This window comes from Comamonas sp. FG99 (assembly GCF_057808605.1).
The window spans coordinates 1-42100 of record NZ_JBMDII010000044.1 but is presented as its reverse complement, the minus strand read 5'-3'; the positions used below and the strand labels follow the sequence as shown (position 1 = coordinate 42100).

The window sequence follows — 42100 nt, the reverse complement described above, 5'->3', positions numbered from 1 at the left end:
CGCTGCCCGCAGGCGCGGCGCAGGCCTGCACCGGCGTGCCGCCGCTGGCGCTGCAGCTCCAGCTGGCCGATTTCAGCCCGGCGGGAAAGGCATCGCTCAGGTGCAGCTGGGACGCCACCACCGTGCCCACGTTGGCCACGGTGACGGTGTAGTCCACCGGTGCGCCTGCGGCCACCGGCCCTGGCGTGCTCGCGGTCTTGGTGATGGTGATTTCGGGTGGCACCGGATCGGCAAAGCAGCTGGGCAGGGTTTGCGTCAGGCCCAGCGCCGAATAGTCCTGGCCGCCATTGACCGTGAGCTGCTCGAAGACGCCGATGGTCGCTCCGGCTGCCGGGCGCGTATTGGGGGTAGGCAGGCGGTAGAGATAGTCGCTGGCCTTGGTGCCCATGACGCCATTGGCCCACCACAGCGCGCCATCGGCACCGATGCGCAGGGCGCCGCCATAGCCGCCGGTGCGGGTGATGCGCCGCTGCGTGCCGGCAATGGTGGCGGCATTGCCGCTGGACAGGTCGTAGCTGTAGAGAAAGCTGGTGCCGTTCGATGCGATGGTGGCGACGTACAGGCTCTGGCTGTCGGGGCTGAAGGCTGCCGAATACAGGTTGTAGTAGTCACCCAGGCCCGACACCGGCCACACGATGGGATTGCTGGCCGTGCCGCTCGCGCGGTCGAACTCCATCACCGAGATATTGCTGGGGCCGGTGGGGTATTGGCGGTTCTGCGCGACCAGCTTGCTGCCGTCGCCGTTGAAGCTGAGGCTGGTGTAGACCGAGGCATCGGTATAGCCCATGGTGGACTCCACCATCGCGCCCACGCCGCTGGCCTTGACCTCGAAGGCCATGATCTTGTTGGTGTTCAGCTCGATGCCCACGACCCAGAAGCCGTCGCCGGCGGCATTGGGTACCGCGGTCATGGCCTCGCTGCTTTTGCCGGCGGTGGCGGCCACGGCCACGTTCTTGGCGGTGACGGCGCCCAGCCCGCCGTTGGCGTTCATGTCCACGACGGAGTAGTACCAGCTGCGGTCGCTGGACGGGTCCGAGAACCCGCCGGTAACGGTGTTGTTGGTGAAGACGTAGTACTCACCCTTCTTGGCGGGATTGGCGAACGCCACCGAGCTTTGCTCGGCGCTGGGCCGGGCCTTGAGCCCCGAGCCATTGGGCATCGCCGTGCCGTCGGCGCGGTAGATGCTGCCGCCGTCCACGAAGAACTGCAGCTGGCCGCTGGCGTCGGTGACGGCCGAGTTGGTTTCCGCATCGGTGCTGGCGGGGTTGTTGGCCAGGGTGTAGCTGCTGCCGCTGACCGCGAAGTCCAGCATCACATGGTTTTGCAGCGGCCAAAAGCGCTGGGTGGCGCGTGTTTCCGCGGGCGTGCAGGCGCGCAGCACCGATTCGCTTGCGGTGGTCTGCGCCTGGGCGGCGGCAGCGCCTGCCAACAGCAGGGCGGAGGCCAGGGTGTGGCGGGTGGAAAAAGGCATGAAGCGTTCTATCGCGGCCGGGCCGCGTGGATGGTTGCGATGGCGGCCCGCACCCGCAGGGCTTGCAGGCAGGTGCGGGTGCGTGGGGAGGCTGATTGTCAGCCGCGCCGGCCGCGGCCCTTGCGCAGGCCTGCGGCCAGGCCGATCAGCGCGGCCAGGCCGCCCAGGGCCAGCGGCGCATTGACCGGCACCGGCGTGGCCGTGCCGGCAGCCTTCTTGGTCAGCTTGTTGGCGATGGTGGCGGTGGCGGTCTGCCCTTCGGCGATCGCGCCGGGCTGGGTATAGGCGGGAGTGCCCCATTCCATGCCCGTGGGCGCCGCCGGCAGGGTCTCGGCCACCGTGCACTGGCTGCCCGCCTGCACGGTGATCGGGGTTGCGCTGCCCTGGTTGTTGCTGACCGCGATGCTGCCGCCGGTGTTGAACACGGGGTTGGTGCAGGACACGCTGAAATCGATGCTGCCGCTGTAGGCTGCCGCGCCAGCGGGCACCTGCACCGTCTTGGTCACCAGCAGCTGGCCGGTCTTGGGCGCATCCTTGACCAAGGTGTTGACGATGGTCAGGGTCTGCGTGCCGGCGGGCGGCATGGGCGCGCCGGCCGCAGGCAGCGTGGTGCCGCCCCAGTGGTAGCCGGCGGGCGCCGCGGGCAAGGCGCCCTCGGTCACCGAGCAACTGCTGCCGGCCGCCACGGTGATCGGATCGGCGCTGCCCTGGTTGGCGGAGACGGCGATGCTGCCGTCCTGGCTGAAGCTGGGCGTGGTGCAGCTGAGCGTGAACGGGATGCTGCCGCTGAAGGCGGGCGCGTCGGCCGGCGCATCCACCTGTTTTCTCACGGTGACGGTGCCGATGTTGGCCCGCGATTGCAGGTACCAGTCGTTGCCCACCTTGACCAGCGTGTAGTCGTAGTTGCCCTGGGTGACCGTGCCGCCGTCGAGGGTGAAGACGGCATTGGAGTTGCCCGTCACCTGCACGACCAGAATGCCCTTGCCGTCGCCGGTGGTCGTGGTGTCGGCGCCGGGGCAGGCCGCGTTGTTGAAGGGGGTCACCTTGAGCACAGTGGCCCCGTTGGTGTCGCCGTCGACCACCAGCTTGTCCGAATCCGCGCCGCTGCCCGCCAGGCAGGTGTCCACGGCCAGCACCGCGCCATTGCTGCCGGTATAGCTGGGCTTTACGGTCAGCACATCGTTGGGCTCGTTGTCCACCAGGTTGGTGGTGGATGCGTCGGAGCTCAGCGGCCCGTTCATCACGAAGGCGGCTGCGCCGCCCTTGAAGGCGTTGAGCGTGGAGGCCGCCTTCATGTCGAAGCTGGTGTAGGTGGCGGTCTTGTCGCCGTTGCTCTTCTCGACCAGGTTCCAGGTGGAGGCATGGTCCAGATCGATGTCCAGCGTGGAGCTGGCGTAGTTCTGGTTGGACAGGCCCTTGGCGACGCTGGCGTTGTCCAGGGTCAGCAGCACCGAGCTGGCGGTTGTCGAGCTGCGGGACTTGACGATGTCGATCAGATAGCCGTTGCTCGCGGCGCTGAGGTCGGAGGCATTGTCGAACAGGATCTGCACATCCTGCTGCCCGCTGTCCACCAGCAGCAGCGGCGCGGTGGCCGATTGGGTCTTGACGGTGGCCTTGGCGAAGAGCGCCTGGATGCCCGGCCCGAGCGCGCCGCCCGAATCCACATTGCTGCCCCAGTCGTCGATGCCGATCGCCAGCGCCGAGCGGCTGGCGGTGATGTCGGCGGAGCTGTTGGCGCCGTTGGCAAGCAGCTGCGAGCCGCTGACCGCCATCTTGATCGCCGAGCTCATATAGGCCTGGCCGCCGCCAAAAGCCGGGTCCATCACGATCGTCAGGGCTCCATTGGAGACGACCAGGCCCTTGCCGGTGCCGACGGCTCGGGTCTTGCCGATCTTGATGGCGCTGCTGTCCCAGCTGCCGGTGCCGCTCTTCACCATCTTGATGCTGCTGTCGTTCAGGATCACTTGCGAGACGGCTTCGGTACCGGAGCTGTCCGATGCTGCGCCCGATACGTAAATGCCTTCGATGCGCGGGCCCGTCAGCGTCATGTCGAGCTTGGTCTTGATCTCGATCTTGCCGGTGCTGCCGTTGCCCGAGTCCTGGTAGGCACCCTGGATGGCGCGCAGGCCGCTATTGAGTACCGGTAGGACGGCTCCGCCAGCGTATGTTTGCTGGATGGTCGCATTGTCGAGGGTGATGGTGGAAAACTTGCCATTGTTCGCCGTGCCGCTTTCGCCCGCATTGACGGAAGAGCCGGCGAGGATGCCGTACGAAGCCACTGTTCCGCTGGAGTTGCCGCCGGTGTAATTGCCGCTGGTTGCCGTCAGGGTGAAATTGTTGCCGTTGAGCGGAACCGCCAGGGAGGTGACCAGGCCATTGATGCCGCCGTTCGCACCAGTGTTGGTGATGTTTGCGGTAACGTCGGTGAAGTTGATGCTGCCGTGGGTGAGGTACTGATTGCCAATGACGGGACCAAAGGCATTGCTTCCGTTATAGGAAACATTCGTTGCTCCCACAGTGACGATATCATTGGGTGCCGTCAATGCACTGCGCACCAATACATACCAGCTGGCCCCGGTACCCAACGCCGTAGGTGAGGCCGTGGTGGCAGGAACTTCGTTGCAATTCGTGGGCAAGGGGGCAGCCGTCCAGCCCGCGAGGTAGGAGCCGTTCGCATTGGGGGCGCATGTCACCGCCCAGGCCGAGCCGCTGCTTGCCGCAGCCAATACAACGACTGCCACCGTGGCCTTGCCGGCGCGCCGCGTGATTTCCGAACATGCCACCCAGGCTCCCAGTGCGGCGTTCCACTTGCTGGTATAGGTTTTGTTCATACGCTTCCTCTTGATTGATAGATCCGAAGCCTGGCGCCGCGTCATCGTGGGCGGTGATGGTCAAAGGCTATCGATGGATTTGTATTTATAAATTTATCTATCGTTAAGAGGCAGGCGGATTTATCAACAAATGTTCAAAAGGCGTGAGAAATTTATTAACTAGTGTTTATTGATTTATTTGATTTTCCCAGCCAAATTATTGGGCTGCTGGATTCACCTGCCGGCGACCATGGCGAGCGAGTCCGCAGCCATGCACGTCATGCATGGGCAGGGATGCGGATGCCGACAAGGATCGACAGGGGGCGGCAGGGGTGGATGCCGGGCCGGCCGGATCAGCCCTGGGGCTGCAGCCCCTGCAGCGCCTGCAGCACTTCCTGGCTGCTGAGGATTTCGGACAGCAGCTGCGGCGGCTTGCCGGGCGCGTACAGCACGTAGACCGGCACGCCGCTGCGTCCCAGCTGGTTCAGCGCGGCGGTGATGGCGGGGTCCTGCCGCGTCCAGTCGGCGCGCAGCAGCTGCACCTTGCGCTCGGCAAAGCCGGCCAGCACGACGGGGTTGGCCAGCGTGGTGCGCTTGTTGTACTGGCAAGTCACGCACCAGGCGGCGGTGAAGTCGACGAATACCGGCTGCCGGGCGGCGAGCGCCTGGGCCACCCGGTCGGCGGACCAGGGTTGCCATTGCCCGCTACCCGTGGCATGCGCCGTTTCGCCCTGGGCCGGCATGGCTGCGGCCTGCAGGATGTTCTTGCCGCTGGTGCCCGCGAGGGCGGCGGTGATGGCGATGAAGACGCCGGCCAGCACCCAGCGGGTGCGCCCGGCCAGCGTCAGCGCCCAGGCCACGGCTGCCAGCGCCACCAGCAGGGCCAGCAGCGTGGCAGCGCCGTCGATGCCCGATTGCTGGCCCAGCACCCATACCAGCCAGACCACGGTGGCGAACATGGGGAAGGCCATCGCGCGGCGGAAGGTGTCCATCCAGGCGCCCGGGCGCGGCAGCCAGCGCGCCACGGCCGGCACCCAGCTGGCCAGCAGGTAGGGCAGTGCCATGCCCAGGCCCAGCGCGGCGAAGACCAGCAGCGCCTGGGCGGCGGGCAGGCTCACGGCCAGGCCCATCGAGGCGCCCATGAAGGGCGCGGTGCAGGGCGATGCCACGGCCACCGCCAGCACGCCCGACAGAAAGGCATTGGCCAGCGGATTGCGGGCCTGGTGCCCGGCCAGGCCGCTGGGCACCAGGTGGCCGAACTCGAACACGCCGGCAAGGTTGAGGCCGATCACCGTGAACAGCACCGCAAGCGCCGCCACCATGGCCGGCGACTGCAGCTGAAAGCCCCAGCCCAGCTGCTGCCCCGCGGCGCGCAGCGCCAGCAGCAGGGCGCCCAGCGCGAGGAAGGACAGCACCACGCCGGCGGTGTAGGCCAGGCCGCCGGCGCGCTGGCGGCCCAGGTCGCTGCCATGCGCGGCAAAGCCGAGCACCTTGATCGCCAGGATGGGGAAGACGCAGGGCATCAGGTTCAGGATCAGGCCGCCGAGCAGCCCACCCAGCAGGGCTGGCCATAGCGCGGCGGTGGCGGCTGGCGCCGTGGGCGCTGCCGCTGCTGGCGGCGCCTGCCTGGCGTTGGCCTCCAGCGCCGCCTGCAGCGCGGGCGAGACCTCGGCGCGCGCGGCGGCGCGCCAGGGCTGGTCGAGCACGGTCTCGGTGCGCCAGGCGATGGCGCCGTCCGCGCGGCGCTGGTCGGCGGTGGTGAGCACCAGTGGCAGCGCGGCCGGCGCCTGGCCGCGCGCGGCCGACAGCGGCACGCGGGCCTGCCAGGTGGCGCCGTCCCAGGATTGCTGCAGGTCCTGGCCGTCCTGCATCGCATGGTGCAGGGCTTCGCCCAGCTCGGGCATGACGGTGAGGTGCTGGCCCTGCAGCGCGGCGGGCAGGCCGCTGACGCTGAGGCGCAGGAAGTCGCCGTCCACCGTGGCGCGGCTGTCGCCCTGCAGGGCCGCCGGCACCTGCCCGGCGGCGGCGGCGAAGTCGGCCGCGTATATGGCGGTGGTGCCGGCCAGCGGCAGGCTGAGGCTGAAATTGCCTTCTTCGGGAATGCATTCCACGCGGCAGACCAGCCATTGCGCATGCAGCTGCACGTTTACCTCGCGCTGGCCCGGCGCCGGCGCGAACCTGGCCGAGACCTGCACCGGCACCGGCAGCAGCAGCTTGCCTTCGTAGCCGTAGTTGACCAGGCTGCCGATGCGGATCGGGTGGGGTGTGGGCCAGGCGATCTCGCCGGCGTTCCAGCCGGCGGGCAGCTGCCAGTCGAGCTGGGTGGGCAGGCCCGAGTCGCCGGGGTTTTTCCAGTAGGTATGCCATTCGGGCTGGTGCTCCAGCAGCAGCCCGAGCTGCAGCGGCTTGCCGGGGCCTATGCCCTCGGGCGCCTGGGCGACCAGCTCGGCGCGCACGCGCGGCGTGGTGACGACCGGGCCGGAGGGGCCGGCAGGGCTGCCAGAGGCCGCCGCCTGGCCGTTACCGATATTGAGCTTGATCTGCGCCCTGGCGCCGATGGACAGGGCGCTGGCGGCGATGAAGAGCAGCGCAAAAAAAAGCGCCCAGCGGCTGCGGCGTGTGGTGGATGTCTGCATGGGTAGGAGCGGGATAGCCACGGTGGGAGTGCGGTGTGCGCCCGATGGTTCCCAGGCCGCCATTATGCGGAGCCGGGCCCGGCTGTTGATACACAAAAAATATCATTGCATAGTTGTTCAATAGTGGACAGCCGGCGCGCGCGCTTTCAGAATGGCCGCTCCAGCAGGTATTCACACAGGAGACAAGACCTATGGCAGCAAGCACCCGGCGCCATTTTCTGACCACCACGGCCTCTGCCGCCGCCGCCGTTGCGGCCTATGGCGCGCCGCATCTGGCGCAGGCGCAGCAGGCCTATCCGAACAAGCCGGTGCGGGTGATCGTGCCGTTCCCGGCCGGCGGCACGACCGACGTGGTGGCGCGGCTGGTGCTGCAAAAGCTTGGTGAGCTGATGAAGGCTTCGTTCGTGGTCGAGAACAAGGGCGGCGCCAACGGCATCATCGGCACCGAGCAGGTGGCGCGCGCGCCGGCCGACGGCTATACGCTGCTGTTCAACACCGGCGGCGCGCAGACGCTGAGCCCGGTGATCTACAAGGCGGGCTACGAGGCGCTGGGCAGCTTCGAGCCCATCGCCAAGGTCTGCGATGTGGGCTTCGTGGTGATCGCGCGCAAGGACCTGCCGGTCAACTCGATGCAGGAGCTGGTCGCGCTGGCCAAGAAGTCCACCGACAAGCCGCTGACCATCTCTTCGGGCAGCAGCATGATCACGCTGATCACCGAGCAGTTCAAGCGCGTGATCGGCGCGCCGCAGCTGATCAATGCGCAGTACAAGGGCACCAGCCCGCAGATGCAGGCGGTGGTGGCGGGCGAGGTGGATTTCTCGTTCGACTCGTTCGCGTCGGTGGAGATGATCCGCGCCGGCCGGGTCAAGCCGCTGGGCGTGCTGCTGCCGCACCGCGCCGAGAGCTTCCCGCAGGTGCCCACGTTCAAGGAGCTGGGCATCAAGGACATGGACTTCAGCTCCTGGGCCGGCATGCTCGCGCCCAAGGGCACGCCCAAGGAGATCGTGCAGGCGCTGGCCAAGGGCGTGGACCAGGTGATGCAGATGCCCGATGTGCTGGCCAAGCTCAAGACCTACGACTACGTGCCCACCCGCATCACGCCCGAGGCCTTCGGCAAGCAGATCCAGGCCGAGAACGAGCGCTGGAAGCAGGTGGTGAAGGACACCGGCTTCAAGCTGGAATAATTGCTTTAAAAAACATAGCTGCTGGCGCGCTACTGTATTGGTTTTTAGATATAAATATATCTAAAAACAAGCGGAAGTAAGCGCTGGCAGCTATTATTTTTTACTGGCCCCTGAAACGCAGCGCCGCCTGCCGCACCACCTCGGGCAGCAGGTGCTCGCGCTCGAAGACTTCGCGCAGCCAGCGGGCATCGTTCTGGCCGGCGTTCACGTCCTGGCGCAGGGCCTTCAATGCCTCCTGGCTGGACGGCGGCGCATGCGCGGTGATGCGCTGCAGCGTCTGCAGGATGTGCTCGCGCAGCGCCATGTGCTCGCCGCTGACCGGGTCGACATACACCCCCTCCAGCCCGAAGCGGCAGGCCTGGAAGCGGTTGTAGGTGTAGACCAGGTAGTCGTCCTCCTGCGGGGTGAAGGGGTTGTCCGCCAGGAACCAGGCGCCCAGCGCCTGCACGTAGGCCGCCAGCGCGGCGGCGCGCTCGATCGACAGCGGCGTGTCGAAGACCCGCACCTCCACCGTGCCGAATTCGGGCTTGGGGCGGATGTCCCAGTAGAAATCCTTCATGCTCTTGATGACGCCGGTGGCGGTCATCTTGTCGAAGTAGCGCTCGAAATCCTCCCAGTGCAGCGCGAACGGCGCGCGGCCCGACAGCGGAAACGCGAACACCGAGTTCAGCCGCGCCGAGTCGAAGGCCGTGTCCTGCCCCTGCACGAAGGGGCTCGACGACGACAGCGCGATGAAGTGCGGTATGTAGCGCGACAGCCGGTGCAGCATCAGCAGCGCCGCATCGGCGTCGGGGCAGCCCACATGCACATGCTGGCCGAAGATGGTGAACTGCTTGGTGAGGTAGCCGTACAGCGCGGTCAGCTCCTTGAAGCGCGGCTTGTCGTAGATGCGCTGCTGGTGCCATTGCTGGAACGGGTGCGTGCCGCCGCCCACCAGCGCGATGTTCAGCCGGTCGGCCGCCTTCACCAGCACGTCGCGGGTCACGCGCAGCTGGGCCAGCGCGTCCTCGGCATCGGTGCACACGCCGGTGGAGATCTCGATCATGCTCGACGTCACCTCGGGCACGATGCTGCCCGGCACCTTGGCCTTGGCCAGCAGCGCGAGCATGTCCTGCGCATAGGGCGCGAGATCGTAGTCGTGCGTGCCCACGAGCTGCAGCTCCAGCTCCACGCCCAGCGTCAGCGGATCGGAATGGTGGAAGGCCTCAAGCGTCATGGCGTCGTCCTTTGCGCAGCAGTGCGGCCGGCCCGATGCCGCGGTGGGCCTCGCCCGATTGCCACCAGGCCAGCGACATCAGCAGCGCGCCCACCAGCTCGCTGGCCACCACCATCGGCAGCGCCAGCGCGGCGAAGGTGGCGGCATAGCTGCCGTCGGCACCCGGCGTGGCCGCCCATTGCGCCGCCAGCGTGGAGGCCAGCAGCAGCGCCACGCCCGACTGCGGCAGCTGCGCGCAGCCCACCGCCCACTGGCGGCGCCACTGCAGGCCGCTGGTCCAGCCGCCCAGCGCCACGCCCAGCCACTTGGCCGCGCCGCGCGCCAGCGCCGCGGCCAGCGCCCAGGCCAGCAGCTGCGGCGTCAGGCCCACGCGCGTCACCATGCTGGCGATCAGCACGAACATCAGCAGGTTCAGCATCGAGTTGGCCGACACGAAGGCCGGCGGCCACACCAGCGGGCGCGGGCTCAGGTTGCGCAGCAGCACGCCGGTCAGCAGCAGCGCCAGCGCCGCCGAGCCGCCCCAGCGCTGCGACATGGTGGCCACCGCGGCCAGCACCGCCAGCATGTACAGCGCGGTGTTGTCGCTGCTCGAAGGCCGCCAGCGCAGCACCGGCCACAGCAAGGCGCCGGCCAGCGCGGTCCACAGCAGCGTGAGCAGCAGATCGCCGCCGAGCTGGCCAAGCGCGGACAGCCAGTGGGCCTCGGCCGGCGCCAGGTGGCCGACGGCGGCCAGCAGCCCACCCATCATCAGCGCGTAGAAGGCGGACAGCGTGGCAAGCGTCAGGCTGCGGTCGGTGATCGGGCCCTTGGCCTGCAGGTCGAGCGCCACGCGCAATACCACCGAGGGCGAGGCCGCCATGGCCACCACGCCCATGCCCAGGGCCACCGGCATGGGCTGGCCGGTCCACCACAGCAAAGCGGCCACGGCGGCAAAGCCCAGCAGCGATTCCAGCAGGCTCTGCAGCAGCACGCCGGGCTGGCGCAGCAGCCAGCGCAGCGACAGCTGGGTGCCGGCCATCAGCAAGGTGGCGGCCAGCGCCATCTGCAGCAGCAGCATGCCCAGGCCCTGCACCGGCCAGGGCAGGTCGCCAAAGCCGATCCAGCCCGCGGCCAGCCCGACCACGGTGTAGCCCAGCATGCGCGGCAGGCCGGTATAGCGGTGCACCGCGTGGCCCACCAGCGCGGCGCTGGCCACCAGCACCGCCCAGTTGAGCAGCGCGGGGCTGTCGGCCAGGCTGGCCCACAGGGGGGATAGAGCGGGGGGCGCGGTGGCTGTGCTCATGCAAATCTCCGAAGGCCGGCGCTTGCCGCCAGGCCGATGTTGTTGTCACGTGGGCCGGATGGGTGGCTGCCAGCGGCAGGGCCATCCCCAGGGTGCATGGCCTTGCGCTGGCAAGCCGCTGCGAATGTTTAACGAATTCTCAACCGGATGTGACTTGATGATACGAGGCCCAGACCTCGCGTCAAATCTGCCGCGCTGGGCGCAGTGGGAATGTACTGTAGGACAAATGCCATTGCATTTGTAGGAATCAAGAAAAAAAGCCATCGGCGAAAGGCCCGATGGCTTTCAAAGACGATAGCAGGCGGCGCTTATTTCTTGCGGGCAGCGATGGCCTTCTCGGCCACATCCACCAGATCGGTGCCGACTTGCTGTTTCCATTTGTCGTAGACCGGGCGGGTGGCCTTGGCGAAGGCGTCGCGCTCGGCCGGGCTGAGCTGGGTGACGGTGACGCCGCCGGCCGCCAGCTCCTTGACCAGCGGCTGGTCGGCCTCGATCATGCCCTTGCGGGCGATCGCGATCTCTTCCTTGCCGGCCTCGATCGCGGCCTGGCGCACGATCTCCTGGTCGGCCTTGCTCCAGCTGTTCCAGATGTCCTTGTTGACCACGAAGATCAGCGGATCGTTGATGTAGCCCCACAGCGTCAGGTACTTCTGGCCCACGGTCTGCAGCTTGGCGGCCTGGTAGACCGCCACCGGGTTCTCCTGGCCGTCCACCGCGCCGCTGGCCATGGCCGGCTGGGCATCGGCCCAGCTCATCTGCGTGGGGTTGGCGCCCAGCGCGGTGAAGGTGTCGACGAACAGCGGCGAGCCCACGACGCGGATCTTCAGGCCCTTGAGGTCGGCCGGGGTCTTGATCGCATGCTTGGAGTTGGAGATTTCGCGGTAGCCGTTCTCGCCCCAGGCCAGCGGCACGACGCCGGCCTTCTCCAGGCGCTGGAACAGCCGCTTGCCGGGCTCGCCCTGCGTGAGCGCGTCCACGGCGGCATAGTCGGGCATCAGGAAGGGCAGCGCGAACAGGTTCAGCTCCTTGATCTGCGGCGACCAGTTCAGCGTCGAGCCCACGGCCATGTCGATCACGCCCTGGCGCAGCGCGCTGAACTCGCGCGTCTGGTCGCCCTGGATCAGCGACACGCCCGGGTAGAGCTTGATGTTGATGCGGCCCTGGGTGCGCTCGCGCACCTTGTTGGCCCAGATTTCGCCGCCCTTGCCCCAGGGGAAGGCCGGGCCCAGCACCAGCGACAGGCGGTACTCGCTCTTGTAGTGGCTCTGGGCCAGCGCCGGCGTGGCGCTGAACGCCAGGGCGGCCGCGGCGGCGATGGACGAGGCGAGGAAGCTGCGAAGTTTCATGGAACAGGTCTCCTTTTTAAAAAACGAATGTTAATAGCCGAGGTACTCGGGCAGCCACAGCGCCAGCTGCGGCCAGGCGATCACCGCCACCATCACCAGGAACATGGCCAGCAGCATGGGGCCGACCCAGCGCACGGTGGACTCCATGCGCACGCCGGCGATGCGGCACGACACCATCAGGTTCACCGCCAGCGGCGGCGTGAACTGGCCCAGCGCCACCTTGAGCGTGAGGATCACGCCGAACCATACCGGATTCCAGTGGTAGTGGTTCATGATGGGCGCGAGCAGCGGCACGAAGATCAGGAAGATCGATACGCCGTCGAGGAACATGCCCACGGTGATGAGCAGCAGGATCAGCAGCGCCAGCACGCCGTATTCGCCCAGGCCCGAATTCACGATCGCGGTGGTCACCGGATCGATCACGCCCAGCGTGGACAGCGAGAACGCGAAGATGCCGGCCAGCGACACCACCAGCAGGATCACCGCCGACAGCTCGCCGGCCTCGCGCAGGATCGGGAACAGGTCGCGCAGCGTGATGGTGCGGTGCACGAACATGCCCACGAACAGGCCGTAGAACACCGCTACCACCGCCGCCTCGGTGGGCGTGAACCAGCCGGCGCGCATGCCGCCCAGGATCACCACCGGCGCCGCCAGGCCCCAGGAAGCCTCGCGCAGGCTCCGCCAGAACGGCGGCCTGGGCAGCGTGGCCTCGAGCGCGCCCATCTTGTGCTTGCGCGCCATCCACACTGCGGGCACGATCAGCGCCACGCCGGCCAGCACGCCCGGCACCATGCCGGCGGCGAACAGCGCCGGCACCGAGGCGCCCGGCACCAGCACCGAATAGATGATGAAGGCCACCGACGGCGGGATCAGGATGTCGGTGGCCGCGGCGGCCCCGACCACGCTGGCCGAGAAGCTGCCGGGGTAGCCGGCGCGGCTCATCGCGGCGATCATCACGCCGCCCACGGCGGCCGCGTTGGCCGGGCCCGAGCCCGAGATGCCGCCCAGGAACATGGCCACCACGATGGCCACCAGCGGCAGCATGCCCGGGCCGCGGCCGACGATGGCGATCGCGAAGTTCACCAGGCGCAGCGCCACGCCCGAGCGGTCGAAGATCGAGCCCACCAGCACGAACATCGGGATCGCCAGCAGCGGGTACTTGCCCAGGCCCGCATAGAAGTTCTGCGGCACGGCCAGCAGGCCGAACCACTGCGCATCGGCGTTGGCCAGCGCGATCGCGGCGGCGCCGGCCAGGCCGAGCGCGGCGCCGATGGGCACGCCCACGAACATCATGAGCAGGAAGACGGCGAAGAGCAGCGTGGCGATCATGCGAGCTCCTTCACCGGCTGCTCCTCGTTCACCTCGGCAAAGCTGGCCCGGCCCTGGCGCCGGTACAGGCCCAGCGCGCGCAGCGTGATCAGCAGCGAGAACACCGGCAGCCACACCGAATACCACCACTGGGGCAGGCCGATGCCGGGCGAGGTCTCCTCGAAGCGGAAATCGTCGTACACCACGCGCACGCTGAGCACCGCGATCACCCCGAACAGCAGCGCCACCATCAGCGAGCCAAAGCGGGCCAGGGCCTTGCGGCGGCGCGCGTTGCCGCCCTGGGCGAAGTATTCGATGCGGATGTGCAAGTCGCGCGCCACCGCGCCCGAGCCGGCCACCAGCGCGAGCACGATCATCAGGAAGACCGAGATCTCCTCGGTCCAGGCGAACGAGCTGTTGGTGAAATAGCGCACCAGCACGTTGGCGAAGGTGATCAGCGCCAGCAGCGCCATGACGATGACGGTGAGCCAGTCTTCGAGCCAGAGGCCGCGGGCGGGTGGTGGGGCGGGGGGCGTGTTGGCCGCAGGTATGTCTTGTTGTGATGGCATGGCAGGCACCAGGCGGAAACCGGGCGGAAAAACGAACACGCCGCCGGGGTCGGCGCGTGTGTGCGGAGTTTCAACGAAGTCGGACGATCTGAAAAGGGCCGCCTTGTGGGCGCCTGCAGCGCGCATCCCGGATGGGTAACCGATAGCGCCTGCGCATTATCGCCTTCGGGCCGCCTGGCTTTGCCGATAATGCGTGGATGGAAACCAAATGGCTTGAAGATTTTGTGAGCTTGGCGGAGACGCGCAGCTTTAGCCGCTCGGCCCAGCTGCGCCATGTGACGCAGCCGGCCTTCTCGCGCCGCATCCAGGCGCTGGAGTCGTGGGCCGGCGCCGATCTGGTCGACCGCAGCTCCTACCCCACGCGGCTCACGCCGGCGGGCAAGACCTTGCATACCCAGGCCATCGAGATCCTGCAGGCGGTGCAGAGCACGCGCTCCATGCTGCGGGTGCATGCCTCGTCGGGCAAGGACCTGGTGGACTTCGCGGTGCCGCACACGCTGGCATTCACCTTCTTTCCCGCCTGGGTTTCGGGCCTGCGCAACGACTTCGGCCTGTTCAAGAGCCGGCTCATGGCGCTGAACGTGCACGATGCGGTGATCCGCCTGGTGGAGGGCGGCTGCGACCTGCTGATCGCCTACCACCATGCCTCGCAGCCGATACAGCTCGATCCGGCGCGCTACGAGATGGTCAGCCTGGGGCGCGAGATCCTGGCACCCTACTGCAAGCCGGGGCTCGATGGGCAGCCGCTGTTTCCGCTGCCCGGCACGGCCGAGGTGCCGCTGCCCTTTTTGGGCTATGCGCCGGGCGCCTACCTCAGCCGCGTGACCGACCTGGCGTTGAAGCAGGCGAGCGAGCCCGCCCATCTCGACCGGGTCTACGAGACCGACATGGCCGAAGGCCTGAAGGCCATGGCCATGGAAGGACACGGCCTGGCGTTCCTGCCGCAAAGCGCGATCCGCAAGGAGTTCAAGGCCAGGAAGCTGGTGCGCGCCGACGAGCCCGTCTCCAGCGCCTGGGAGGTGGAGATGGATGTGCGCGCCTACCGCGAGAAGCCGGCGTCCAAGGACGCGGTCAAGCGCACCGCCCAGGCCCTGTGGGAATACCTGCTCGCACGCAACCCCGGGCGCGGCTAGGCTAGGGCGTGTCATCAATCAAATCCCCGCGGCGAAAGCCGTGCGGGCGGTGCAGTGCAAGGCGCCCTGAGCGCGGTGTAGCCAGCTACATGAGCGAGGGGCAACGCCGCAATGCGCCGCCCGCACGGCTTTCCCTTCGGGCTGCTCGGCCATGCGGCGTCTGCTTTGTCGCACGGCTGGCCCATAGATGGCTATGGGCTGCGCCGCGCTTCGCGCATCCATCCGCATGGCCGAGCCAGCGCCGGGGGAATTTGATTGATGACACGCCCTAAAGCGCCGGGCCGGGGCTTGCAAACAACTATCTATTCCAGAGCGGTGCAGGGTAATTTCTAATGGGGCGGGGGCGAAGATGTGCGATGCTCGCGGCCCACTGCATGGCGCTGCCCCTACCCGCAACAGCGTTTACCCCGGTTTGCGGCGAAAAAATGAAGCAATCGCCGCAAACCCATGCAGATTGGTGTCAAACTTGCTTATAACCTGCATGACCCCATGGCTGTGCCATGGACCCGTTGGTGTCATGCACTTTTTTTGCACAGGAGTACTGAAGATGAAGAAACACTTGCTGGCTTTGGCCGTTACCGTTCTTGCGGCAGGCAGCGCGATGGCGCAGGCCGGCGACACGCTGGCGAAGATCAAGTCTTCAGGCGCCATCACCCTGGGCGTGCGCGAGTCTTCGGGCCTGGGCTACACGCTGGGCAACGGCAAGTACGTGGGCTTCCACACCGAGATGGCCGAGAACATCGTGGGCGACCTGCAAAAGAAGCTCGGCCTGGCCAAGCTGAACATCAACTACCAGCCGGTGACCTCGCAGAACCGCGTGCCGCTGGTGCAAAACGGCACGGTGGACCTGGAATGCGGCTCCACCACCAACAATGCCTCGCGCGCCAAGGAAGCAGCCTTTGCCTACACCACCTATGTGGAAGAAGTGCGCATCGCCGTCAAGGCCAATTCCGGCATCACCGGCATCAAGGACCTGAACGGCAAGAACATCGTCACCACCACCGGCACCACTTCGGTGCAGACGCTGCGCAAGAACAAGCGCGCCGATGGCCTGACTTTCAAGGAAGTCATGGGCAAGGACCATGCGGACAGCTTCCTGATGCTGGAGTCCGGCCGCGCCGACGCCTTCATCATGGACGGCTCGATCCTGGCCGCCAACATCTCCAAGTCCAAGAGCCCGCAGGACTACAAGATCGTCGGCGAAGTGCTGTCGGTCGAGCCCATCGCCTGCATGCTGCGCAAGGACGACCCCGCCTTCAAGAAGGCGGTGGACGACAGCATCGTGCGCCAGATCAAGGATGGCACGCTGGCCAAGCTGTATGACAAGTGGTTCATGCAGCCCATCCCGCCGAACAACGTGAAGGTGGGCCTGCCGCTGTCCGAGGCCACCAAGGAAGCCTGGGCCCATCCCAACGACAAGCCCATGGAAGACTACGCGCAGAAGTAAGCGCATGGCTTGATGGGCGCCTCTTCAAACGGCGTTTGGAGAGGCGTTTTTCGTTGGTGCTCTCATGCGATGTCGTGTAGAGTTGTTACGACCAAGACAACAAAAAACGGGGTGATCCTATGAGTTGGGATTGGCAGGTGTTCTGTCAGGACACCATCGAGCGCCAGGTAGTGCAGGGCTGTTTCGGCAAGAACGGCGACATCACTTACCTGGACTGGCTCCTGTCCGCCTGGGGCTGGACGGTTTCTGTCTCACTGCTGGCGCTGCTCATCGCGCTGATCGTGGGCTCTTTCATCGGTACCTTGCGTACCCTGCCGGACCGCCCCTGGGTGGTGCGTTTCGGCAATGCCTGGGTGGAGCTGTTTCGCAACATTCCGCTGCTGGTGCAGATCTTCCTGTGGTACCACGTGGTGCCGGCCATCTTCCCCGTGATGAAGGCCGTGCCCGGCTTCGTGCTGGTGGTGCTGGCGCTGGGCTTCTTCACCTCGGCGCGTATCGCGGAGCAGCTGCGCTCGGGCATCCAGGCGCTGCCGCGCGGCCAGCGCTATGCCGGCATGGCGCTGGGCTTCACCACCTTCCAGTACTACCGCTATGTGCTGCTGCCCATGGCCTACCGCATCATCATCCCGCCGCTGACCAGCGAGGCGATGAACATCTTCAAGAATTCGTCGGTGGCGTTCGCGGTGTCGGTGGCCGAGCTGACCTTGTTCGCGATGCAGGCGCAGGAGGAGACCTCGCGCGGCGTCGAGGTCTACCTGGCGGTGACGGGGCTGTATGTGATCTCGGCCTTCGTGATCAACCGCATCATGGCCTTCATCGAGAAGAAGAGCCGCGTGCCGGGCTTCATCGCCTCGGGCGCAGCGGGAGGCCACTGAGATGAATTTGAATCTTGATTTCTCGTTCTACAACTGGGACCTGATCCAGAACTTCATCCTGAAGGGCCTGGGCTTCAGCCTGATGCTGACGGTGATCGCCACACTGGGCGGCGTTTTCTTCGGCACCCTGCTGGCGCTGATGCGCCTGTCGGGCAAGAGGGCGCTGGTGGTGCCTGCCACCATCTACGTGAACGGCATGCGCTCGATTCCGCTGGTCATGGTGATCCTGTGGTTCTTCCTGCTGGTGCCGCTGTTGATCGGCCGCCCGATTGGCGCCGAGGCCTCGGCCATCATCACCTTCGTGGCCTTCGAGGCGGCCTACTTCAGCGAGATCATGCGCGCCGGCATCCAGTCCATCCCGCGCGGCCAGGTCTTCGCCGGCCAGGCGCTGGGCATGACCTATGCGCAGAACATGAAGCTGGTGGTGCTGCCGCAGGCCTTTCGCAACATGCTGCCGGTGCTGCTGACGCAGACCATCATCCTGTTCCAGGACACCTCGCTGGTGTATGCGATCGGCGCCTACGACATGCTCAAGGGCTTCGAGGTCGCGGGCAAGAACTTCGGCCGTCCGGTCGAGGCCTACCTGGCCGCGGCCGTGCTCTACTTCATCATCTGCTTCACGCTGTCGTGGTTCGTGAAGCGCCTGCATAAGAAGATCGCCATTATTCGATGAAACACCCCCTGAGTCGCTTCGCGCCTTCCCCCTGGAAGGGGGACGACGGCCTTTGCTTCGGGGCGGCCCTTGCTGGCCGTCCGTGGCTGAGGCGTGCCGGGTTTGAAGGCGCGTGTCACGGCAACGGATAACTGAATACGGAGAAAAATCAAATGATTGAACTGAAAAACGTCTCCAAGTGGTATGGCTCGTTCCAGGTGCTGACCGATTGCTCCACCAACATCCAGAAGGGCGAGGTGGTGGTGGTGTGCGGGCCTTCGGGCTCGGGCAAGTCCACGCTGATCAAGACCATCAACGCGCTCGAGCCCTTCCAGAAGGGCGAGATCTATGTCGACGGCACCGCGGTGCACGATCCCAAGACCGACCTGCCCAAGCTGCGCAGCCGCGTGGGCATGGTGTTCCAGCACTTCGAGCTGTTCCCGCACCTGTCGGTGACCGAGAACCTCACGATCGCGCAGGTCAAGGTGCTGGGCCGCAGCATCGACGAGGCCAAGAAGCGCGGGCTGAAGATGCTCGACCGCGTGGGCCTGATGGCGCACAAGGACAAGTTCCCCGGCCAGCTGTCGGGCGGCCAGCAGCAGCGCGTGGCGATTGCGCGCGCGCTGTCGATGGACCCGATCGTGATGCTGTTCGACGAGCCCACCTCGGCGCTCGACCCCGAGATGGTCGGCGAGGTGCTCGACGTGATGGTGGGCCTGGCCAAGGAAGGCATGACCATGATGTGCGTGACCCACGAAATGGGCTTTGCGCGCAAGGTGGCCAGCCGCGTGATCTTCATGGATGTGGGCGGCAAGATCCTCGAGGACTGCACCAAGGAAGAGTTCTTCGGCAACCCCGATGCGCGCCAGCCGCGCACCAAGGAATTCCTCAACAAGATCCTGCAGCACTGAGCATTCCCCTCGGGAACGAGCCGCGGCCCTTCGGGGCCGCTGTCATTGCTGCCTGTGGCGTTGGGGGGGGCTTGCTTGGCTGCGGCTTCAGTCGTCGCCAGTGCGAGCGGTGCCGCCCTCCGGGGGCATCTCCACGCCCAGCGCCTCGCACAGCTGCCGCATGCTGGCGCGCAGCCGGGCCACCTCGGCTTCGAGCGCTTCCACGCGCTGCTGCAGCGCGCCGGCAGGACCGGCGGGCGCGGCGCGGCCGGCCTCCTGCAGCGCGGCCAGGTCGATGGGGCCGCTGAGCAGATGGGCCCAGCGCTGCTCGCGTGCGCCCGGCGCGCGCGGCAGCAGCTGCACCAGCGGGCCGCCTTTTTCCTCGCTGCGCTCGCGCAGCTCGTCGAGAAAGGCCTCGACCGAGGAAATGTCGGCAAAGCGGTGCCAGCGCTCCGAGTTGATGCGCAGCTCGCCGGCGGTCTGCGGGCCGCGCAGCATCAGCAGCGACAGCAGCACGGCCGACTGGTCGGGCACGCCCACGCCGCGCGGGAAGTTGTGCTCCCAGCGCGTGGCGCGGTTGCCGCTGATCTGCACCGCCAGGCCGCGCTGGCGCAGCTCGTCCAGCGCCTCGGCCGCTTCGCCCTCGCTCACTTCCATCACCGGGTCGCGGCTGGACTTCTGGTTGCAGCCGGTGACCAGGGCATTGAGCGTGAGCGGATAGCTGTCGGGCACCGTGCGGGCCTTTTCCATCAGGGTGGCCAGCACACGGGCCTGGACGGCGGTGAGAGGGGCGGAGCGGGGATCGAAGGGCATGGGATGTTTCCTTGGAGTACGGCCGCCATCGTAAACAGGTTCGCGATGAGACAATACCCGGATGACCACGATCCAGACCCTTTCCCTCATCCGGCCCGACGACTGGCACATCCATCTGCGCGATGGCGATGTGCTGGGCACCGTGGTGCCCCATGCCGCGGCGCAGTTCGGCCGCGCCATCGTCATGCCCAACCTGCGCCCGCCGGTCACCACCACCGCGCAGGCGCTGGCGTACAAGGAGCGCATCCTGGCCGCCGTTCCCGAGGGCGCGCGCTTCGAGCCGCTGATGACGCTGTACCTCACCGACAACCTGGCGCCCAGTGAGATCGAACGCGCCAAGGCCGCCGGCATCGTGGCCTGCAAGCTCTACCCCGCTGGCGCCACCACCAACAGCGACGCGGGCGTCACCAACATCCGCAAGATCTACCCCACGCTCGAGGCCATGCAGCGCCACGGCCTGCTGCTGCTGGTGCACGGCGAGGCGACCGGCAGCGACATCGACCTGTTCGACCGCGAGGCGGTGTTCATCGAGCAGCAGATGATCCCGCTGCGCCGCGACTTCCCGGGCCTGAAGATCGTGTTCGAGCACATCACCACCAAGGAGGCGGCGCAGTACGTGGCCGGCGGCGACGCGCTCACCGGCGCCACCATCACCGCGCAGCACCTGCTGTTCAACCGCAATGCCATCTTCACCGGCGGCATCCGCCCGCACTACTACTGCCTGCCGGTCTTGAAGCGCGAGGAGCACCGCCAGGCGCTGCTGCAGGCGGCCACCGGCGGCAGCCCCAGGTTCTTCCTGGGCACCGACAGCGCGCCGCATGCGGCCCACCTCAAGGAGCATGCCACCGGCTGCGCCGGCTGCTATACCGCGCATGCCGCGATCGAGATGTATGCCGAGGCCTTCGACGGCGTGGGAGCGCTGGACAAGCTGGAAGGCTTTGCCAGCCTGCACGGCGCCGACTTCTACGGCCTGCCGCGCAACCAGGAGCGCATCACGCTGGTGCGCGAGAACTGGACGCCGCCGAGCAGCTTCCCCTTCGGCGAAGCCGAGCTCAAGCCGCTGCGCTCGGGTGACGCGCTGCCGTGGAAGCTGGGCTGAGCGCGTCGGCCCACCCAGCCCGCCCGGCAGACGGCAGCGCTGCCGCCATGCTGGCTGCGGTGGACTGGTCGCGGCCCTGGCTGCTGCCCTATGCCGCGCTGCAGCAGCGGGCGCATGCCGCATTGCGGGCGCAGCCCGATGCCGCCGCGTGGCAACTGCTCAACGCCCTGGGCGAGTGCGGGCGCAGCTTCGTGCCGCAGCAGGCGCTGCCGCCCGGCGAAGCCTATGAGCATTTCGTGCAGCGCACGCGCAGCGTGCCCACGCGCGGCAACCTGCACGACTGGTTCAACGGCCTGGTGTGGCAGCGCTTCGCGCAGACCAAGGCCAGGCTCAACGCCTTGCAGGCCGGCGCCATCGCCCAGGCCGGCGTGGGGCGCCAGCGCGGGCCGCTGCGCGACGCGATCACCCTGCTCGACGAGAACGGCGCCTTCCTGGTGGCCAGCGATGCGGTATGGCAGGCGCTGCGCCAGCGCCAGTGGCGCCGGCTGTTCGTGGAGCTGCGCCCCGAATGGCGGCAGGCGCGGCTGCTGCTGTTCGGCCATGCGCTACTCGAAAAACTCGTGCGGCCGAGAAAACCAGTCACCGCACACGTGTTTTGCCCGCCGCAGGCGCTGCGGCTCGTGGACAATACCGATGCAGATGTCGCCGGCCAGCTGTGCGCGGAGCACCTGGCGGGCAAGCCCTTCGCGCCGCTGCCGGTGCTGGGCGTGCCCGGCTGGTGGAAGGAAAACGAGAACTTTTCCTTCTATGACGACTCTGCTGTATTTCGCCCGGCCCGATCGCCAGAACCACGATAACCAAATGATCGAAGCCCGCCGCTTGCAATGCAGGCATGGCGGCACCATATGGCGAACAACTGCGTTCCCCTTTTTTGGAGAAACCCACTATGAAAAGAATTGCCTTGTTCCTGCTTACCAACCTTGCCGTGGTTGTGGTGCTGGGCATCGTTGCGAGCCTGCTGGGCGTCAACCGCTACCTGACGGCCAACGGGCTCAACCTCACAGCGCTGCTGGGCTTTGCCTTCATCATGGGCTTTGGCGGCGCGTTCATCTCGCTGCTCATCAGCAAGCCCATGGCCAAGTGGACCTCGGGCGTGCGCGTGATCAACCAGCCGAGCACCGCCGACGAGGCCTGGATCGTGGAGACCGTGCGCAAGTTCGCCGACAAGGCCGGCATCCAGATGCCGGAGGTGGGCATCTACGAGGGCGAGCCCAATGCCTTCGCCACCGGCGCATTCAAGAACTCGGCGCTGGTGGCCGTGTCCACCGGCCTGCTGCGGGGCATGACGCGCGAAGAGGTCGAGGCCGTGATCGGCCACGAAGTGGCCCACGTCGCGAATGGCGACATGGTGACCATGGCGCTGATCCAGGGCGTGATGAACACCTTCGTGGTCTTCCTGTCGCGCGTGGTCGGCTATGCCATCGACAGCTTCCTGCGCCGCGACAACGAGGAAAGCAGCGGCCCCGGCATGGGCTACTACATCTCGACCATCGTGCTCGACATCCTGTTCGGCGTGCTGGCATCGATCATCGTGGCCTGGTTCTCGCGCCAGCGCGAATTCCGCGCCGATGCGGGCGCGGCCCGGCTCATGGGCCGCAAGCAGCCGATGATGAACGCGCTGGCCCGCCTCGGCGGCCTGCCCGCGGGCGAGCTGCCCAAGAACATGGCGGCCATGGGCATCACCGGCGGCATCGGCCAGCTGTTCTCGACCCATCCGCCCATCGAACAGCGCATTGCTGCACTGCAAAACAGCTGATCGCTTCGGCGCACCCATGGGCAAGCACCGCATCGCGGTGCTTTTTTGTTTGAAGATTTGGCCCGGGATTTACCCAGTTTTTACCGCCTGGGCGTGCACCGCGACATCCATCGGCCGTTGAATAGGCAGGCCGCCTTTCCGAGGCGGATCACAAGGATGGACATATGCGTGTACTGAAGCCTTCCCGCCTCGCTCCCTGGGCCGCTGCGCTGGGCGCCAGCCTGGTGCTGGCCGGCTGCGTGGTGGCGCCGGCGCAGCCGTACTATGGTGGCAACGATGCGGTGGTCTATGCGCCTGCGGCGCCGCCGCCCCTGCAAAGCGAGGTGGTCACGGTGGCGCCGTCGCCGGTCAGCGTGTGGATCGGCGGCTTCTGGGATTGGAGCGGCGGGCGCTACCAGTGGCGTCCCGGCCACTGGGAGGCGCCGCCCCACCGCGGCGCCGCATGGGTGCCGCGCGAATGGGTGCGCGGCCCGCACGGCTGGCAGATGCGCGGCGGCCATTGGCGTCGCTGATGGCCGCCGACCGCGTCGCCGGCGCTCAGGCTGCCGGCGCCCGCATCGCCTGCGCATAGCGCTGCGGCGCCAGCTGCGCCACCAGCAGCGTGACCAGGGTCACGCTACCCAGGTGCATGATCCAGCCGGCCCGAAAGCCGCCGCTGGCCGCGTGCAGCTGGGCCACGGCCCAGGGCGCGAGCGCGGCCAGCACGAAGCCGCCGCCCTGCATCAGCGCACTGAGCGCGCCCGCCTGCATGGGCTGGGGCAGGTGGTCGAGCGCCGCCACCAGGCTCAGCGCAAAGCAGCCGCCCAGGCCCGCGCCCAGCACCACGGCCATGGTGCGCGGCGCGGCATCGGGCCACCAGGCCAGCAGCGCAAAGCCGATGGCCTGGCCGGCCAGCGTCAGCCACAGCCAGGGGCGGCGGTCGGGGCCGCCGCGGGCCGCCAGCAGCGGCAGCAGCAGCGCGGCGCAGGCCTGGGCCACCGCCATGATGGCCACCAGCGAGCCGCTGGCGATGGCGCTCATGCCATGCCCCTGGTAGTACGGCGCCAGCCAGGCCACCGCCGAGGCGTAGCCGCCGTTGACCAGGCCGAAGCAGGCCATCAGCAGCCAGGTGCGCTGGCGGCGCAGCAGCCAGTTGGTGGAGCTGCCGCTGCCACCCACGGCCGAGACGCTGGCGCTGGATGCTTCGCTTTGCGTGCGCAGCGCCAGCCAGGCCAGCAGCAGGGCCGGCAGCACCGGTAGCGCCCATTGGGCCAGCGCGGCCTGCCAGCCCAGGCCCAGCTGCATGGCCAGCGGCGACCACTGCGCGCCCAGTGCGCCGCCGCCCATCAGCGCGGCGGAGTACAGGCCCATCATCGGTGCCACCTGCAGCGGGAACTGGCGCTTGAGGATGCCGGGGAACACCCCTTGCACCAGGGCCACGCCAGCGCCGCAGACGGTGGCGCTGGCCAGCAGCATGCCGCCAGCGCCCGCCACCAGCCGCAGCGCGCAGCCCAGCGCGATCAGCAGCAACGAGGCGGCGACCACGCGGCGCGCGCCCCAGCGCCGCAGCGTGCCCGGCGCCAGCAGCGCGCCCACGCCCATCAGCCCCATGGGCAGCAGCGTGAGCCAGGACATGGCCGCCAGGCCCATGCCGGTGGCGGCCTGGATGGGCGGCCCCAGCGGGCCGATCGCGGTCAGGAAGGGGCGCAGGTTCATGCCGGTCAGCACCACGACGGCCAGCCATAGGGGCGATGGGCCGCGGCCGCTGCGCAGGCGTCTTTCATGGGCCAGGTCCACGGCCTGGCGCAGCAGCTGGGTATCTTGATTCATCGGGAGGGCAAGCCGCAGGGGCAAGAAAAAGAGCACCGCAGGGTGCTCTGGTGCGAGAAATCCGGAGCATCCGGCTCGGCGCTCACCTCAGACTGTAATTCAATTGGAACATCACTGCAGAGTTGCCCAGCAGATTCACCTGGGCGCCCCATTGGGGCGTGAAGTTCCAGCCGATAGCGGGGATCGCGGTCAGCCCCCAGCCGCTGCTGGTATTGAGCGGGATCTTCTTGTGGTAGGGGTAGCGGTAGCCGTGGATCAGGCCGCCGGTGAGCTTGAGGTACAGCTGCGGCGCGCTGTCCAGCGGCCGAAAGCGCCAGCCGTAGTAGGCGAACTGGCTGGGCTGGCCGAACGAGTTGCTGAACACCGCCAGGCCCGCCACATGGCGCTCGTCCAGCTCTTTCTCGGCATTCAGCAGCCAGACATAGGAGTGCTTCTCGTTTTCCGGCTCGTAGTCATGCTCCCGCCGGGCGTCGGAGAAATGGTGGGTATAGGGCGCCGCGCCGAAGGTCCAGCCCGAAAGCGCGGACGGCGGCACATCCGCATCGGCCGCGAAGGCGGCCAGCGGCAGCAGGCTGGCGGACAGGGCCAGTCTTTTTGCCCAGCGGGCGGATGGCGGCATTCCTGGGGCTCCATTGGATGTGCTGGGCCACAGTATAGAAAGGACGGGCCACGTTCGCGCCTTCTGGTGGCTGCTGGGGTTGGGTTTGCTGCAGATGCTGGCAGATTTGCAACGTTAAGCTGTTTTTAAGCCGTTTTGCTGTCTGTTGGTGGGGCCGGCTGCGCCATGATCGCCAGCGCCACCGCTTCGCCCACCTTGATGCCGTCCACCCCGGCCGACAGGATGCCGCCCGCATAGCTCGCGCCTTCGCCCGCCGGGTACAGGCCCGGGGTGTTCAGGCTCTGGTAGCTGGCGGCGTCGCGGCCTATCTTCAGCGGCGACGAGGTGCGCGTCTCCACGCCGGTGAGCACCGCGTCCGCCATGTCGTAGCCGCGGATCTTTTTGCCGAAGGCGGGCAGGGCCTCGCGCATGGCCTCGATCGCGTAGGCCGGCAGGGCCGGATGCAGGTCGCCCAGCGCCACGCCGGGCCGGTACGAGGGCTGGACCGTGCCGAAGCCGCGCGAGGGCCGGCCGGCGATGAAGTCGCCCACCAGCTGGCCGGGCGCGCTGTAGTTGCTGCCGCCCAGCAGGTAGGCCTTCGACTCCAGCTGGCGCTGCAGCACGATGCCCGACAGCGGATGGATTTCGCCGGGCCGCAGGCTTTCCACGCCATAGGTCTTGCCGCCGAAGGCCCAGGCAAAGCTCTCGGCGTCCTGCGGGTAGTCCTCGGGATTGATGGCGCAGACCATGCCGGCGTTGGCATTGCGCTCGGCGCGCGAATACTGGCTCATGCCATTGGTCACCACGCGCCCGGGCTCGCTGGTGGCGGCCACCACGGTGCCGCCCGGGCACATGCAGAAACTGTAGACCGCGCGGCCGTTCCTGGCGTGGTGCACCAGCTTGTAGTCGGCCGCGCCCAGCAGCGGATGGCCGGCATGCCGGCCCCAGCGGGCGCGGTCGATCACGCTTTGCGGGTGCTCGATGCGAAAGCCCACCGAGAAGGGCTTGGCCTCCATCTGCACGCCGCGCTCGTAGAGCATGGCGAAGGTGTCGCGCGAGCTGTGGCCCAGCGCCAGCACCGCCTGCGTGGCGGGCAGCTCGTAGCTCTGGCCGCTGGCCAGGTCTTGCACCGCCAGGCCCGCGAGGCGGCGCCGGCCCGCGGACTCCTCGATGCGCACATCGGTCACGCGCTGCCCGAAGCGAATCTCGCCGCCCAGGCGGATGATCTCCTCGCGTATGCCTTCCACCACCTTCACCAGCTTGAAGGTGCCGATGTGCGGGTGCGCCGCGTAGAGGATGTCGGGCGGCGCGCCGTGGGCGACGAACTCCTGCATCACCTTGCGGCCCAGGTGGCGCGGGTCCTTGATCTGGCTGTAGAGCTTGCCGTCGCTGAAGGTGCCAGCGCCGCCTTCGCCGAACTGCACGTTCGACTCGGGCGTGAGCTCGCGCCGGCGCCACAGGCCCCAGGTGTCGCGGGTGCGCTCGCGCACCGGCTTGCCGCGTTCGAGCACGATGGGGCGAAAGCCCATCTGCGCCAGCACCAGGGCGGCGAAGATGCCGCAGGGGCCGAAGCCCACCACCACCGGGCGCTGCGCAAGCCCGGCCGGGGCCTGCGCCACCGGCTTCCATTCCATGTCGGGCGTGCGCTGGATGTGTGGGTTCTTTTCGAAGCGCGCGAGCAGCGACTCGGCCAGCGCCGGATCGTCCAACTGCAGGTCGACGATGTAGACCGCCTGCAGCTCGGCCTTGCGGGCGTCGAAGCTGCGCTTGTGCACCTGCAGGCCGGCGATGCGCGCCGCATCGAGCGACAGCGCCTGCGCGGCCTGTGCGCGCAGCGCATCGAGCGGGTGGAATTCGGTGTGGTTCTCGGGATCGAAGGCGATCGCTGCCAGCGGCAGCTTGAGCTCGGAAATACGGATCATGGGGCGGGTCATGGCTTGGGGCTATCAAGCAAAGGAGGCCAAGATGGTAGCGTGGCCGCCCGCGGACTGCCGGCGGCAAGCTGCTCGCCTGACGGCGCTTGTCGGTTAAGAGCCGCTAACACAACCCTTGATGCGTCGTTGCTTCGCCTTGTCGTACTAGCGTACTGCCTGCGGCTTCGCGCCTCGTCTCAACCGCAAATCTTCGATTTGCTGGGTTGTGTTAGCAGCTCTAAGCCGGGTATGCTGGCGGATTTGGACGACGCACATGACCGATCCCGACACCGACAGCCTGCGCCGCGGACTGGACAACCGCCGCCGGGTGCTGGGCGGCGAATGGGTGGAGCAATCCATCGCCCGCGCCAACACGCTGAACGTGGAGTTCCAGCGCATGATCACCGCCTACGCCTGGGACGGCATCTGGAGCCGGCCGGGGCTGGACCGGCGCACGCGCCGCATCATGGTGCTGGCCATCACCGCCGCCATGGGGCGCTGGGAGGAGTTCGAGCTGCACATCCGCACCGGGCTGCAGGCCGACCCGGGCGATGCCGATGCCGCGCCGCTGGATGTGGACACCATCAAGGAAGTGCTGCTGCAGACCGCGGTCTATGCCGGCGTGCCCGCGGGCAACACCGGCATGGCGATTGCGCTGAAGGTGCTCAAGGAGCTCGGCCGCAACCCGCCGCCGGCGGCCTTCGGCGTCGCGTAGCGATGCGGACCCGGGCCATGGCATGGGCCACAATAGCAGGCCTATGTCCGCTCCTATCCATATCGCATCCACGCCTGCCCAGGCCCCGCTGTCCGCGGCGCAGAAGAAATTCAACTCGCTGGTCCAGCGCATCGCCAGGCAGCGCGAGCAGCTGCAGGCCTGGGACGACGCCGTGGCCGCCTACCGCGAGCGGCATGCGCGCGAGTTCCTGCCGCTGATCGATGAATACCACGGGCTGCATGTCGCGCTGCTGCAGCTGCTCGACGGCATGGCCGGGCGCAAGCTGTCCAAGGCCGACCGCGCCCTGCTCGACGAGCTGATCGCCGACATGGCCGCCAGCATCGCGGACGGCGCGCGCGACGAGGCCACGCGCGAGGCGATGAAGACGCTGTACAACCGCTATGCCGGCGGCGACTACGACGCCGACCTGGCCGAAGCGGATGCCGAGGCGGATCGCATGGCCAAGGAGGTCGCGCGCGAGCTGTTTGGCCTGGACATGGACGGCGTGGACCTCGACTCTCCCGAAGAGGTGGCGCGCCGCGTCGAAGAGCAGCTGCAGGCCGCGCAGGAGCATGCCGAGCAGCAGCGCGCCGCCCACCAGGCCAGGCGCCGCAAAAAGCCCAGCGCGCGCGAGCAAAAGCAGCAGCTCGAAGCCAAGCAGGCCAGCCAGTCGCTGCGCGAGATCTACCGCAAGCTGGCCAGCAGCCTGCACCCCGACCGCGAGGCCGATCCCGCCGAGCGCGCACGCAAGACGGCGCTGATGCAGCGCGCCAACCAGGCCTACGAGGCCGGCAACCTGCTCGATCTGCTGCAGCTGCAATGGGAGGCCGAGCAGATCGACCCGGCCAAGCTCGCCTCGTTCAGCGACGAGCGCCTCAAGCACTACAACCGGGTGCTGGCCGAGCAGCTCGCCGAGCTGCAGCACGAGGTCGAGGGCGCCGAGATGGCGTTCGGCAGCGAGTTCGGCCAGCCGCCGAGGCAGCGCCTCAAGCCCGCCGGACTGCAGGCGCTGCTGCGCACGCAGCTGCAGCACCTGCAGATGGACCTCCACCAGCTGCGCCTGTTCATGCGCGAGCTGCAGGACGACCCGGCCGCGCTCAAGCACTGGCTCAAGCAGGAGCGCCAGAACCAGAAAGCCCGCGAGCGCGACATGCTGCCCGACGGCTTGTTCGAAGAGTTGTTTCGCTGATGCCCCGCTTTTTGCACACCGCAGACTGGCAGATCGGCCGCCAGTTCTCCAGCTTCGATGCCGCTACCGCGCCGCTGCTGGCCGAGGCCCGTTTTGCCGCCGTCGAGCGGCTGGCGCAGCTGGCCACCGAGCACGCGGTCGACGCGGTGCTGGTGGCGGGCGATGTGTTCGACGCGCAGACCGTGTCCGACAAGACCATCCGCCGCCTGTTCCAGCTGCTGGCCGGGTTTGCCGGGCCCTGGCTGCTGATTCCCGGCAACCACGATGCGGCGCTGGCCGAAAGCGTGTGGACGCGTGCCGAGCGCCTGCAGTGCGTGCCGGCCAACGCGCACCTGCTGCTCACGCCCCAGGTGCGCAGCTTTGCCGAGCGCGGCTTTGCCGTGCTGCCCGCGCCGCTGCGCCAGCGCCACACCTACGACGACGCCACGGCCTGGATGGACGCGGCCGGCACCCCCGCCGGCCTGGTGCGGGTAGGCCTGGCGCACGGCAGCGTGCAGGGGCTGCTGCACGAGGGCATCGACGCCGCCAACCCCATCGCTCCCACGCGCGCCGCCTCGGCGCGGCTCGACTGGCTGGCGCTGGGCGACTGGCACGGCATCAAGCGCATCGATGCCCGTACCGCCTACAGCGGCACGCCCGAGCCCGACCGCTTTCCCAACAACGAGCCGGGCCATGCCTTGCTGGTGGACATCGCCGCGCCTGGCGCCGAGCCCCAGGTCACGCAGCTGGCGGTGGCCCGCTACCGCTGGCGCCGGCTGGAGCTGGCGCTGCAGCTGGCAAGCGACCTGGACGCCGCCGAAGCGCTGCTCGCCGCGGTGCAGCCGCACGAGGTACTGCAGCTCACGCTCGGCGGCCAGCTCGACTGGGCGGCCCACCAGCGCCTGCAGGCCGCCATCGGCGCGGCCGAGGCGCGTGCGCGCTGCCTGATCGTGGACGCCGGCGCGCTGCGCATGGCGCCGTCCGACGACGACCTGGCCCTGCTCCATGCCGACGGCTATGTGGGCGAGCTGCTGGCCGAGCTGCGTGCCGAGAGTGCCGCGGGCCAGGACGGCGCACAGGATGCGCTGGCGCTGCTGGCGACCGCCTTGTGGGCGCAGCAGCAGCCGGGGGCGCAGCCATGAGCGCCAAGCTGCACATCACCCGGCTCGAGCTGTCGCAGCTGCGCAAGTTCGCTGCGCTGACGCTGGCGGATCTCAGCCCCGGGCTCAACATCATTGCCGGGCCCAATGGCGCGGGCAAGAGCACGGTGGTGCGCGCCATCCGCGCCGCGTTCCTGGACCGGCACGGCTCCAGCTCCACCGCCGACCTGCAGCCGCACGGCGACAGCGGCGCCGCGCCCTCGGTGGCGCTGGACTTCGTGCTGCAGGGCGAGCCGTACCGGCTGCACAAGACCTTTCTCCGGCGCAAGCGCTGCGACCTGCAGGCCGCCAGCCAGGCCTTCAGCGGCCAGGAGGCCGAGGACTGGCTGGCCGAGCGCATGGGCTTCGGCTTCGCCGCCAAGGGCGCGGGCCGGCCCGAGCACTGGGGCGTGCCCGGCCTGCTGTGGGTCGAGCAGGGCAGCGATCCGCGCGAGCTGGGCCTGCGCGTGGGCCATGCCAGCCAGCGCCTGGGCGCGGCGCTGCATGCGCAGCAAGGCGAGGCTGGCGCCGGCGTGCAGCCCGCCTCCGCGCTGGCCGCCACCGCGGGCGACGCGCTGATCGCGCAGCTGCAGGCCGAGCTGGCGCAGTACCGGGGCGCCAGCGGCAAGCCGGTGGGCGCCCATGCCAAGCTGCTGGAGCAGATCGCCGAGCAGCAGGCCCAGCTGGCGCAGCAGCGGGCGCATATCGCGCAGTACCGCAGCCAGGTCGATGAGCTGGAGCTGCTGCAGGGCCAGGAGCGGCAGGCCGTGGCCGAGCCGCCCGACCAGGCCTGGCGCGCCGGGCTGGCGGCGGCCCGCGCCCGCCTGGCCGAGCTGGAGCAGCTGGCCCAGGCCCAGGCCGCCGATGCGGCACGCCTGGCCGGCATGCAGGCCCAGCGCGAGCTGCTGGCCCATGCGCTGCAGCGCCACGACGAGCTGCATGCCCAGCTCGCCCAGCGCCAGGAGGCGGTGCGCGGCGCCGAGGCGGCCCACCAGGCGGCATTGCAGCGCCACACCCAGGCCAGCGGCCAGCTCGCGCAGGCCGAGCGGCAGCGCGCCGCAGCCCTGGCCACCCGCCAGCAGGCCGAGGCCGTGCGCGAGCGCGCCGAGCTGCAGGGCCGCGTCGCCCAGGCCGCTGCCGACAGCGCGCGCCTGCAGGCGGCGCATGCCCAGGCGCAGGATCTGCTGCAAAAAATGCAGCAGATCGCGCATGAGCTGTCTGCGCTGCAGCTCAGAAAGGCCGATGCGCAGCAGCTGCGCAAGCTGGAAGACGCGGTGCTGCAGGCCCGCCTGCGGCGCGATGCCACCGCCACGCAGCTCGAGTTCGTGCTGCCCGCCGGTCAAGTGCTGCCCTGGCGCAGCGCGGATGCCCAAGGCCAGTGGAGCGAGCCGGGCCGGCAGTGGCTCACCCGCGCCACCACGCTGCAGCTGCCCGGCGGCGGCGAGCTCACCATCACCCCCGGCGGCCAGGGCGTGGATGACGCCGCGCAGCAGCTCGCCCAGGCCGAAGCCAGCCTGCGCGCGGCCTTGCGGCGCCATGGCGTGGCCAGCAGTGCCGAGGCGCTGCAGCGCTGGGAGCAGCGCCAGGCGCTCGAAGCCGAGCAGCAGCAGGCCCAGGCGGTGCTGGCCGCGCATGCGCCGCAGGGCGCAGAGGCGCTGGCCATCGAGCTGGCGCATGCCCAGGCCCGGCACCAGGAGCTGCAGCGGCAATGGCAGGCGCTGCCCGTGCTGGCCGCTGCCGGCCTGCCCGACTGGCGCGCCGCCCAGGCCCTGCTGGCCGAGGCGCAGCAGGCGCTGGAGCAGGCGCAGCAGGCGCGCGAGCAGGCCGAGCGCGAACGCGTGCTGGCCGAGCAGCACTGGCGCAATGCCGAAGCCGAAGCGGCGCTGGCGCGCGCGCAGCTGGACGATCCCGCCGCGCGCGAGCGCCATGCCCACACCCAGCGCGAAGCCGCGCTGCTGCAGGCCGCGCAGGCCGAGCTGCAGCAGCACATGGCCCGCCAGGCCGCGGCGGCGCAGCCCGGCGAGGCGGGCTTCGTGCAGCAGGACATCGAGCGCCTGGCGCGCAGCATCGCCGCGCACGAGCAGCAGCAGCGCGAGCGCCAGGCGCGCATCGCCCAACTGCGCGCCGCGCTGGAGGCCATGGGCGCGCAGGGCCTGGAGGAAGCCAGCGCCCAGCTCGAAGGCGTGATCGCCTCGGCGCAGCGCCGCGCCGGAGAGATGGCGCGGCGCGCGCAGGCGCTGCACACGCTGGTGGCGCGCCTGCAGGCCAAGCGCGCCGCGGCGCTGCGGCGCCTGCAGGCACCGCTCGAAGCGCGCCTGCAGCACTATCTGCAGCTGCTGCTGCCCGGCGGCCGCATCGCCCTGAGCGAGCAGCTGGTGCCGCAGCTGGTGCAGGCGCCGCCCGGCAGCGGCGCCGATGCGGCCCGGCTGGCGGGCGAGCTTGCCGGGCTGAGCTATGGCACCCAGGAGCAGCTGGGCATACTGAGCCGGCTGGCCTATGCCGACCTGCTGCAGGGCGCCGGCCATCCCACGCTGCTGATGTTCGACGACGCGCTGGTGCACAGCGACGGGCAGCGCCTGGCGCAGATGAAGCGCGTGCTCTACGATGCCGCCACCCGCCACCAGCTATTGCTCTTCACCTGCCACCCCGAGTGGTGGAGCGACATGGGCGTGCCGCTGCGCACGCTGGACGAGAAAGGAATGCCATGAACCCGATGAGCCAGGCCATGTGCCGGGCGCTGCTGGCCGGCGCCGCGCTGCTGCTCGCGGCCTGCGGCGACCGGCAGCACAGCGGCCCGGCGCCAGCCGCGCCGGCAAAGGTGCAGCCCGGCCAATGGCTGATCACCACCGAGATGGCCGGCTCGCTGGGACAACAGTCGCTGGCCGGCATGGAGAAGGTGCTTGGCGAGTTGACGCCCGAGCAGCGCAAGGCGGCGCACATGGAGAATGCCCGCATCGAGGGCGGCAAGCTGCTGCAGGAGGTGTGCATCACCCCCGAGATGGCGGGCAAGACGCTGCAGTCCATCGTCGATTCGCAGATCAAGAATATGCCCGGCTGCTCCACGCCCGAGATCCATACCGACGGCAACCAGGAAAGCCTGGTGCTGGCCTGCGGCGACGGCCAGTTCAAGCTGTCGCTGCAGGCTGAATATGCTTCGCCGACCGAGAATACGGTGCAGTCCAGCATGGCGACCCCAGGCGGTAGCATCGATTCCACGGTGGTGAGCAAGCGTATCGGCGACTGTTGAAGGTACAAGAGGCCGGCTTCACCGGAACTCGGCCTGCTTATAGAATCCAAGCGTTATGAAAGCGCAACGCATCACCGTTTCCATGGAGGACCGTTCGAGGGGCTACGAGGCCACTCCGGATCGCGTCCGCCTGGCCGATCTGGCGCGTTTCACCGAGGATGTGCAGGCCCTTCTCAAGGGCGATGCCAAGGAGGTCGATCCGCAGCAGCTGGATGTCGCCATCCGGCACGGATCCTTGGTGCTGGAAACAGAGCCGCTGCATGCGCCGAAGCTGTTTGCCGACCTGGTCTTGCTGCAGCGCCTGGATATCATGGACCAGCGGATCGACGGCAGGCGGCGCGAAGTGATCCAGAAATGGCAAAGGCTGGCGCATGGCTCCAGAGATACGCATTTCAGCATCGGTGCGGGCTTTCTTTCCAGGCCGATCGTCATCTCCACCGAGAGCGACTTCCGCAGTGACGATGCCGACCAGTGGGTGCAGGTCGAGCGCTATATCCGCGGCGAGATCCAGAACCTGGGCGGTAGCACCAAGGCCAACGCACATGTACGCCTGCCCGATGGCAACTTGCTGAAGGTCGATGCCGACAAGGTCGTGCTGCGCGAAGATACCAGCAACCGGCTCTACAAGCCCGCCATGCTCAGGATCAGGGCGGAATACAACGTGATCACCCGGGAACTCAGAAACGCCAGTCTCATCAGCTTCGTGGAGCACTCCAGCAAGATCGATGAGGCGGAACTCAAGCGCATGACGCAACGGGGGCAGGCGGCGTGGAGGGATGTCGACAGCGCCACGGCCTGGGTGGATGAGTTGCGTGGAGGCGCGCATTGAACAGCGTATTGCTCGATACGAGCTTTCTGATCACATTGGCCGATCCGGCACGCCATCACCACGGTACCGCGATCTGGTATTTCCGGGAACTGGTGCACCGCCAAATACCGATTTACCTGTCGACCATTGCGATTTCGGAGTTCCAGGTCAAGCAGTCGGTCAATGATTTGCCTCTGCGCAACATGATCGTCCTGCCCTTCAACATCGACCATGCGATGAGCTGCGGGGTGCTGGTGGGCCGGTTTCCCAAGGATGCCGGCGACGACCGCGTCAGGGTAAAGGATGACCTGAAGCTGATCGCCCAGACGGAATGCGAAGGCATCACGCATCTATTGAGTGAAGACCAGAACAGTCTGGTGAAATACCTGGCGCGGGCCAAAGGCGAGGGGCATCAGGTGGCCGTGCCCATCTTGCTGGTTGGCGGCCCGGACGCATCATGGTTCGAGAACGGGCAGTGGCGCCTGCCGCAGGCGCCTTGATCCATTGCCATAATGCCTGCATCCACATCATGCAGGAACGACGCCGTGGCCGCTGCCACCACCACCTACACCATCAGCGAGCTTGCGCAGGAGTTCGATCTCACCACGCGGGCCATCCGGTTCTACGAGGACATGGGCCTGCTGCTGCCCGAGCGCGGCGGCGCGGGCGGGCGCCAGCGCATCTACAGCGGCAAGGACCGCACGCGCCTCAGGCTCACGCTGCGCGCCAAGCGCCTCGGGCTGTCGCTGGCCGAGGCCAAGGAGATCATCGACCTCTACGACTCCCCGCGCGACAGCGGCGTGCAATTGCGGCGCTTTCTGGAGGTGCTGGCCACGCACCGCGCCCGCATCGAGGCGCAGTTGGCAGATTTGCAGGCCAATTTGGCAGAAATTGAAGAGCATGAACGCGAGGCCGCGGCCCTGCTGCACAAGCCGCGCAAGCCGACTTGATTTATAGTTGACGTTGACGTCAACGTAAATTCCCTGCCATGACCCACTCGTCCAGCCCGGAGCCCGCCGATTTCGCGCAGCGCGTGCGCGACAGCTTTGCCCGCCAGGGCGCGATGCAGACGCTGGGCGCGCGCCTGGTGCGGCTGGAGCCGGGCGCGGTGGACATCGAGCTGGACTGGGCCCCCGGGCTGACGCAGCAGCACGGCTTCCTGCATGCCGGCATGGTGTCCACCGCGCTCGACTCGGCCTGCGGCTACGCGGCGCTCACGCAGATGGCGCCGGAGGCGGCGGTGCTGAGCATCGAGTTCAAGGTCAACCTGATGGCGGTGGCCAGGGGGCAGCGCTTTCGCATGGAGGGGCGCGTGCTCAAGGCCGGGCGCAGCGTGAGCTTTGCCGAGGGCCGGGCCTTTGCGATCGACGCGGGCAATGAGAAACTGATCGCCACCATGTCGTGCACGCTGATGGCCGTCACCGGCCGCGCCGGCATCCAACACTGATTCTTTGTTTTTGCACAGGAGACACCCATGAGTTCCATGCTTCCAGGCCTGAATTTCCAGCTCGGCGACGACATCGATGCGCTGCGCGACGCCGTCCACGCCTTTGCGCAGGAGGAGATCGCGCCGCGCGCCGCGCAGGTCGACCGCGACGACCAGTTCCCGATGGACCTGTGGCCCAAGCTCGGCGAGCTGGGCGTGCTGGGCATCACCGTGCCCGAGCAGTACGGCGGCGCCGACATGGGCTACCTGGCGCACATGGTGGCGATGGAGGAGATCTCGCGCGCCAGCGCCTCGATCGGCCTGTCCTACGGCGCGCACAGCAACCTGTGCGTGAACCAGATCAACCGCAACGGCAGCGAGGCGCAAAAGGCCAAGTACCTGCCCAAGCTGATCAGCGGCGAGCACGTGGGCGCGCTGGCCATGAGCGAGCCGGGCGCGGGCTCGGACGTGATCAGCATGAAGCTCAAGGCAGAGGACAAGGGCGGCTGCTACCTGCTCAACGGCTCCAAGATGTGGATCACCAACGGCCCCGACGCCGACACCCTGGTGGTCTACGCCAAGACCGAGCCCGAGCTGGGCGCGCGCGGCGTGACGGCCTTCCTGATCGAGAAGGGCATGCCGGGCTTCTCGATCGCGCAGAAGCTCGACAAGCTGGGCATGCGCGGCAGCCACACCGGCGAGCTGGTGTTCAACAACGTCGAGGTGCCGGCCGAGAACGTGCTGGGCGGCCTGAACATGGGCGCCAAGGTGCTGATGAGCGGCCTCGACTACGAGCGCGCGGTGCTCACCGGCGGGCCGCTCGGGATCATGCAGTCGGTGATGGACAACGTGGTGCCCTACATCCACGACCGCAAGCAATTCGGCCAGAGCATCGGCGAGTTCCAGCTCATCCAGGGCAAGGTGGCCGACATGTACACCGTGCTGCAGGCGGGCCGCTCGTTCGCCTACACCGTGGCCAAGAACCTCGACCTGCTGGGCAAGGACCACGTGCGCCAGGTGCGCAAGGATTGCGCCAGCGTCATCCTGTGGTGCGCCGAGAAGGCTACCTGGATGGCCGGAGAGGGTATTCAGATTTATGGCGGCAACGGCTACATCAACGAGTATCCTCTCGGCCGGTTGTGGCGCGATGCCAAGCTCTACGAAATCGGCGCCGGCACCAGCGAGATCCGCCGCATGCTGATCGGCCGCGAGCTGTTTGCTGAGACCTGCTGATCCCTGCGCTGCGCCATGCCCCGTGTTCCAGTATTCAATTTTTTAGGAAACGCATGACGACGACATCCATCGAAGAGCTCTTTGTCCACAACCGCGAATGGGCGGAAAGCGTGGAACGCGAGCGTCCCGGCTTCTTCACCGGGCTGATGGCGCAGCAAAATCCCAAGTACATGTGGATCGGCTGCTCCGACAGCCGCGTTCCCGCCAACCAGATCACCGGGCTGGAGCCGGGCGAGGTCTTCGTGCACCGCAATATCGCCAACGTGGTGGTGCCCAGCGACCTGAACTGCCTCTCGACCATCCAGTACGCGATCGACCAGCTGCAGGTCGAGCACCTGATGGTGGTGGGCCACTACGGCTGCGGCGGCGTGCTGGCCGCGCTGGAGGATGCGCGCGTGGGCCTGGCCGACAACTGGATCCGCCATGTGAAGGATGTGCGCGACAAGCACAGCGCGCTGCTGCAGGGCCTGTCGCCGCAGTGGCGCCTGGATGCGCTGTGCGAGCTCAACGCCATCGAGCAGGTGATGAACGTGGCGCAGAGCACCGTGATGCAGGACGCCTGGGCGCGCGGCCAGAGGGTGGTGCTGCACGGCTGGTGCTACAGCCTCAAGAACGGCCTGATCACCAACCTGCAGATGACCGTGCCCGACGTCGGCGGCCTGGCCGAAGTGCGCCGCCGCGCGGTCGAGCTGGTCGCCACGCGCGAACGCGGCTAGCCACAGGCTATGCAAAACCATAGCTGCTAACGATTGATACATAAGAGTTTCAGTATCAAAAGTATTTGAAACTATTGCATATCAAGCGCTGGCAGCTCTTATTTTTTATTTCAGGAGACCTCGCATGCAAGACCCCGTCGTCATCGTCAGCGCCGCCCGCACGCCTATGGGCGCCTTCATGGGCGATTTTGCCGAGCTGTCGGCCAACGACCTGGGCGGCGCGGCCATCCAGGCCGCCGTCGAGCGCGCCGGCATCGCGCCCGAGAAGGTCGAGGAAGTGCTGTTCGGCAACTGCCTGATGGCCGGCCAGGGCCAGGCCCCGGCGCGCCAGGCGGTGTTCAAGGGCGGCCTGCCCAGGAGCTGCGGCGCGGTCACGCTCAGCAAGATGTGCGGCGCCGGCATGGAGGCCACCATCCTCGCGCACGACCAGCTCGTCGCCGGCAGCCGCGAGGTGATGGTCGCGGGCGGCATGGAGAGCATGACCAACGCCCCCTACCTGCTCAAGAAGGGCCGCGGCGGCTACCGCATGGGCCACGACAAGGTGTTCGACCACATGATGCTCGACGGCCTGGAAGACGCCTACGAGCCCGGCCGCAGCATGGGCACCTTCGGCGAGGACTGCGCCGCCAAGTACCACTTCACCCGCGAGCAGCAGGACGCCTTCGCCATCGCCAGCGTGCAGCGCGCGCAGGCGGCCACCCAGTCCGGCGCCTTCCAGGCCGAGATCGCGCCGGTCACCGTCAAGACCCGCAAGGGCGAGGTGGTGGTGAGCGAAGACGAGGGCCCGTTGAAGGCGCGGCTCGACAAGATCGCCGCGCTCAAGCCCGCGTTCAAGAAGGACGGCACCATCACCGCCGCGTCCAGCTCCAGCATCAACGACGGCGCGGCCGCGCTGGTGCTGATGCGCGCCTCCACCGCCAAGGCGCTGGGCTGCGCGCCGCTGGCCCGCATCGTCGGCCATGCCACGCATGCGCAGGAGCCCGAGTGGTTCAGCACCGCGCCGGTGGGCGCCACCGAAAAGCTGCTCAGGAAGATCGGCTGGAGCGTGGCCGACGTCGATCTGTGGGAGATCAACGAAGCCTTTGCGGTGGTACCGATGGCGCTGATGCACGAGCTGTCCATCCCGCACGAGCAGGTCAACGTCAACGGCGGCGCCTGCGCGCTGGGCCACCCCATCGGTGCCAGCGGCGCGCGTATCATGGTCACCTTGCTGCATGCGCTGAAGGCGCGCGGCAAGAAGCGCGGCCTGGCGACGCTGTGCATCGGCGGTGGCGAAGCGACCGCGATGGCGGTGGAGATGCTCTGACAGCCCAGGCTGCGAACCTTTTACCAGGGGAGCCAAGCATGAGCGCTGAGATCCAGGACGATGATGCACTGCCCGGGCCGCTGGATGCGGCCCAGGCCCAGGCCTTCTGGCGCGAGTTCAGCGGCCGCGAGGCCGAGCTGGCGGCGCTGGCGCCGCAGCAGTTCGTGGAGCAGGCCAATGCGCTGCTCGAGCAGCATGCGCCCGGGCTGGGCGTGGAGCTGGAGCAGGCTGCCGACGGCGGCCTGCCGCTGCTGGTCATCACCGCGCACGGCAGTCTCGAGCTGTTCGAGCACGTGCAGGCGCTGGTGCGGCATGCGCCGCCGCTGCCGCGCTGGCGGCTGCAGGCCTTTCGCAGCCGCGCGCTGGGCAGCGACTTCTCCATGGGCATGGACGGCTTCAGCCTGGCCTGCTCCGACGTGCTGGTGGCGCACTACGACGCCGGCGGCACCGTGGGGCTGGAGCTGTCGTTCGAGAAGATCATCCCGCCCGACCTGATCGAGCACGCGCGGCACATGAGCTTCATCATGCTCGACCATGTGCTCGGCGAATGGGATTTCGCGGTGCGCGTGGGGCCGGTGGAATTCGTCGACGCCTTCTGCGACGAGGTTGCGGGCGCCGAGCCGCTGTCGGTGTTTCCGGCCATCTTCGACGCCTTCGTGCGCGAGCAGCTCGGGCGCAGCTACCAGTTCCCGCCGGCCGACGACGATTCGTGGACCATGTTCGAAGTGCGCCGGCACGACGCCGCAGCCGCTGCCGCGCCCGATCTGCTGAGCCTGCGCGCCTCGGCCAACGCGCTCGCCACCCGGGCCGACCTGCCGTACTTCCTCGAATGGCGCCTGCCGTTCGACAGCCAGCAGCAGCTCGACCAGGCGCGCGCCGCGCACGAGGCCCTGCAGGCCGAGCTGGAGCGCCTGCACACCGGCCTGCTGGCCTTCACCCGTGTCGAAGGCATGGGCAGCCGCGTGGCCGGCTTCTACGTCGAAGACGCGGCCGCCGCCACCCGGCTCGCGCACCAGCTGGCCGCGCGCCATGCGCCGGGGCTGGACGAAGACATCTCCACCATGTTCGACCCGGCGTGGCAGGAATACCTGGCGCTGTACAGCGCCGTGCGCCCCGGCGCGCGCGCCGCCGAAGACGACGACAGCGAGGACGCCGAATGATCACCACGCTCGCGCAGCTGCGCAGCCTCTATGCCCAGCCCGCCGAGCGGGCGCTGCGCAAGCAATTGCCCGCGCTCGATGCGCACTGCCGGCGCTTCGTCGCGCTGGCGCCGCTGTGCCTGATCGCCTCCGGCGGCACCGATGGCGCGCTGCTCGACGTATCGCCGCGCGGCGGGCCGCCGGGTTTCGTCAAGGTGCTGGACGAAGGCACGCTGCTGCTGCCCGATGCCGGCGGCAACAACCGGCTCGACACGCTCAGCAACCTGCTCGCCGACCCGCGCGCGGCGCTGCTGTTCTTGATCCCTGGCGTTGACGAAACCCTGCGCGTCAACGGCAGCGCGCGGCTGCGCGACGAGCCCGAATTCCTGCAGCGCTTCGCCGGCGAGCGCCAGGCGCCGAAGCTGGTGATCGAGCTGCAGGTGCGCGAAGCCTATCTGCACTGCGCCAAGGCGCTGATGCGCTCGCGCCTGTGGAGCCCCGAGGCCATCCAGCCGCGCGCAGTGCTGCCCTCGCTCAACCGCATGATCCACGACCAGATCGGCGTCCAGGCCGAACCCGAGGCCCAGGCCGACATGCTGCGGCGCTACCGCGCGCAGATCGAGCAGGAACAAGGCACGCAGGAGCCCTGAGCCCATGCGCGGCCCGCGCTCGCGCCCGGCGCCCTGGGCCACCGCGGCCATGGCGCGGCTGCTGTGGCGGCTGGCGGCGCTGCTGGCGCTGATCTGCGCCATCACCTTGCTCGCCAGCGGCGTGCTGATCGAAAACGCCTTGCGCGGCGCCCAGCGCGAGGCCTTCACCGCCCGCTTCGAGCTGGCGGCGCAGCGCGCCGCCAGCGCCGCCGAGAACGCGCTCGCCCTGGGGGTGCCGCTGGCGCCCGACACGCCGCTGGCCGGCCTGCTCGCGCGCGAAGCGGTGCTGGAGCCCGCGCTGCGCAGCTTTGCCATCGTCTCGGCCCAGGGTGATGTGCTGCTGGCTGCGCCCTTGCCCCATGCCGAGCCCCCCGCGTCCTCCGCGCCCGGTGGCGCCCTGGCCCGCGTGCCCATCCGCAACGACCTGGGCCAGGCCGTGGCCTGGGCGCGGCTGCGCTATGACGACGCCGGCCTGCGCGCCGCCTGGCAGCGGCTGCGCCATGCCATGCAGCTGGCCACCTGGCCCGCGCTCGCGCTGGTGTGCGGTGCCGTCGCGCTGCTGTGCGCGGCCCTGGTGGCGGGCCTGCGCCGCCGGCCGCAGCCGCTGCGCTGGCCCGGCGGCGAGCGCGCCTTGCTCGCCGGCGCGGCCGCTGTGCTGCTGGTGGCCGCGCTGGCCTGGATGGGCTGGCAGGCCGGCCGCGCCGGGCAGGCCAGCATCCAGCCCGACCAGATGGCCAAGGCCGGCGCGCTGGCGCGCTCCAGCGCCGCGCTCATCGCCCGCGCGCTGCAAGTGGGCGTGCCCGCCGATGCGCTGGTGGGCGTGGATGCGCACGCCGCCGCGCTGCGCGAACGCAGCCCCGAGATCGCGGCGCTGGCCTGGCTGGCGCCGGACGGCCGCCTGCTCGCCGGCCGGCTGCCCGGGCCGGGGCAGCCCGTGGTGTCGGCGCCGGTGGCGCTGGCCGCCGCACCTGCCGCCGCACTCGCCGCCGCACCCGTCGGCACCCTGGTGCTGGCGCTGGACACCGGCGTGCTCGCGCGCCAGCTGCGCTCCATGCTGCTGGACATGGCCTTTGCCGGCGCCATCTGCCTGCTCATGGCGCTGGAGCTGCTGGCACTGGGCCTGGGCACGCGCGGCGCGCGGGCGCTGGCGGTGGCCGACGCGCGCCGCAGCCGCCTGGCGCATGCGGCGCGCGTGCCCTGGCGCAGCGCTGGCGCCGCCGCGGTGCGTCCGGCGCTGTTCCTGTTCATGCTGGCCGAGGAATTCACCCGGCCCTTCCTGCCCACCTGGGCGCGCTCGCTCGCGCCCGCCGATGCGGCGCTGTCGCCCACGCTGCTCGCCAGCCTGCCGCTGGTGCTCTTCCTGGCCGTCGTGGCCCTGCTGCAATGGCCGCTGGCCGCATGCTCCGAGCGCTTCGGGCGCCGCCGCGGCTTCGTGCTGGGCGCGCTGCTGGGCGCCTCGGGCCTGGCACTGGCGGCCGCGCTGCCCAGCTATGCCGCGCTGCTGGCCGCGCGCCTGCTGGGGGCGGCCGGCTTCGCCATGGTTTTCGTCTCGGCGCAGGGCGCGGTCATCGACGGCTCGGGCAGCCACGACCGCGCGCGCAGCCTGGCGCAGTTCGTGCGGGCCATCCTGGTGGCCGGCCTGTGCGGCCCGCCGCTGGGCGGCATGGTGGCCGAGCGCTGGGGCGTGCCCGCCGCCTGGGCGCTGGCCGCCGTGGTGGCGCTGCTGGCGGCGGCGGTGGCGCGCGC

General features: G+C 68.6%; 37 protein-coding genes. 25 read left to right on the top strand and 12 right to left on the bottom strand.

Annotation, left to right across the window (positions count from 1 at the left end):
* The 3 genes from ACODRX_RS22345 to ACODRX_RS22335 all read right to left on the bottom strand — a co-directional run.
* Positions 1-1471: DUF7507 domain-containing protein (locus tag ACODRX_RS22345; RefSeq protein ID WP_488873743.1), on the bottom strand; the 1471-nt coding region annotated here is incomplete at its 3' end.
* A gap of 98 nt (positions 1472-1569) precedes the next feature.
* Positions 1570-4302: a DUF5979 domain-containing protein gene (locus ACODRX_RS22340; RefSeq protein WP_488873742.1), complete on the bottom strand. Its 2733-nt coding sequence runs from the start codon at positions 4300-4302 to the stop codon at positions 1570-1572.
* 332 nt (positions 4303-4634) lie between these two features.
* Positions 4635-6917 (bottom strand): protein-disulfide reductase DsbD family protein, encoded by a 2283-nt coding sequence (locus ACODRX_RS22335; RefSeq protein ID WP_488873741.1) that lies wholly within the window; start codon positions 6915-6917, stop codon positions 4635-4637.
* Between the two features lie 191 nt (positions 6918-7108).
* Here ACODRX_RS22335 and ACODRX_RS22330 point away from each other — a divergent pair, with 191 nt between their 5' ends.
* Entirely contained in the window at positions 7109-8101 is a 993-nt protein-coding gene (locus ACODRX_RS22330) for a Bug family tripartite tricarboxylate transporter substrate binding protein (protein ID WP_488873740.1), read from the top strand.
* 100 nt (positions 8102-8201) lie between these two features.
* On the opposite strand, the gene ACODRX_RS22325 is transcribed toward ACODRX_RS22330, so the two are convergent.
* The 5 genes from ACODRX_RS22325 to ACODRX_RS22305 form a co-directional block, all read right to left on the bottom strand.
* Entirely contained in the window at positions 8202-9317 is a 1116-nt protein-coding gene (locus ACODRX_RS22325) for a YbdK family carboxylate-amine ligase (RefSeq protein WP_488873739.1), read from the bottom strand.
* Positions 9307-10599 (bottom strand): cation:proton antiporter domain-containing protein, encoded by a 1293-nt coding sequence (locus ACODRX_RS22320; protein WP_488873738.1) that lies wholly within the window; start codon positions 10597-10599, stop codon positions 9307-9309. The genes ACODRX_RS22325 and ACODRX_RS22320 overlap by 11 nt, the downstream gene beginning before the upstream one ends.
* Positions 10600-10907: 308 nt before the next feature.
* The gene (locus tag ACODRX_RS22315) at positions 10908-11945 is read right to left on the bottom strand and encodes a DctP family TRAP transporter solute-binding subunit (RefSeq protein ID WP_488873737.1); all 1038 of its coding nucleotides are present in this window, start codon (positions 11943-11945) and stop codon (positions 10908-10910) included.
* 30 nt (positions 11946-11975) lie between these two features.
* Entirely contained in the window at positions 11976-13274 is a 1299-nt protein-coding gene (locus ACODRX_RS22310) for a TRAP transporter large permease (protein ID WP_488873736.1), read from the bottom strand.
* A complete protein-coding gene (locus tag ACODRX_RS22305) occupies positions 13271-13822 on the bottom strand; it encodes a TRAP transporter small permease (RefSeq protein ID WP_488873735.1) in 552 nt (183 codons plus the stop codon). The genes ACODRX_RS22310 and ACODRX_RS22305 overlap by 4 nt, the downstream gene beginning before the upstream one ends.
* Positions 13823-14019: 197 nt before the next feature.
* Between ACODRX_RS22305 and ACODRX_RS22300 the strand changes: the two genes are divergently transcribed.
* The 5 genes from ACODRX_RS22300 (at position 14020) to ACODRX_RS22280 (ending at position 18840) form a co-directional block, all read left to right on the top strand.
* Positions 14020-14955, top strand: a complete 936-nt coding sequence (locus tag ACODRX_RS22300) for a LysR family transcriptional regulator (protein WP_488873734.1) — start codon at positions 14020-14022, stop codon at positions 14953-14955.
* 547 nt (positions 14956-15502) lie between these two features.
* Positions 15503-16402, top strand: coding sequence for a transporter substrate-binding domain-containing protein (locus ACODRX_RS22295; RefSeq protein ID WP_488873733.1), 900 nt, complete (start codon positions 15503-15505; stop codon positions 16400-16402).
* Between the two features lie 119 nt (positions 16403-16521).
* Positions 16522-17277 (top strand): amino acid ABC transporter permease, encoded by a 756-nt coding sequence (locus ACODRX_RS22290; protein WP_488873732.1) that lies wholly within the window; start codon positions 16522-16524, stop codon positions 17275-17277.
* 1 nt (position 17278) lies between these two features.
* The gene (locus ACODRX_RS22285) at positions 17279-17950 is read left to right on the top strand and encodes an amino acid ABC transporter permease (protein WP_488873731.1); all 672 of its coding nucleotides are present in this window, start codon (positions 17279-17281) and stop codon (positions 17948-17950) included.
* Between the two features lie 152 nt (positions 17951-18102).
* Complete coding sequence (locus ACODRX_RS22280; protein ID WP_488873730.1) at positions 18103-18840, top strand: amino acid ABC transporter ATP-binding protein; 738 nt, start codon at positions 18103-18105, stop codon at positions 18838-18840.
* 87 nt (positions 18841-18927) lie between these two features.
* Here ACODRX_RS22280 and ACODRX_RS22275 read toward each other — a convergent pair whose 3' ends face one another.
* Positions 18928-19632, bottom strand: coding sequence for a YceH family protein (locus tag ACODRX_RS22275; RefSeq protein WP_488873729.1), 705 nt, complete (start codon positions 19630-19632; stop codon positions 18928-18930).
* A 61-nt stretch (positions 19633-19693) separates the two neighbouring features.
* Here ACODRX_RS22275 and pyrC point away from each other — a divergent pair, with 61 nt between their 5' ends.
* The 4 genes from pyrC to ACODRX_RS22255 all read left to right on the top strand — a co-directional run bounded on the left by pyrC (position 19694) and on the right by ACODRX_RS22255 (position 22999).
* Positions 19694-20731 carry a dihydroorotase gene (gene pyrC / locus ACODRX_RS22270; RefSeq protein WP_488873728.1) on the top strand — a complete coding sequence of 346 codons (1038 nt, stop codon included), beginning with the start codon at positions 19694-19696 and terminating at the stop codon, positions 20729-20731.
* 47 nt (positions 20732-20778) lie between these two features.
* Positions 20779-21528, top strand: a complete 750-nt coding sequence (locus ACODRX_RS22265) for a DUF3025 domain-containing protein (protein ID WP_488873744.1) — start codon at positions 20779-20781, stop codon at positions 21526-21528.
* Between the two features lie 89 nt (positions 21529-21617).
* Positions 21618-22487 carry a protease HtpX gene (gene htpX, locus ACODRX_RS22260; protein WP_488873727.1) on the top strand — a complete coding sequence of 290 codons (870 nt, stop codon included), beginning with the start codon at positions 21618-21620 and terminating at the stop codon, positions 22485-22487.
* Between the two features lie 164 nt (positions 22488-22651).
* Positions 22652-22999, top strand: a complete 348-nt coding sequence (locus tag ACODRX_RS22255; RefSeq protein ID WP_488873726.1) for a hypothetical protein — start codon at positions 22652-22654, stop codon at positions 22997-22999.
* Positions 23000-23024: 25 nt separating this feature from the next.
* Here ACODRX_RS22255 and ACODRX_RS22250 read toward each other — a convergent pair whose 3' ends face one another.
* From ACODRX_RS22250 to ACODRX_RS22240, 3 genes are all read right to left on the bottom strand, one after another.
* Positions 23025-24296, bottom strand: a complete 1272-nt coding sequence (locus tag ACODRX_RS22250) for a cyanate transporter (protein ID WP_488873725.1) — start codon at positions 24294-24296, stop codon at positions 23025-23027.
* A gap of 82 nt (positions 24297-24378) precedes the next feature.
* Positions 24379-24915, bottom strand: a complete 537-nt coding sequence (locus ACODRX_RS22245; protein ID WP_488873724.1) for a hypothetical protein — start codon at positions 24913-24915, stop codon at positions 24379-24381.
* Between the two features lie 125 nt (positions 24916-25040).
* Positions 25041-26816, bottom strand: coding sequence for an NAD(P)/FAD-dependent oxidoreductase (locus ACODRX_RS22240; protein ID WP_488873723.1), 1776 nt, complete (start codon positions 26814-26816; stop codon positions 25041-25043).
* Positions 26817-27081: 265 nt separating this feature from the next.
* On the opposite strand from ACODRX_RS22240, the gene ACODRX_RS22235 reads away from it, so the two are divergent.
* The 15 genes from ACODRX_RS22235 to ACODRX_RS22165 all read left to right on the top strand — a co-directional run.
* A complete protein-coding gene (locus ACODRX_RS22235) occupies positions 27082-27522 on the top strand; it encodes a carboxymuconolactone decarboxylase family protein (RefSeq protein ID WP_488873722.1) in 441 nt (146 codons plus the stop codon).
* A gap of 43 nt (positions 27523-27565) precedes the next feature.
* Positions 27566-28711, top strand: a complete 1146-nt coding sequence (locus ACODRX_RS22230) for a J domain-containing protein (RefSeq protein WP_488873721.1) — start codon at positions 27566-27568, stop codon at positions 28709-28711.
* Positions 28711-29832, top strand: a complete 1122-nt coding sequence (locus ACODRX_RS22225) for a metallophosphoesterase family protein (protein WP_488873720.1) — start codon at positions 28711-28713, stop codon at positions 29830-29832. The genes ACODRX_RS22230 and ACODRX_RS22225 overlap by 1 nt, the downstream gene beginning before the upstream one ends.
* Positions 29829-32537, top strand: coding sequence for an AAA family ATPase (locus tag ACODRX_RS22220; protein WP_488873719.1), 2709 nt, complete (start codon positions 29829-29831; stop codon positions 32535-32537). The genes ACODRX_RS22225 and ACODRX_RS22220 overlap by 4 nt, the downstream gene beginning before the upstream one ends.
* Positions 32534-33076 carry a DUF3617 domain-containing protein gene (locus ACODRX_RS22215; RefSeq protein ID WP_488873718.1) on the top strand — a complete coding sequence of 181 codons (543 nt, stop codon included), beginning with the start codon at positions 32534-32536 and terminating at the stop codon, positions 33074-33076. The genes ACODRX_RS22220 and ACODRX_RS22215 overlap by 4 nt, the downstream gene beginning before the upstream one ends.
* Positions 33077-33131: 55 nt before the next feature.
* On the top strand, positions 33132-33905 hold the full coding sequence (locus tag ACODRX_RS22210) for a hypothetical protein (protein WP_488873717.1): 774 nt from the start codon (positions 33132-33134) through the stop codon (positions 33903-33905).
* Positions 33902-34384: a hypothetical protein gene (locus ACODRX_RS22205; RefSeq protein ID WP_488873716.1), complete on the top strand. Its 483-nt coding sequence runs from the start codon at positions 33902-33904 to the stop codon at positions 34382-34384. Before ACODRX_RS22210 ends, ACODRX_RS22205 begins: the two co-directional genes overlap by 4 nt.
* A 12-nt stretch (positions 34385-34396) precedes the next feature.
* A complete protein-coding gene (locus ACODRX_RS22200; protein WP_488873715.1) occupies positions 34397-34834 on the top strand; it encodes a MerR family transcriptional regulator in 438 nt (145 codons plus the stop codon).
* 38 nt (positions 34835-34872) lie between these two features.
* Positions 34873-35331 (top strand): PaaI family thioesterase, encoded by a 459-nt coding sequence (locus ACODRX_RS22195; protein ID WP_488873714.1) that lies wholly within the window; start codon positions 34873-34875, stop codon positions 35329-35331.
* A 27-nt stretch (positions 35332-35358) separates the two neighbouring features.
* Positions 35359-36543 (top strand): isovaleryl-CoA dehydrogenase, encoded by a 1185-nt coding sequence (locus tag ACODRX_RS22190; protein ID WP_488873713.1) that lies wholly within the window; start codon positions 35359-35361, stop codon positions 36541-36543.
* 53 nt (positions 36544-36596) lie between these two features.
* Positions 36597-37259: a carbonate dehydratase gene (gene can, locus ACODRX_RS22185; protein WP_488873712.1), complete on the top strand. Its 663-nt coding sequence runs from the start codon at positions 36597-36599 to the stop codon at positions 37257-37259.
* A 124-nt stretch (positions 37260-37383) separates the two neighbouring features.
* On the top strand, positions 37384-38565 hold the full coding sequence (locus ACODRX_RS22180) for an acetyl-CoA C-acyltransferase (RefSeq protein WP_488873711.1): 1182 nt from the start codon (positions 37384-37386) through the stop codon (positions 38563-38565).
* Between the two features lie 38 nt (positions 38566-38603).
* Complete coding sequence (locus ACODRX_RS22175) at positions 38604-39725, top strand: hypothetical protein (RefSeq protein WP_488873710.1); 1122 nt, start codon at positions 38604-38606, stop codon at positions 39723-39725.
* The gene (locus ACODRX_RS22170; RefSeq protein ID WP_488873709.1) at positions 39722-40354 is read left to right on the top strand and encodes a pyridoxamine 5'-phosphate oxidase family protein; all 633 of its coding nucleotides are present in this window, start codon (positions 39722-39724) and stop codon (positions 40352-40354) included. The genes ACODRX_RS22175 and ACODRX_RS22170 overlap by 4 nt, the downstream gene beginning before the upstream one ends.
* 4 nt (positions 40355-40358) lie before the next feature.
* Positions 40359-42100 (top strand): MFS transporter (locus tag ACODRX_RS22165; RefSeq protein ID WP_488873708.1); only part of this gene is annotated, 1742 nt, incomplete at its 3' end.

Excerpts from the sequence above, each read along its gene's own strand:
- ACODRX_RS22340 (WP_488873742.1), bottom strand. The coding sequence starts at position 4,302 with ATGAACAAAACCTATACCAGCAAGTGGAACGCCGCACTGGGAGCCTGG.
- ACODRX_RS22335 (WP_488873741.1), bottom strand. The coding sequence starts at position 6,917 with ATGCAGACATCCACCACACGCCGCAGCCGCTGGGCGCTTTTTTTTGCG.
- ACODRX_RS22330 (WP_488873740.1), top strand. The coding sequence starts at position 7,109 with ATGGCAGCAAGCACCCGGCGCCATTTTCTGACCACCACGGCCTCTGCC.
- ACODRX_RS22325 (WP_488873739.1), bottom strand. The coding sequence starts at position 9,317 with ATGACGCTTGAGGCCTTCCACCATTCCGATCCGCTGACGCTGGGCGTG.
- ACODRX_RS22320 (WP_488873738.1), bottom strand. The coding sequence starts at position 10,599 with ATGAGCACAGCCACCGCGCCCCCCGCTCTATCCCCCCTGTGGGCCAGC.
- ACODRX_RS22315 (WP_488873737.1), bottom strand. The coding sequence starts at position 11,945 with ATGAAACTTCGCAGCTTCCTCGCCTCGTCCATCGCCGCCGCGGCCGCC.
- ACODRX_RS22310 (WP_488873736.1), bottom strand. The coding sequence starts at position 13,274 with ATGATCGCCACGCTGCTCTTCGCCGTCTTCCTGCTCATGATGTTCGTG.
- ACODRX_RS22305 (WP_488873735.1), bottom strand. The coding sequence starts at position 13,822 with ATGCCATCACAACAAGACATACCTGCGGCCAACACGCCCCCCGCCCCA.
- ACODRX_RS22300 (WP_488873734.1), top strand. The coding sequence starts at position 14,020 with ATGGAAACCAAATGGCTTGAAGATTTTGTGAGCTTGGCGGAGACGCGC.
- ACODRX_RS22295 (WP_488873733.1), top strand. The coding sequence starts at position 15,503 with ATGAAGAAACACTTGCTGGCTTTGGCCGTTACCGTTCTTGCGGCAGGC.
- ACODRX_RS22290 (WP_488873732.1), top strand. The coding sequence starts at position 16,522 with ATGAGTTGGGATTGGCAGGTGTTCTGTCAGGACACCATCGAGCGCCAG.
- ACODRX_RS22285 (WP_488873731.1), top strand. The coding sequence starts at position 17,279 with ATGAATTTGAATCTTGATTTCTCGTTCTACAACTGGGACCTGATCCAG.
- ACODRX_RS22280 (WP_488873730.1), top strand. The coding sequence starts at position 18,103 with ATGATTGAACTGAAAAACGTCTCCAAGTGGTATGGCTCGTTCCAGGTG.
- ACODRX_RS22275 (WP_488873729.1), bottom strand. The coding sequence starts at position 19,632 with ATGCCCTTCGATCCCCGCTCCGCCCCTCTCACCGCCGTCCAGGCCCGT.
- pyrC (WP_488873728.1), top strand. The coding sequence starts at position 19,694 with ATGACCACGATCCAGACCCTTTCCCTCATCCGGCCCGACGACTGGCAC.
- ACODRX_RS22265 (WP_488873744.1), top strand. The coding sequence starts at position 20,779 with ATGCTGGCTGCGGTGGACTGGTCGCGGCCCTGGCTGCTGCCCTATGCC.
- htpX (WP_488873727.1), top strand. The coding sequence starts at position 21,618 with ATGAAAAGAATTGCCTTGTTCCTGCTTACCAACCTTGCCGTGGTTGTG.
- ACODRX_RS22255 (WP_488873726.1), top strand. The coding sequence starts at position 22,652 with ATGCGTGTACTGAAGCCTTCCCGCCTCGCTCCCTGGGCCGCTGCGCTG.
- ACODRX_RS22250 (WP_488873725.1), bottom strand. The coding sequence starts at position 24,296 with ATGAATCAAGATACCCAGCTGCTGCGCCAGGCCGTGGACCTGGCCCAT.
- ACODRX_RS22245 (WP_488873724.1), bottom strand. The coding sequence starts at position 24,915 with ATGCCGCCATCCGCCCGCTGGGCAAAAAGACTGGCCCTGTCCGCCAGC.
- ACODRX_RS22240 (WP_488873723.1), bottom strand. The coding sequence starts at position 26,816 with ATGATCCGTATTTCCGAGCTCAAGCTGCCGCTGGCAGCGATCGCCTTC.
- ACODRX_RS22235 (WP_488873722.1), top strand. The coding sequence starts at position 27,082 with ATGACCGATCCCGACACCGACAGCCTGCGCCGCGGACTGGACAACCGC.
- ACODRX_RS22230 (WP_488873721.1), top strand. The coding sequence starts at position 27,566 with ATGTCCGCTCCTATCCATATCGCATCCACGCCTGCCCAGGCCCCGCTG.
- ACODRX_RS22225 (WP_488873720.1), top strand. The coding sequence starts at position 28,711 with ATGCCCCGCTTTTTGCACACCGCAGACTGGCAGATCGGCCGCCAGTTC.
- ACODRX_RS22220 (WP_488873719.1), top strand. The coding sequence starts at position 29,829 with ATGAGCGCCAAGCTGCACATCACCCGGCTCGAGCTGTCGCAGCTGCGC.
- ACODRX_RS22215 (WP_488873718.1), top strand. The coding sequence starts at position 32,534 with ATGAACCCGATGAGCCAGGCCATGTGCCGGGCGCTGCTGGCCGGCGCC.
- ACODRX_RS22210 (WP_488873717.1), top strand. The coding sequence starts at position 33,132 with ATGAAAGCGCAACGCATCACCGTTTCCATGGAGGACCGTTCGAGGGGC.
- ACODRX_RS22200 (WP_488873715.1), top strand. The coding sequence starts at position 34,397 with ATGCCTGCATCCACATCATGCAGGAACGACGCCGTGGCCGCTGCCACC.
- ACODRX_RS22195 (WP_488873714.1), top strand. The coding sequence starts at position 34,873 with ATGACCCACTCGTCCAGCCCGGAGCCCGCCGATTTCGCGCAGCGCGTG.
- ACODRX_RS22190 (WP_488873713.1), top strand. The coding sequence starts at position 35,359 with ATGAGTTCCATGCTTCCAGGCCTGAATTTCCAGCTCGGCGACGACATC.
- can (WP_488873712.1), top strand. The coding sequence starts at position 36,597 with ATGACGACGACATCCATCGAAGAGCTCTTTGTCCACAACCGCGAATGG.
- ACODRX_RS22180 (WP_488873711.1), top strand. The coding sequence starts at position 37,384 with ATGCAAGACCCCGTCGTCATCGTCAGCGCCGCCCGCACGCCTATGGGC.
- ACODRX_RS22175 (WP_488873710.1), top strand. The coding sequence starts at position 38,604 with ATGAGCGCTGAGATCCAGGACGATGATGCACTGCCCGGGCCGCTGGAT.
- ACODRX_RS22170 (WP_488873709.1), top strand. The coding sequence starts at position 39,722 with ATGATCACCACGCTCGCGCAGCTGCGCAGCCTCTATGCCCAGCCCGCC.